A 56,929-nucleotide genomic window follows, 5' to 3' on the forward strand; every position below is an offset into this window, starting at 1 on the left:
TTAAGATTGAAAGATCGTTTATCTTCTTATTTGGCCTAAGAATTAATGATTCAATATAAAACATTTTACCTCTCCTATTTTTCCGGATAGAATTGTCCTACTCTTCCTTTTTGAAAGCCTACAACATATTGTTGACCCTCATATGATCCTCTAATTTGATAACTAAATTTAGTTCCTTTTTTCGTTAACTCTTCACGGTTTCTATTTAGCCCCCTAATGAATTTGGACACCTACTAAGAGTGGTTTTATACTTAAGGTTGCCAAATAAGGGGGCTTTTGTGATGCAAAGACGAAAACATTCTGCTGAATTTAAACAACAGGTGGTACAAGAAGCAATTGAAACAGGCAATAAAGCTTTGGTGGCGAGACGTCACGAGCTCAGTCCAAATCTCGTAAGCAAATGGGTAAAAGCTTTTCAGGAAAAAGGCAATCTAGATCATTCCGGCATTCAAGATATTGTTTCTCCCTCAGGGATCAAACAGTTGGAGGAGGAGAATGACCAGCTTAAAAAGCTGTTAGGCGAAAAAGATTTAGAAATTTCCATTCTCCGTGACGTACTAAAAAAGAAGAACCCTCACTTACTGAAACGCTTGAAATAGCGAATGAGTGGATTGCGAAAGGTTATGCCGTCCGTAAAGTCCTGAAGATTTTAGAGATTTCTCCTTCTACGTACTATTATCAATACAAGAAAGAAGAAAAGTCAGTAAGTGAGGGCAGACCCATTCCGGGCTATTCACTCACTAAGAACGGCAAAAAAATACCGGATGAACAAATACAGGAATGGCTGATGGAACTCATCTCAGGTGAAGCCGGTGTCTATGGCTATCGAAAGTTGTGCCTCCGCCTTCGAAGCGAGTATGCGCTACAGATTAACAAAAAGAAAGTGTACCGATTATGTAAGGAACTCGATATCCTACAGCCACAGCGAGAAGTGAAGTTCCACTATCCAAGAAAATTAGCGAGGAACCGGATCATCACTGAATCGAATCAGCTGTGGGAAGCAGATATTAAATACGGCTACATCGAAGGTGAAGAGCGTTTCTTCTTTATTCTATCGCTCATTGATGTATATGACCGTTCCATCATTGATTATCATATTGGTTTACATTGTACCGGACACGACGCTGGCCAACTCGTGCAGCGTGCCTTGTTTAAGCGTCAGCAATTTGAAAGAGAAACAAAGCCAGTCATTCGAACGGATAATGGTCCACAATTTATTTCTCTAGCGTTTCAGAAAGCATGTGAAACGTTCCACATCGAACATGAACGCATTCCGCCGAGAACACCGAATATGAATGCCCATATCGAGTCGTTTCACCGATTACTAGAGTATGAATGTTTGAGGCGGTTCGCTTTTCATTCCTACGCAGATGCGTATCATGAGGTGGCTGAATACATGGATTTCTACAATAATCGAAGAATCCATTCGAGTATTTTAGATTTAGCACCAAATGAATTTTATCAACGAAACCAAACAGAAGAGCTAACGATTAAAGAAGTGAGAGTATGAGGCAGGATGATTTTCTTGCCTCACCTAAAATAAAGAGCAATTCTATGAAATAATGAGCTAAGAGTAGTATGTGTCCAAAATTAGGGGGTTAACCCGGTTTTGTTTCATAATTGATTCTATCGCATCTGCAACATCGTTAACAGTCATCTCTTTATTGAGAAAAGATTGTTGAGACTTAATTGAACCATCCCATAAATTAGGATGATGGCGCTCTAAAATATGCTTCATTCCTCGCTTATCAATGAGGAATGATTGTCCTCCAAAAGTGTATTTTCTGCTTTGGAAAGTTTTTAATTCGTTTACAACTTCATGCGGTTTAGCTTTCTTTAATCCTTGTACAGTAGACGAGTTCTTAAATATTTCAAGTGCAGAGTTTTTATAATTCTCTCCATCAAGCACGTTAAAAGGAAAAGTCCCTGAACCACCAGCCATTGCGAACTGTTGTTCAAAAACACTTGGTATTTTAACGTATTCAATACCTTTTTTTATTCCTGTTTTTGAAACTTCAAGTGTCTTAAGTGCAGCAACTTTTGAACCGGCTTTTGCAACTTTGGATACTTTATCAATACCTTTCGGACCAACTATTGCAAGAACAACAGTACTGCCGACATAGGAAACCCATTTTGCTCTGCTGTGGCTATCTCCATTAAATTCCGATGATAGTGTTAGGAAGACTGTATAATAAAAAGAGATACAGAATATGGGGGAACTAAAAGAGAGTTTAGGGAAAACAATTGCACTAAACATAAAAGAAAAACAAGCCATTAAACCGACAGGGTTCTGGACATTTTTCTGTAACCCAAAGGTTTGGGCTATTGATGATTTTTTGAGTTCAAACCAAATAGAAGATACATTTTCCATTACAAGTTGGCAAAAAGAGTGGTTTAAGGAAGGTCCACAAGGGATTATTAGAGTTGGTCATGATAACCGGAATAAAAAAATGTTAAATGGTAAACCAAAATTAAATCGAGGTATTTATGCGGTAGTAGAAATAACGGGAAAACCCGTCTACTCATCTGATAAGGATGAAAATTATTATTATGAAGAAAGTGATCATTTCAATTACCGAGTACCAGTTAGATACATAAAGAATTTGCTGCATTCACCAATCTTACTTGAGGATCTAGATTTTGAAAATGATGAATATGATAAATATGATAAGTGCTTAATCGAAGGGTTTCAAGCCTCACCAATGCCGTTAAATCCAAAAGCATTTAAAAAAATATCTTCATTGATTCATAACACTGATGCACATCCTTTGAGAATTGGAGAACAATACTCAAGAAAAGATATTTACAAGATTTTTAACGTACCAGAGGGTAAACAGGGCGGGAATTGGAACACGTGGTATACTTCGTTTAATAATGATGTATTTGTCTTTGTCAATATAAGTTCTGCCGGAAGAACGGGGCATGATTACGATAATAAATTTATCGGAGATGACCTCCAATGGTTTGGTAAGAATAGTCATTCATTACAAAATGCTTCTATTCAATCTATGTTAAAACCAAAAGGTAATATTTATATTTTTACACGGGAAGATAGTAATACTCCCCTGTTTACTTACCAAGGAAATGCTAGAGTAAAAGAGTTTCATGACACTAAGCCAGTCAAAATTATTTGGGAATTTAATGATGAAAAAGAAATCCGACATAATCAAATGGCTGAGGAAATTGATAACCCAACAAGATATATTGAAGGAGCCACAAAAAAGGTCTCAGTCAACGTTTATGAGAGAAATCCCATGGCGAGGAAAAAGTGTTTAGAGCATTATGGTTTTAGTTGTGTCATTTGTGGGTTTGATTTTGAGAAGGTATTCGGAGAATTGGGTAAAGGCTTTATTCACGTACATCATATAATTGAGTTAAATCAGATAGGCAAGGAGTACGAAATTGACCCGATCAACGATTTACGTCCAGTTTGTCCAAATTGTCATGCTATGTTGCATAAGAAAAAACCAGCTTTCACGGTTGAGGAGTTAGTGGAAATTATCAACGATAATAGATAAAAGCCAACCATTGTTTAAATCGGGTTGCTGCTCCATTTTTACTTCCAATTAGAAATTACAAATAAATGCACTTAATTAAAAAGAATTCGGCGCTATATAGGATTTGTGACGGGAAATACAGGTTTCACTTTATTGAGAGCTGATGGAAAATAAAGAGACAATAAATATTGTTGCTGGCTTGTCTCTTTATTCCATAAGGAGGCTCTAACTTTGTTTAGGGTGTTCTAATGACGTTACGAGAATCAGAATAAAAGGTATGAAAATTAAAAATATCAAGTTCAAAATAGAGCGTTTATTTACTAGAACCCATTTTCTCTCAATCATGTCATCCAGACATGCAACTAAAAAGAATAGACCAAATAAACCAGTTGTTAATTTTGTTATGTTCCAGAATGGATGTTGGGAATAACCTAGGGAAAATGCAAGAACTAAGTATAATACAACTAGTGCTGAAATAATTGGAGGAATAAATACATCTTTTAAATTAGATAGTGAGCGAGTTATAGTTTCCATAATGCTCTCACTATATATAATGTTATCATTGAACTTTATTAACTTAATAGCCTTTAAAATTTCATTTTTTATCTTTTCTGATTTATACCCACTACATTCATCGAGGTTTTTTTCTAAGATGTTTCTTATTATCAAATAGGTTTTAAATCAAGTAATGGTAGTTGAGTTTGTACATATTTTAAAAATTCATCATCGGTCAAACTTTCTCTTCCAATAGTATGATACTGTTTTAATATCTCTGAAATAATCTTTAGTGAATTTTCTCTCTCTGTCTTTCGAAGTTCCTTATCTTTTTCATAAACAGATTTGATTTGTCGGCTTAGCCAAATAGTGAATATAAAAATAAGTGTTATAGTTAGACCAAGCAAGTATTGTCTCCAACAAGGTTTTTAACAGAATCCAATATTAACTTTTTCATTCTTAGTTCTCCTTAGCATCATTCTTTTAATTAAATAGTATACTGCTGAGCAATGATTAAACTGAAGAATTTCATAAAAAGAAACCAGTTCAGATAAAGAACTGGTTAGAATAAACTCAAAGAATTAATGATTAAATAAAGTTTTCTTTGAAAGAACGAACTTTTCAGTATTGAATGATTGGTTATCTTGTTTCCATTTCACTTGAACCGTTATCTTAGATCCTTTTAGATCAGATTCTTCTAAACGCTCTAAAAATGAAAATGATTTTTCTTTAGCTGATCCATCGCTAGAGGTACCACCTGAATAATCTTTCATAGGGATATCGCTGTTAAAATCTGAAGAATCAAGAAGTGTTTTATTATCTTTCATTATTGTTATTGATTCTATATAAGTTTTATCAGTTTTATCTTTATCGCCAATCCAAAGAATCTCCCCGCTAAACTCTTTTGGAGCATCTTCATTCTTTTTAAAGATTACTTCCCAGTTTTGATCCTTACTTTTACCTTCCCAGTTAGGATATTCGAGATTGTAATGGTTATAGATTTTTAATGAGAAAAACACTAGGAAAATAATCACCAAAGCAGAAATTGTAAATAAAACAGGTCTTTTATACTCCTTTTTCATAAATAACCTCCAAAAAATGTATTGATTTTTCCTCAAAAAGTAATTACTATATGATAGTACCATAAATTCAAATAAGGAGAAACAAATGAAAAAAATTGCACTTAGTCTTATAGTAACATCGGCTTTGAGTTTCACTTTCTTTAATAATGCTCATGCAGCTGAAGCTGAAAATGAGAACTTAACAGTCAAGCAAGGGGAAACCGAAGTCCAAAAGTATTTAAAAGCACAACATTTGAATTATAACATTAATTCTCAGGATTACATTAATTTTCTTCAAGGTATTAATGAAAAAGCCGATGAGATAACAAAATCAGGTTATAACTTTTCTTTAATGGAAGTCTATTCAGATACTTATTTAGAGGAATTGGCTAAGTACGCCGCCCAAGAAGAAAAAAAAGATGAGAATGGTGAAGTAGAGGTTGAAAACTTTGATCTTCCTAAACAAGTTGAAAATGAAACTGTTAAACAAGTACAACAAGAAAATATAAAAGAAGACAAACAAGCTGAAGCAAAAGTTGAAGAAATTAAAGAAGAATCAGGTCAAATTCCAATTGACTATATGGCAAGTACTAATTCTAATTCCTTTTTTGTAACTCAACTGGGGTCTAGTTATAGTAGATCGGCTGCAAAAAAATACATGGTTAACAATTGGAATAAGAAGACGAGTCAATATGGGTACTATGGAGAAAATAGCGGTGGAGGAGATTGCACCAACTATGCATCACAGGTAGTTTTAGCTGGTGGAATGCCAATGAATACTACGGGATTCAGCTTTAATCGTGGTCACCATAAAACCACAAAAGGTTGGTATAATCAATCAGTGCCTAGAAGTGCGGCAAGAACATATTCAACTTCATGGACTGTTGTTTCAGATTTTTATACATATTGGGCCGGTACAAAAAAACATAAAGTTTACAATTTAACAAGTCCTAAGGATGTTTCAAAGTATGTCAAGACAGGTGACGTTATTCAGATGTACTCTAAATCGTCTAAAAAATGGAAGCATACTGCTGTTATCTATGATGTTTATAAAGGGTATCCAAGATATTCTGCACATTCAAGTGCACACTTATATGCACATTTAGAAAAAGACTGGAAATCAAAGTATTATAAATATAGAGTTATCAAATTCTAATCCTAACAAAAATTGAACTAGTTACTTTGTGTGACTAGTTCTTTTTTTGTCTAAAAAAAATTAGAGATGGATTAGAATAGTATCTATAATGAATACTTACTCTATTTTCACACCTAAAAAATTAACACCCCTTAAATCATTTGAACATAATGAAAGTTGATGAAGAAGGAAATAAGGGGGGTTTTTGCTCACCAATTTAACCATAATTCATACAAGCTATAGAAATGATGTAAAGTGGAGTTAGAAAGTGTAGTAAAAATAAGCTTTCATAACCAATGTTATAGATTTACTATGTTGAGAGCCTTTCTAATACAAACCAGAAAATGCATGTGTGTTACCTATCATTTTTAGGTTCCATTATATGTAATAAAATCAAAAAGAATAAACGGAAAGGATACCAGTTAAAATTAAAAGAATACGGGTTTATAGTAACCTCAAAGATTTATATCCTATAATAGTGTAAAAATAAACTTTTATCATATTTATTACATATAAGATTGGAGTCTGAAATGAAAAAAGCAAGTTTATTTTAGCAGCTATCCTTTCTATTATTCTATTAGTTTTTTTAAGTTGGTTCTTTTATACTGCTACGCATCAGCCGCCAATTCTAAAGGGGCATTCAAAAGATGGGAAATGGAGCGCTGTCTATGCTCCTGAAAAAGACATCGATCTTGCAAGGAAAGATTTGAGGGCTGTTCATATTAAATGGGAAGGCAGATCTGAATTTTTGATAAAAAAGGTTGTTTTCAAAGAAAATAATACGGTGGAAGCATCAGGTCAAGCAGGTGATGAACCTAAGAATGCAAAAGAAATAGCAGTAGCCATAATGGCAGATCCACCAAATACCTCCAATGATTATAAGGTAGTAGTCACTTGGGAAGAGAATGGAAAAACACAAAAAGACATTATTCAGGTAAATAAAGAAACCAAACGTTCATTTGTTATTCCTAATGTAATAAAAAGAATTTTAAGTTTAGGATAAAGCTAAAACACTCTAATAGGAATATTTAAAAAAGCAGGTGAACGCGCCTGCTTTTTTTATGTTTATCTTAATTTTCACCTTAACCGATTACTTCGAGCAGGGCTGTTACTAAGTAAACATCAATAATAAGGTGATTTTTTTAAAAAAGACCGCTACTCCATTTTTTGCTCCTCAATATATATAAATCATTATAAAACCTTATAATCAAAATAAATAAACACTGATATAAAAAGGTTTTGTAACAGAAAACACAGAATCACTTTATTAAGGGCCTAGTGGGTGAATAACCCGTGGAGGTTCAAGTCCTCTTGGCCGCATCAATGATACCAAGGGTTGTAGACCTTTGGTATTTTTTGTGCTTATTTTTAAAATTGTCTACTGCCTTCAAACTGCCTACTTACCTACAGTAAGCCAACTAGATTTTCTGTTTAATTGGATTTAGCTATTCGTAAACATCAATTGTGTCCACAACTTCTGCCCCTTCAGAGTGGTAACCAAGAATTGTTGCTCGGTTTGCACCATCAGAACCGTTTACTGTTGATTTGGAAATTGATCACCTGTTGCATCACTGAATATCATAAAATGTACCGCCAAGAACCACAAATTACACCAGATCGATAAGTGAACCTGACGGAATCATGAATTTCGTCAGGTTCTTTCTGCATTCTGGTTCATGATTAAATCAAAGTAATGTTAGTAAACATAAAAGTATTTTATGTTTATGTATAAGTTTACTTTACTTTTTTATAATTTGAGTTTATAATTTGGTTCAAGAGGTGATGGTCATGAAGAAAGATTTTGGTGATTCGATCTCAAATAAGGTTTATGAATATCGTGTACTTGCCAGATTGTCTCAGCAAGAATTAGCAAAGAAAGTCGGGGTTTCCAAACAAACCATCTTTGTAATGGAGAAAGGAAATTATGTTCCGACTCTGCTGTTAGCTTTTCGAATTGCCGAATTTTTTAATGTGGATGTAAACGAGATTTTTACTTATGAGAAAGGAAATGATCAAAAATGAAAATGAATTCGATCACAGATACGATCACCAACGTAATTTTTTCCCCTTTAAAGTCCTGGGCTGAACATTCTCCGGGAAATTGGAATATTCTTATTGGCAGTGGATTTGTATTGCTTGTAGTCGGATTGATTCTGACATTCGTATTTCTTAAAAAAATGGGTAAGGCTGACGAAAGAACAAATCAAATATCATTAAAAAGTGCCCTCTTTATGTTATATGGAGTAATTTTGTGCGACTTGATTTTCCCGAAAGAATATATGTGGCAAGTTTTCTTCTTATTTAAATATTCTCTTGCCTTATTAGCTTCAGGAATCTATCTAGCCGTTCGATATAAAAAAGATTTTTTGTAAATTCAATTACCGAGAAAGATAGTGTCTCAGAAGTTTTAATTGTTTTAGGAGAGGGAACGAATATGAAATCATTTTATAATGAGATTTGGAGAAGTGAGGAAGTGGGTTTTTGCTCACCAATTATTAACCATAATTCATACAAACTTATAGAGATGATGTAAAATGAAGTTAGAAAGTGTAATGAAAATAAGCTTTCATAACTAATGTTATGGATTAGGGCCCAGTGGGGGAATAACCCGTAAAGGTTCAAGTTCTCTCGACCGCATCCCAATAATACCAAGGGCTTAACCATCTTTGGTGTTATTTTTTTGCGGAAAATACGGCAACAAATGTACCGCATTGTGGAGTCCACTAAAAAAGTGCTGACCTCTGCACAACATCGTTGCGCGAGTCTGCACTTTTATTCTGCGATTATGGGGAGTTTATTTTAATCCGTTGTTAGCCGCGCCGATACTTGGCTTTTAGAAGCTTTTTTTAAGTGGCTAAAACCAACAAATTTTTTGCCTTCTTCATCCCATAGGCGGAACTTTAACGATTTAAGGCTTGTTGCCAGTGTAATGGTCGGAACGTTTTGCAATGGTTCAGTGTTGTTATGCACTTTTTCAAGCTTATAGTTTGGGACTCTCGGGCTTAAATGATGAACATGATGAAAACCGATATTGCCTGTTAGCCACTGCATGACTTTTGGAAGTTTATAAAAAGAGCTTCCTTCAACTGCTGCTTTTACATATTCCCAATGCTCATCTTCTTCAAAATAAGAATCCTCAAACGTATGCTGAATATAAAACATCCAAATTCCGAGAGAGCCCGAACGATCCCCAGGTTCGTTACATACGTATTCATCCGTTCTTTGCGTTTTGCCCCTTTTCGATTAAAACGATTGGCAATCCCGAAAACGTAAATCGGCCCAATAATAAACATAACAAACGGATTTCTGTACAATCGGTACATTATTTTTGTCTTAGTTGAGGCTTCCTTATATTCCTCAACCGTCAGTACCCAAATATCGCCTGTACCGCGTTTGTCAGATTGCTGTTTGTCGCATGATGGACAGAATGGTCGTGTGCCCAATGATCAAAAGGATGCAGAGTCAGAATTCCTGTTAATGTTCCAAGGAGTCGATTCGCCTTTCTGTTCCTAAAAAAGGAAAAGTGGCAGCAATCATGAAAGATGATGAAGGTTCTCACTAAAAAACCTGCCGCAACAACAGAAATCGTTAATGTAAGGAAATAAGAAATCGACAAGCTCTTATATGCTAAACACCATAATAGGAAAAATGGTACCAATGTGTTAATGATTTGACAAATGCTTTTGTGTAAATCGGACTTTTCATAAGGTGTAACCAGTTTTCTCAAAGTCCTTAGGTTTTGTTCTTTCATATTCAAAAGTTTCCCCTTCCCTGGTGATCTTCTAAGTGTAGAAAACGTTTTATAGTCTTTGAAGGCCCAACGTTATACACCCCTATATGATAAGTATCCTTCCCATTCATCTGTGAAATTATTGGAAATGATAAACTGATTTCCAGTTCAATTACATCTTTATTAGCAGAGTCAGCCGGGATACAAAAGGTGTATGAAGATTATACCCAGCACATTATCGGGTCAAACTCTCTCACTGCTCCCCTATGGAAATCGATTTATTTAGACCTTGAACATTGATTGTTTGAGGAAAAAAGGTTTTAATGAAATACTATTAAGCAAAGAAAGACACTCGTGATTCATTTTTCACGGTGTTTTCAAACCAAAGTTTTTAATAGGCCTCTTATTCTGCGCTGGTATACACATGTTTAACAAATAATTCCATGAATAAAACGGAAATATTAATTTGCAGTTATTTCCGATTCCTGATATAATAAAGAAGAATTATTTTTGTTCGGTGTAAAGGATAGTATGAAGATTGACTTTTCGTCTTGATGATACTTTGGGCAAGGATAGTATATACTGTGTGGTTACACACTAGGAGGCAACAAAAATGGAACAAGGTACAGTTAAATGGTTTAATGCAGAAAAAGGTTTTGGCTTTATCGAACGCGAAAATGGAGACGATGTATTCGTACACTTTTCTGCAATCCAAAGTGACGGATTCAAATCTTTAGACGAAGGTCAAAAAGTATCGTTTGACGTTGAGCAAGGTGCTCGTGGAGCTCAAGCTGCTAACGTTCAAAAAGCTTAATCTTCAATCGTTTATACAAACAGGCTCTTTATATAGGGCCTGTTTTTTTATGTCTATATCATACTCAATAAAAAACCCTACTCAACGTTCGAGTAGGGAGATGCTACAAGGTAATAGAAAAAGATTTAAAACTTCAAAGGTTTGTTTACAGTATAACATACTGGATTGACAATATGCGGAATGTATATAAAATATTTAATTTTTTGTTCAAATATAGATAACTCTTTTTTTCACTAACCTGTTCGTTCATTTAAGTAAGATTAGATGAATTATAAAAATGGTTTCATCTAGATGTTATCAACTCGCATATCTCTTTTATGAGAAGACGATAAACAATTATTATTCAATGTGGCAGTGGATATAAGAAATTCTTAAAAATAATGAGGAGATCGATTGTTTTTTTCTCCTGGAAATAATCACTTAGAGATACCTAAAACAATGAAAGCCCTACCTCTCTTCCATCCTTACGGCTCCTTGTCCGTGCCAGTGTGAATCAGGATACTAAAAAAAGTGACTATTTTATTGAATTTTTTGGTAAAACTTCAATCTTCGCAGTAGAAATGTAAATATAAAAATGGATTAGAATGTAGGAATAACAAAAGAGGTCGTTAATGTTCTAAACATAAGTTGGAGAAGATTTGCTTTTCATCATAATATACCGAAATATCTTTTGGGATGTATCTAACCAAAACTTTTTATTTGTTTTTCAGTGATTCCTTTAATTACTTCCAGTTCACTAATCAAAAATTCATATGCATTATCCAGCATTTTTTTTTCGCTTGCATTAAGTGCTTTTTCTTTCTTCATACGCATTAAATCACGTACAACTTCAGCGCCTTCTTGTATTTCACCTGTTTTTATTTTGTCCGTGTTTATTTTGTACCTTTGCTTCCATGGCAGTAACCTATCTGATTCTCCATGCTGAAAAATGTGCATAATGTGTTTTAATGCAAGTATATCGGTAACTGGTCGTATATTCGAACTCAATATTTTACTCGTTGGAATCATAACTGTCATATTACTGATTGACATTCTTATGACATAATACTGTTGTTTTTCCTCTAAGAATTCTTTTTCTTCTATGGCTTCAATTATACCTGCTCCGTGCATTGGATAAACAATGTTATCGCCAATTTGAAACATATCATCCACCTCCATATATGGTATCCTTCTTAAGATTACCATATATGGAGGTGTAATATCAAAATTTTAATAATAACATGATCGAATTTTTGATGTCAATAACTTTTTTAAAAAAACAGATCAAGCAAAAACAATAGGGAACGTGTCGGATTTCCAATCAGGAAAAGGTCAATTGATCCGTGTGAGCAGTTTTTCATTGGCTCAATGACATTACAGAAATGATTTGAGTAGATAAGAAAGAACGATATTCGTGAAATGTCAGCTAAAAATATTTAAAGCACATGATTAAGTTCTAATTTCTTTACCGATTTGATATGGATAACGGCCCACTTACTTAATGATGCATTTTCACTTATCTTGCGAACAGAAAAAGGTTTGTTGATAAACATTTAGCCACCAAATTGGCATTATTATCAGGGAAATTGACAACCTTCAAATGGGTATTGAGGTGAGAAGAAAAATAAAGAAAGGAGAGATTATAAATGAAGACCAGAACATAAAGAAGTGAAGGGGAAAGAACAAGGTTAATTGAAAAGCAAACTATATAAAATAGTTTGCTTTTCTTTTTGTTATGAATTCACTTCTTTTTCTTTCTCTTTAATGACTAATAAAACACCGCTCAGAATTAAAAACGAACCTATCCAAAATGTCCCGCCTATTTGTTCTCCAAGCAGAATCCATCCGAGTAAGGTTCCAACCAGAGGCTGAAAAAAGAAAAAGAGGCCTCCACTTGAGGCATTTAATAATTGTAAGCCTCGGTTCCACAATAAAAAAGCACAAGCGGTTGAAACAATTCCCAAATACAAAAGACCACCTAGAATTTTAGGGTCAAGCAGTTGTGGCGTAAAAATCGTGCTAGGTTTTACAAAAGGAGTTAGTGCCACAATGGCCACAAAAGTTGAATACGTGGTAACAAGTATAGGCGAATAGCTGTTTGGCACGCGTTTGATCAGCACTGACATCAGTGCCCATGTAAGGGCTGCAACAAGCAGAGAAATACCGCCAAGCTGATTAGAGGTATCAATATGTCCGTTTCCAACAATAAATAATACGCCTGTGGTCGCTAAAATTATTGAAGTTCCTTTTTTTATATTCAATGGTTCTTTAAGTAATAGACGAGCAAAAATAACCATGAACGCTGGTGTGGAGGACGTAATAATTGCTCCCATTTGTGCTGAAGACAACATCGTTCCATATTCTTGTGTAACAATTGAAATGGTGTTGCCAACAATTCCAATGGCAACAATTAATAAAAGGTCGCGCTTATGAATTTTCCAAGATTGTTTCCTTATTAAACCAACAATAAGAAGCGCAAGGATGGCGATGACGTACCTGATCCAAACCAATTCAAAAGGCGGAATTACTGCGACAACAACCTTAACCACAACATACATGCCACCCCAGATACTAGCGGCTAAAGCTAAATATATAGAACCTAACAGGGTATTTTTCATTTTTTTGTTCCCTCCGTATTTAAAATTAGGTCAATAAATGCCCTAACGGAGAGAAGTAGTCACTTTACTCCATTAAGGGCGGAGAAGTGCTACTGGAACATCATTTTCAAATAGTGGAGCTAAAAACATGTTATGATCACCTCGATTTTTAAGAATGACTATCATTATACAATGTTGGTTTTAAAGCCGTAAACACCTTAAGGGGACTCCGTTTATTAATAGAATAAACTTTATGAATTCATTTTTTTGTATGATAATGGCGTCATATTCATCGCTTGTTGAAATTTACTTATGAAATAACTGGTACTGTTAAATCCAACTTGATAAGACACTTCTGTCACATTGGATTCAGGGTGTTGCAGTAATAATAAGCTTTTTTGAATTCTATAATCCATTACATAACGTAATGGCGACTTATTCAGCATTCGTTTAAAATAACGGCAGCATTCAGAACGGCTCAGTTGGCCAGCTTTTGCAATGTCCTCTAATGTGATTTTTTCAGCATAATGGAGATGGATCCAGTTTAACATTTGTTTCATTCGATGACTTTTTATCATTTCAGATTGATCGTACTCTAATTGAAAACCATTAACGACCAGGTTTTTCCACATTAACGTTAATTGCATCGTAATTGTCAATCTCATAGAGCGATGTCTTTTGTTGAATCAATTGATTTATTTTTTTAACAGCATCTAGAATATTTTTTGCCCACTGTTGATTTCCATCCAAAAATAAATAGGGCAAATTGGTTGAAAACATATAGGGCTGAACATAGCTGGAATACAGTTCTTGAGATAAAACGAAATGGGGTGACACATTTAAGCAAATATACGTACAATCCGAGCCTTCCTTTTCTTCTGCCATGTGCAGGCAGCCGCTATTAATAAATAATCCATCCCCTTCGTGAACCTCTATTTTTTCTTCATTTATTTGAAAGAGAGCTATCCCTTTTAGTATCAAAACAAATTGGATTTCATCATGCCAATGAAGCGGAATATAGCCATTTATATTTTGATTGATCGTTGTCTTGTAGCAGGCAACTGGTAATTCTACCGTTCGGTGCTCTGTTAATTCTTTTAAATTTTGGTCGATCGCAAAATTCTTCATTCTGACTTCTCACCTCAATATATTTATATTTTTTCATCCGATTTGAGTATTTTTTATCATGTTTTGCATTTATTATAACACTATTATTATATTTATTAGTGAGGAGTCATGTATGAATACTTCCAATAGAAGAATGGGATTGTTCTATGTTATCACAGGGGCGACATGTTGGGGAATTGGAGGCACAGTAGCCAAAAAACTTTTTCAAGAATATCAAATTGATGTCAATTGGCTTGTAACGACACGTTTGCTTACGGCTGGAATGTTACTTTTAATGCTGCAATTGTTCAGAAAGGATCGGTCTCAGATTATTGAGGTTTGGAAAAACAAAGCGTCGGCTGGCCAGCTTCTAATTTTTGGCCTATTGGGAATGCTAGCTGTGCAGTACACATATATGGCATCCATTCAACATGGGAATGCTGCCGTTGCTACATTATTGCAATATTTATCCCCAGTAATCGTCATTATCTACACGCTTTTGCGAAAACAAACGGTTCTTACCAAACAAGATATCATTACTGTTGTACTTGCTTTAGTGGGTTGCTTTTTTTTGTTAACAAATGGTTCAATGTCTCAACTTTCAGTGCCGGCAGCTGCAGTAGTATGGGGAGTTTTATCAGGATTCGCGGCAGCTTTTTATACTTTGTATGCCGTTGGTTTATTAAATAAATTTGATTCTCTTGTCGTTGTAGGTTGGGCTATGATTATTGGCGGTTTTGCATTGGGTTTTATCCATCCGCCATGGCAACTGGATTTTCAACGATTAACTGCTGAGGCTTATGCATATATTTTATTTGTGATATTATTTGGAACAATGATTGCGTTCTGGTTCTTCATAAAAAGCTTGGAAAGCCTCTCTCCAAAAGAAACAAGCCTACTAGGCAGTCTAGAGCCTCTATCAGCTGTTGTAACAACTGTCGTTTGGTTAAAAGCGCCATTTGGTTCTTTTCAATGGATTGGTGCTATTTGTATTATAGGGATAACTTTAATATTGGCTTTACATAAAGAGCCTTCTATGGAGAGTGAAAAATCGATATTAAAGATTAGGAATCATGCAAATCGGGATATATAGGGGCTTTTTTTGCTTACATGACCGGTCCGACAATGAAAAACACTGGTGGAGTTTGAGCCGTCTCGGCAATATCAAAAAGACCAAGGGTTTTGACGCCCTTGGTATTTTTTCTTCAAGAACCTTCAATTTTTCTTTTTTGTAATTGGTATCCAAATTTCACTTTTAAAAGATGGTGATGTTACATCCTTATGCTCGTTCCACAATATTTCTGGACCTTCTATTTGTTCGTAATTTGACGATGGAAACCATTCGGAATAAATACGTCCCCATACTTCTTGCAGTGTATCCGGAAATGGCCCGATTGATTCGAATACAGCCCACGTTGAGGCAGGAACTTCAAGCCGTGAGAAATTATCTGGACACTGTTTCGTTGTGGCTGCGCCAATATAGTGATCAAGCTCTCCTTTTTCCTCTGCCCGACCTTCAGAAAAATTGGTGGATGCACTAATGAGTCCTGATGGTGCTACATTAGAAAGCTCTTTTAGTTTATTTATTGCTTTTTCATCTAAACTTTCCCACATAGATGCAATTTCCGGATTAATTCCTTTGAAAATAATATGAACTCTTTTTTTAATGCCAACGATGCGAAATGCCTCTTTTTCTTCAATACGGTAGTTCATTTCATTTCCTCCTTTAATTGTTAGCTGGAAGGTCATTCGTGGATAAGCTTTAAGGGAATGGCCATTAAGTCTGGCTTTTGATGGGTTTATGCCATGTAAATTTTGGAATGCCCGTGCAAAAGAATCTGGTGAGTTATAACCGTACTTTATTGCAATATCAATCACTTTTACATTGCTGTCTTTCAGTTCAAAAGCTGCAAGAGTAAGACGTCTGCGACGAATATATTCCGATAATGAAATACCTGCAAGGAAGGAAAACATCCTTTTAAAATGATATTCAGAGCAGAAAGCAAGCTTTGCTGCCTCTTTAAAATCAATATCATTAGTGAGGTTTTCTTCAATATACTTTAACGCCCTATTCATACTTTTAAGCAAATCCATTTATTTGGCCTCCTTAACCAAAGAATAACAGGAGTGAAATGTACTTTATCCGACATTCTGTGCACAGTTTTGCAGGATGACTTATATGAAATAAAGTAAGTGATTCACTTGTATTTGTACAGGTTTTATTGAAGCATGCTGTTCATAAAAAGGCATCAATAAAAGAAAGTTATAATTGTCTTATAAACGGCACATTCATATAATTGAGTGAAAAAGGATGCGTATCATGCCTATCAATTCTTTTGAAAACTATCCGATGAGCTGGAAGCCATCAATTGATAAAGCTGAAAAGCCTATCTATAAAGCATTTGCAGGGCAATTGGAACAGGATATTATAAACGGAGTTTTAATACCTGGAACAAAACTTCCTCCGCAGCGAGAATTGGCCGATTATTTAGATTTAAATGTGAGTACGATTTCCAAAGCATTTAAAGTGTGTGAGTTAAAGGGGCTGCTGAGTGCGACTGTAGGGAGCGGCACATTTGTATCGTATGATGCGTTGTCGAATGCGTATTTACTTGAGGATACAAAGCCGACACATTTAATTGAAATGGGAGCGACACTTCCAGATCACGCTTCATATGAGCCTTTGTTACTCCAACTAAAAAACATGGTTCATGAGGAGGATTATGAAAAATGGTTTAGCTATGGCCGGGCAGGTGAAAGCCTTTGGCAAAAAGATGCAGCTGTAAAGCTCATCCAAAGAGGCGGGTTTGAAACAACTGTTGAACACATTTTATTTGCAAATGGGGGACAAAATGCGATTGCTGCGACTTTGGCGAGTCTTTGTAAGCCTGGAGACCGCATCGGTGTTGACCATCATACGTACCCTGGATTAAAAACTGTTGCATCATTGCTTAGTGTGCAAATCGTACCGATAAAATCAGAAAACGATGAAATGAGTCCGGAGTCACTTGAATATGCGTGTAAAAACGAAAATATTAAAGGTTTGTATTTAATCCCGGATTATCATAATCCGACGACTTCCTTTATGTCTGTTGAGAATCGAAGAATGGTTGCAGACATTGCAAAGAAATATAATCTGTTTGTTATTGAAGATGCATCGTACCATCTTCTCAACAAAAATCCGCTTCCGGCACTCGCCTCATTCGCACCGCAACAGGTTATTCATATTGCAAGTTTATCAAAATCGTTAGCGCCAGGCCTGCGTTTGGCTTATGTAGCAGTGCCGAGACAATATAAGGAGCCAATATCAAAGGCGCTTTATAATTTAAATATAACCGTTTCCCCGCTATTAGCTGAACTTACTGCTCGCACGATTGTATCAAATCAATTTGAAGTCTTAATTGAGAGTCATCGTGAACAAACCATTCGCAGAAATCAACTCGTAAACCGATATGTTGCGGGATATACATGTTTAGGTGTTGAAACAGGCATTTTTCGTTGGTTGTTGTTACCGGGTAAAATGTCTGGTGCCGAATTTGAAGAATTGGCTGCTCGACATGGCGTGCAAGTGTATGCGGCTGAACGCTTTGTAGTGGGAAATAGTTGTCCTGAAAGGGCTGTAAGGGTTTCTGTCTGTGCACCAAAAACACTTGAAGAGCTTGAACAAGGATTAATGATCCTGAGACGTTTGCTAGACGATCTTACCTAATATTGTTTGCCATACAATTATGACATTGTATGGCTTTTTTGTGCGTGTTATGATGATCCACATCTAGAGGGAGGTTTATACAAAATTGGCTTTTAGAAAGGAAGGTCAGATGATGTTAGACAAGGACAGCGTAAAAGCAATAGATGTTCAAACTGCTTCATTACAAAGCTACATCGGTTCACCAGAAAAACAAAAATCGTTATACAAGCGTACACTATTCGTTGTGAGTATCTCACAAATTTTTGGCGGTGCGGGGCTGGCGGCAGGAGTGACTGTCGGTGCGCTTATTGCACAGCAAATGCTTGGCACTGATGCGTTTGCTGGTCTGCCTTCTGCGTTATTTACTTTAGGGTCAGCAGGATCTGCATTAATTGTTGGAAGACTTTCTCAACGTTATGGCCGTCGAACAGGTCTTTCGGCTGGCTTTATGATTGGCGGACTTGGAGCAATAGGCGTTATTATGGCAGCAATCATAAATAGTATTTTCTTGTTATTTATTTCGTTGCTTATTTACGGTGCAGGTACAGCCACTAATTTACAGGCCCGTTATGCAGGTACAGACTTAGCAAATCATAAGCAGCGGGCGACTGCTGTTAGTATTACGATGGTTTTTACTACATTTGGCGCAGTGGCAGGTCCAAGCTTAGTGAATGTGATGGGGGATTTCGCTCTTTCTATTGGTGTTCCATCACTTGCTGGCCCTTTCATTTTAGCCGCAGCAGCATATATGTTAGCAGGTGGGGTCCTTTTCATTATGCTTCGTCCAGATCCATTAGTTATAGCAAGAACAATAGAAGCGGCAAATGAAGAGCCTGGTGATAAAGGACATTTGGCGGCAACTGAGCATACAGAAAACAAAAAAGGGATAATCGTTGGGGAAACGGTTATGGTTCTTACCCAAATAGTAATGGTAGCTATTATGACAATGACACCGGTTCATATGAGACATCATGGGCATGACTTGGGGGCAGTAGGGCTTGTTATTGGTTTTCATATAGGTGCTATGTATCTCCCTTCACTGGTTACAGGTGTTCTTGTAGATAGGTTGGGACGTACCGCAATGGCTATTTCCTCTGGAACAACGTTGCTTTTGGCAGGTGTAATAGCAGCATTTGCTCCGGGAGATTCTATGGTTCTTCTCGTCATTGCTCTTTCTTTACTGGGATTAGGGTGGAATTTTGGTTTGATAAGCGGGACTGCCCTTATTGTAGATTCAACTGATACTGCCACACGAGCTAAAACGCAGGGGACAGTGGATGTTCTGATTGCGTTGTCAGGGGCTGCTGGCGGAGCATTATCTGGAATGATTGTGGCAGGTTCAAGTTACCTAGCATTATCATTTACTGGAGGGATGTTGTCCTTATTACTCATTCCAGTGGTGGTATGGTTTAGGGGACGATAAAGGATAGGATTGTTTAATTTACATTAATTTGTTATATTGTTAGATAAAGTCTATTGCGTCGTCTAATATTCTAACTAACTATAGTTGCTCCATTAAATCTAAATCAGCAATTTTGGTATAAAGACTTGTGACCAGGATTTCTTATAGCTGTGTCACTCACTGCATATTCTTTTATTGAATCACATAAAATGGTTATCGGATTTGAAAAAGGCAGGATTACTCGCTTTAGGTAAAGGAGTCATAACGTTGTTAAAAAGGTTTTCTCTTGTTTTTGTTACACTAATGATGTCTATCGTTGTTGTTTTAGCGGCCGCTAAAGAGTCGCCTGGAGAGCATGTCATCTCATTTGATGAACCTCTTATCTTGATGATCTCAATTGGGATCGTTGTATTTTTATTTATCCCTCCATTAGTCATGTCCTTTTTTGGCAATTTGGTTGTAAGAATAATATCTGGTGTATACCAATGTTTTATCGTTTTCACTTTTCTGGGGCTCATTCCAATTGGATTTCTTATTCCCAATGGCTTTTTGACAATTCTAGTTTCTATTGCAGGAACTTTAGTCAGTATAGCTAGTGTTGCCGTAACCTTATGCATTGGCAAGAATAAAAAAGATATATAATCATCGAATTGTTATTTTTTCAGATTGTCAGTGAAATAATAAAACAAGATGAGAAGGCTATGTGCGCCTTCTTTTTTTTGTTGTTGCATCATCCCCACTTTAAGCTTAATCTATTGAATAATAAGAGAAGGAACCTATAGAAGAATAAAATAAATAACGAGATGTCAAAAATAAAACTGGACTTCATTATTATCAATTCACGTAAATGTAAAAAGCTTGGAAAGAGGGGAATTCCTTCATGACAAATAGCAGAACGAATCCGAAGGTTGATGAATTTTTAAGTAAAGCGAAAAAGTGGAAGGAAGAATTTGAGAAGTTGAGAACCATCATTCTTGACTGTGAGCTGACTGAAGATTTTAAGTGGATGCATCCTTGTTACACATACAATAATAAAAATGTCGTTTTAATACATGGGTTTAAAGAATATTGTGCGCTTCTGTTTCACAAAGGCGCCCTATTACAGGATACCGATGGAATTCTCATTCAACAAACGGAGAATGTACAGGCGGCGCGCCAGATTCGGTTTACAAATGTTCAGGAAATAAATGAGCTAGAAAACATTTTGAAAGCCTATATTCACGAAGCCATTGAAGTTGAAAAAGCCGGTTTGAAAGTGGAAGTTAACAAAAATATTGAATTGAACATTCCTGAAGAACTTCAAAAAAAATTCGATGAAATCCCTGCATTGAAAATTGCTTTTGAAGCATTGACCCCGGGACGGCAAAGAGCATACACTCTTTATTTTTCTCAAGCCAAACAATCCAAAACCCGAGAATCGAGAGTCGAAAAATATGTGCAAAAAATTCTCGATGGAAAGGGATTAAAGGATTAGGCACGCCAAGGTTCAGGCTAAAGGAATAGCATCATAGCGTAATAAGATCATTTCTATAGAAGAAAAACAAGCATAGTAAGATGCTTGTTTTTTCTTAGGACAACATTCACTTACTGCTGAAATGCTTCTTTTGATTAACATTGTATGCCACTAGACAGCGTTATAAAATATTAATGCAACACCTAGAAATAGCTCAATGGTACGGCTCATCACATTTAGAATGCCTAGGAGAACTAATAGAACCGGAAGATTTTTCAGCAAGTTACTGCACTTCAAACTTTGTTTTTATATTAATATATCTTATTTCCTTATTAACCATTGTATTTAGTCAGGTACAGACAAACGAATACTGATTAATGAATCATCATGATATCAATGAGCCGCTTGATTTTTTCATTGTCACCTGTATCAACATACACTGTTTTTCTGTTTTTTATGATATTCTCAGTCACTTCCCTCATGACGCCTTTTTCTACATCATCAGCAGAATCCCATCGTAAAGGCACATTATATACATGAATCGTGCCATCCCCATTGCCATGATAAGTGACTGATCCATCCACTAAACGAGAACCTGCTAACTGGGTTACATCTTCTGGATAGCTGGCACTTGTATCATCATTAGGATTAATTGGCTCGCCAGCCGAAATATGTCGAACATTTAATTCATCTATCTCTTGATTAGGTCCAAGTTGAAGCCAAACTCTTGCATATTCAATTTTTTCCGAAGAGTATGCTGCCAATACATTGTCTTCTTTGCTTTTCTCCTCTGCTGAAGAGGTATCATTTGCAGCTTTTGTTGCGGATTCTCCTGATTCTGTTATTGGCTCCGCTTCATCCTTGCGTATTTTGGTGCTCTCTTCAGGCTCAGTGTGTTTTTCGTCAGTTTGCACAGCAGAAGCTTGATTTGAAGGTTGATGTGCTTCTTCATCCTTACTGCCCGTACATCCAGAAAGCAAAATCATGAGCAGCAGGGCAGTATTGCAATAACATATCTTTCTGCGTTTCTTCATTTTTTCATTCCTCTCCATTAACTCAGGTCAGCTTCATATATAAGTTTATGTATCTAAATATTACCATGGAATAGATAGGATGATATTGAAAACTGTTTAAGAAGAGGAAACGATCTTGAATAACATCGCGAAAACTTAAGAATTCTTAAGAAGTTTTGCCCCTTTTTCTATGTTTTCAAGCGGGAACATGATGAAGGATTTAGAACGTAAATATCCAGAGTTGAAAAAATTATTGGAGACTTACAATTATAAGTTTTTGGCGCTGGGGATGATTTGTCCAATAGCTCCAACAGATGTCGTTTGTTTTTTATCGGCAGCTGTAGGAATCAAGTATACCACTTACATTTTAACGGTTATCGTTACGAATATCCCTTTATTGATATTTTCGAGTTTCATTGTGATCAATTTTAGTGAGTCATTAATGGGAACTGTATTGGTTGTCGCATCATTTGTTTTGGTTTCTATTGTATCCATTAAAATGTGGAACACCCTTAAGCATAAACGGAGCACATAGAAATGCCACGGGACTAACCATTTATAGCTTATAAGCACCTGTAGAGATTTAAGTTCTTTCGGTATCCAATAATACCAAGGGTATAACTGCCCTTGGTATTATGTTCTGCTGCACATATATAAACCCTCCATTTTCGTTTGTAGATCCTTTTTAATTTTTGTATTTTAGGTTGAATGATCACCAGAAGAAAAATGAACGCATGATCTGAAAAGCTGTTTTGCCGCAAAATAAATAAATCAACGATAACAATCTCGCTACTACGATAGATTTTGATTACTGTATATAATCGTTTTTTAGTAAATGCTCTTTCATTTTTTGAATTGCCTTCGCTTCGTCGGCTCCATGAGCGTATATATGTATTTCGGTTCCTGGTTTAATTCCTAAATCCATAATGTCCATGATGGCTTTTGGCGCTTGTTTGAGGTTAACAGTTTTCCCTTGGTATTCAAGAAAAATGTCTGATGTAAACCGATGAGCTATACTGACTAACAGGGTAGCCGGTCGCGCAAACCCTGTTTCCTTAATGATCGTAAATTGTCTTTTAATCATTCTTCACCTCATTACATTCTGCCTCTTGACGGATTTATAGTTGGGCTGCAGATCAAATTCGAATTTAGAGTACCTTTAGGATAAGCGGTCTAATTTCATCGAAATAACACTCTTTCTTTGTGTTTACAAAATAATTCTCAACTAACTAAAATGGACAATGACTTCATTCGAGAAAAAAGCATGATTCACTAATCAACATTTGTTTATTATTGTAAATAAAAACTTGGTGTGTACAATGGTTACATTCAGGCGATTTGTTGATTATTCAACATTCCACTCTAAATTGTTGATTATCTTAAGAAAGTTTGGTGAAAAGCTATGTCCAAAGTGGATAGAAGAATAACCAAAAGCCAAGAGGCTATTAAAAGAGCTCTGATTGAGCTGATGACTGAAAAAAGTTTTGATCATATTACGATTAAGGAAATTTCTGAAAGGGCAAATGTAAACCGGGGAACAATCTATCTTCATTACTTAGATAAATTTGATCTATTAGAAAAAATTATGGAAGAGCATATAAACAATATGGGGGATTTTTGTGAGTCGGCAGCTGAAATGGACTGGATTGAATCGACTGTACACTGCATGGAATACCTTGAGAGTAATTATTTATTCTTTTCGACGATGTTAGCCAGTGAAGGCGCTCGATATTTTCGCAGTCAGTTCCTTAAGTTTAATATCGAAGAGTTCAGGAAAGATGTAGATGTAACGAAAGGCAAGAATTACGGCCAAAGTGAAGATGTCATTGTTGAATTTATAGCAAATGCTTACGTAGGGGTAGTGGAATGGTGGTTGAAAAACGAAATGCCTTACCCGCCTCGTGTCATGGCAGAAAAAGTGGGGGATTTGTTAGAGCGGATTTTATAATGGCGTCAGGTAAATGGGTGTTGCGAATCGTTAGGAACAAGAATGTGACTTATTTGTCTAAGCGAGAGATTCAAGTCTCCTCGATCGCATACAAAATACCAAGGGTTGCAGGCCCTTGGTATTTTTATACTTTCATGCATTTTTGAAGTTTATGCTTAATGGTCTGCCTTACTTTGCAAATCGCCGAGCTGCGGCAACGCACATGATAACGGCGATATTCACTGCTACGAGTGCCCAGCCTACTTTCTCGTGCAGTATCACTGAGGCAAGTAGCAGTCCAAAAAAAGGCTGGAGAAGCTGGAGCTGCCCAACCGCTGCAATTCCCCCTTGGGCAAGACCTCGATACCAGAACACAAAGCCGATCAGCATGCTGAATAAGGATACATATGCAAGACTGAGCAGCGCGGGAACGCCGATCGCCGACCATGAGTCCGGCGTAAAAAAGAACGACAATGGCAGCATAAGAGGAAGCGACAGAACGAGTGCCCATGAGATCACCTGCCAATTCCCCAGACGCCGTGAAAGTTTGGCCCCTTCTGCATAACCAAGACCGCATACGACAATAGAAGCCAGCATGTACGCGTCGCCAAGCGGGGATGAACCTCCCCCCTGAATGAGGGCGAAATCTGCTACTAACAAGCTGCCGGCAGCTGAGAAAATCCAGAAGACGGGGCGAGGACGTTCACCCCCGCGCAGTACGCCGAAGACCGCCGTTGCGAGTGGAAGAAGTCCAATGAAGACAATGGCGTGTGCGGATGTGACATGCTGAAGCGCTAAAGCTGTCAGCAACGGGAAACCAATCACTACGCCAAACGCTACCACTAATAATGAAATGAGATCTCTTTTGGCAGGATGCTGCTGCCGGAAGATGAGAAGGAGACCTCCCGCCAGTACACCAGCTATCGCAGCGCGGCATACGGTGAGGAACAGCGGATCGAAGTCCGACACAGCCAAACGGGTCGCAGGCAGCGAGCCGCTGAAAATGAGTACGCCTATAAAACCATTTATCCAGCCATTTGTTGTTTTGTTCATTATAATCACTCCACATATCTTTCTTGTTCATTGTCTGTATTTTCTTAACAAAACCAGCAGCTAAGGATTACAATGACTATAAACTGGAATTGGCCTTTTTTAAACGGCCAGTTTTCATAAAAAAATGCATACCAGTTAGGAGAGCAACGCGCAAATGGATATCACGCCTTTTTTGAATAGAACTCTGGATATTCCGCTTTATCAGCAGCTTTATCGGTATTTTAAAGAAAATATGCATCGGGGCCGTATTCAAAAAGGAATGAAGCTTCCTTCAAAAAGACTCTTGGCGAATCAGCTTTCCATCAGCCAAACGACTGTAGAACGTGCCTATGAACAGCTCGCTGCTGAGGGCTATATTGTGAGCAAGCCAAGAAGCGGGTGGTTTGCTGATTATCATGATTCTGATTTTGCTTATGATAGATTGCCAAGCACAACACCCATCCAACAAGAAGCAGAAGAAAATAAACAATGGATTGATTTTCATTATGGGAATGTAGATTCTTCTTACTTCCCTTTTTCCGCATGGCGAAAAAGCATGGTCAATAGCTTAGACCAATATGGACACGAGCTTTATCGGCCGGGACATGTTTTAGGAGAGTTTGAGCTGAGAACACTCATTGCAGAGTACCTGTATCAATCTCGGGGTGTTCATTGCGGCCCTGAACAAGTGATTATAGGTGCCGGGAACCCTATTCTGCTGCAAATCTTGTGCCAAGTTTTTGAGCCGAATATTTCTATAGGGTATGAGGATCCTGGTTATCCAAGAGCACGCAAGATTTTTGAAGCCAACCGCATGAATATTGTTCCTATACCAGTCGATGCTGAAGGAATCTGTATACAGAAGATCAAAGAACAGCAGCCAAACCTTGTATATGTCACACCTTCCCATCAATTTACGCTGGGAACCATAATGACGATAAACAGAAGAATTCAGCTGCTCAAATGGGCGGCCGAAAATCAATCCTTTATCATAGAGGATGATTATGACGGGGAATTTAGGTACACAGGACAGCCGGTTCCTTCTCTTCAAGGGCTTGATCAGCATAACCGTGTCATTTATATGGGCACTTTTTCTAAGTCTCTTTTGCCCTCGCTGCGTATCAGCTATATGATTCTTCCTTCGCCTCTTTTAAAAAAGGGGCATGAAATCACGTCCTTATATAAGCAAACAGTGTCCTGCCACAGTCAGCTAACCCTAGCTGAATTTATAAAAAATGGAGAGTGGCAAAAACACATCAACAGAATGAGAAAGCTTTACCGCAAAAAAAGAGCCATTGTATTAGAGGCAGTGCAAAGGGAATTAGGAGAGCATGTCAGAATCCGCGGAGAAAACTCTGGGCTTCGTATCTTACTTGACGTTTATTTGCCATTTGGTGAAAAAGAGTTAATTGAGAAGGCGAAAAAACATGGAGTAAAAATTTATCCTGTTTCTCTTTCTTATCAAAATCATCCTCCTGCAAAAACGGTCTCGCTCGGGTTTGCAGGGGTTTCTGAATCCGACATAAGAGAAGGCATAAAAAAACTGAAGGCTGCCTGGAAGATATGAGGGAGCTTTCAGTTTAGCAAAACGGCCAAGTGACGGAACTAAGTGTTGAGAGCTGTTCAATATTTTTTAAGTATATGATGAGTGCCAGCAGTCCAGCCCACGATATGTCTGTTTAGCGAAAAACAGAATTTTTTATTTGCTCATCACAGTGCTAAAATAAACAAAATAGACAATTGAAAAAATAGAGGTGTAAGAATGAAGTTAGATGAGTTTACAATTGGCCAGGTCTTCAAAACAAAATCATTAAAAGTAACAAAAGATGATATTATGCGGTTTGCGGGTGAATTTGACCCTCAGTATATGCATGTAGATGAAGAAAAAGCGAGTAAAGGCAGATTTAATGGAATTATCGCTTCCGGCATACAAACACTGGCCATATCTTTTAAACTTTGGATTGAAGAAGGTCTCTATGGAGACGATATTATAGCCGGAACAGAGATGAATCATATGACATTCATAAAACCCGTATATCCGGATGATGAATTGTTTACAATTGTTGAGGTTCTTGATAAGCAGCCAAAGAGAAATGAATTGGGAATACTCACAGTATTGCTATCTACTTATAATCAAAAAGAAGTAAAAGTGTTTGAAGGTGAGTTATCTGTATTGATCAAACGATAACTCAGAAAGCCCGCTTTTCGCGGGCTCGATTGAAGCAGATGGGTGAAAGATGTTAGCGGGTTTCCTTTGAAAAATAAGAGGTTAAAACATCATAAACAATAGGCAAAGAAGTAAACCCCTCATTTTCTAGAAAATGACCCCCATGCTGGACTTCGTATAACGCAGCGTCAATTTGTTGTGCCAGCTCCTTGCTGAATGAAAAAGGCACAATTTGGTCGTCCTTAGAAGCAATGACAGCACGGTGCTTCGCGGACTCGATGATTTTTTGATAATCAAACGATCCCTGTGTAAATTCATCTAGCATCTTTAAAGTGGGCAACGATTTGGCAAAGCCGGAAACAAGTATGATTCCGCCAAGCTGTTTTCGTAATTGAATATGTTCCAAAAATCTCAAAACGGCGGGGCACCCTAAGCTATGCGCAACCAAATACGTATTTTCGTGTAAAGTGTGCTGATATAAAGAGAGTGTATCCAGCCAATCCTCAAGTCTTGGCTGGAGCGGATTAGGCATGTTTAAAATGTCTGCTTGGACCCCATCTGCGAGCAGACGTTTTTTCAGCCAAGGGAACCAATGATTTGTTGAGGAGGCTCTGTAGCCATGAATGATATAGACTTGTTTTATCATTTTTTCCTCCACACGAAGCATTTTCATTCAGTATAAAATTCCTCTCATTGGGAAACAAGTACGCACTTTTTTGTAAGTAGTTTTACATATGAGGCATTCCTTGTGCCATTCCCCACTTACACATTTCATCTAGGAGGGGATACAAAGATCGCCCTCTGTCAGATAACGAATACTCTACTTTCAGTGGGGTTTGAGAAACCTCATACCGATGAATAAGGCCGTCAGTTTGCAATTCCTTAAGCTGTGCGCTTAACATTTTATGGGTGATGAAGGGCATAGCCCTTTTCAGCTCGCCGTATCTCATCGTTTTTTCACACCCTAACTCATAGAGAATTCTCATTTTCCATTTGCCCCCTATAAGAGATAAGGTGTATTCAAATGGGGCTTGTTTACTGCGGCACAGGTTATTCATTGTAATCGAACCTCCTTTTTTAAGTATCATATCAGAATAAATCAGGATTTTCGGTGTTGAAGTTTGAGGGCGATTCACGATCTGAAGTGAAAGGGGGCGCTTGCTCAACAGGCGGCACGGTACATGAATGTTCTAAGTCAAAGAGGGTTACCTTACTGTTAATTACTTTATTTAAAAAAACGCATGTTTTTAGCTGAAAATATCTATTATGGTATATTTAAATATAACGAAATATTTGAGAAATGAGGAATGGTATGAATACACCCAAAAAACATAAGAAATTTAAAGCGAAAATGATTTTCCAAATCATCATGGTTATCATTGGAGGAATCATAGCGGCGTATGGACTAGAAACAGTGCTCATTCCAAACAGTGTATCTGATGGAGGAGTGACGGGTCTTAGCATCGTTGGTTCACAGCTATTCAACTTGCCGCTGGGGATTTTGATTGCTGTGATCAACATTCCATTTGTCTGGTTAGGATATAAGCAAATTGGGAAAAGCTTTGCATTATTATCAATTATCGGAATCGTATCGCTTGCCGCGGGGACAAGCTTTTTCCACCACACACCCGCAATTATAGAAGGAGATACCCTTTTAATTACCGTTGTCGGCGGGATTATCCTTGGATTTGGAATGGGGCTGGCACTGCGTAATGGCGGCGCATTAGATGGAATTGACATGCTTGCTGTGCTGCTATCCCGAAAACTGCCATTCGGAACGAGCGATCTCATTCTATTCTTAAACCTATTTGTGTTTATTTTTGTTTCCACAGTATTTGGCTTACAAGGGGCATTGCTTTCAGTCATTGCTTACTACATTGCATCCAAAGTGATTCATGTTGTGGAGGAAGGCTTAAGCGGCTCTAAAACCTTTCAAATTATTACAACCCAACCTGAATTAATGGTAGAGACAATACGTGATCAATTAGGCCGAAGCGCCACATATAAAGAAGCTTACGGGGGTTTTTCCCACGAGAAATTTAAAGAAATCACATGTGTCATCAACCGTTTAGAAGAAACCAAACTAAAGGAAATTATTAATGATATTGATAAATCCGCCTTTGTCACCGTATATGACGTAGCTGAAGTGAAGGGCAGCAATTTTAAAAATCTTAATCATCATTAAAAAATAGAATGACCTTTTTAACCGTAACTGACATGCCGCGGGTAAATGTAATCAAAAACACTTTTTGAGGCTTGTGGGTGAATAACCGGTGAAGGTCTCAATCATAAATACCAAGGGTATCAAAACCCTTGGTATTTTTTGTATTTTGCTGATTGCTATTATGCTTTCCTGTCCGATATCCATTTCAGTTACTGATTTGGGAATGAAATGCTTTGTCCGCCATAAGTGTTGTCCTGGCCATCCTTCCTGCCAAAAACCAAAAGCAAACACAAGCTATATTGCCGTACTCGGTTCAATGTACAATGGGTAAAGGAAAATAAAGAGATTGATATTAATTGAATCAAACATATTTGATGTTCCAAATATAAGGGATTGTTTATATAAATAAAAGTTTATATAATGACGGGGGCGCTAAGGAAACGCGGAGAGCTACTCAGGTTTTCGTTTCAAAGTTTTGATTCTTAAGATATACGGAGCGCTACATATGGAAGCGTAAAGGGGAATGTATAATCATTTGGCGTGTATATAACGATTTGCTTATATATTGATTTGTGAAGGAGGAGCTCATATGACGATTGATGTTGCGGCGATGACTCGTTGTTTGAAAACACTTAGTGATCAAACTAGGCTTATCATGATGAGATTATTTCTTGAAAAAGAATATTGTGTCTGTCAATTGGTTGATATGTTCGAAATGAGCCAGCCCGCCATAAGCCAGCATTTGCGGAAATTAAAAAACGCAGGTTTTGTGAATGAGGACAGAAGAGGCCAATGGCGTTATTATTCAATAAATGGTTCCTGTCCTGAGTTTGATACATTGCAATTGATCTTACATCAAATTGATCAGGAGGATGAATTGTTAAACCATATCAAACAAAAGAAAACTCAAGCGTGTTGCCAGTAAGGAGGCATTAGATTGACATCAATGATTTTGGCAGTATTCATCTTTTTATTAACTCTAGTATTGGTCATATGGCAGCCGAAAAATTTATCTATAGGGTGGTCAGCCTGTGGAGGCGCAGTTTTAGCTCTAATAGCAGGTGTTGTCAATTTTCATGATGTGTTAACTGTGACAGGGATTGTTTGGAATGCGACCTTGGCTTTTGTGGCCATCATACTGATATCGTTAATTCTTGATAATATCGGTTTCTTTGAATGGGCAGCGCTTCATATGGCTAAGGCTGCAAAAGGAAACGGTGTGCGGATGTTCGTTTATGTATCTCTATTAGGAGCTATCGTCGCCGCGTTATTTGCAAATGACGGTGCAGCTCTTATATTGACACCAATCGTATTAGCGATGGTCAGAGCATTACATTTTAATGAAAAATTAGTTTTTCCTTTTATCATTGCCAGCGGATTTATTGCGGATACCACTTCGCTTCCTTTAGTAGTGAGCAATTTGGTCAACATTGTTTCAGCGGACTATTTTCATATTACGTTTATTGATTATGCATCCAGAATGGTTGTCCCGTACTTGTTTTCGCTGCTGGCGAGCATCATTGTACTTTACCTTTTCTTTAGAAAAAGCATACCAAAACGCTATGATCTGACTGAGGTTAAAAAACCTGTTGAAGCAATTAAAGATCAAAACATGTTCAGACTGTCATGGTATATCTTAGGGCTGCTGTTAATTGGATATTTTGCAAGTGAATTTTTTTCTATCCCTGTATCAGTGGTAGCGGGCAGCATTGCAATCATTTTCTTAATCGCTGCGCAAAAGAGTCCGGCCGTCCATACAAAGAAAGTGGTGAAAGAGGCGCCATGGGCTATCGTATTCTTTTCAATTGGCATGTACGTTGTTGTGTATGGTGTCCGAAATGCCGGATTAACGGATATCCTTTCAGATGTGATTCAAGCCGCAGCTGATCAAGGATTGTTTGCTGGGACAATTGGAATGGGCTTTATTGCGGCGATTCTTTCTTCCATTATGAATAACTTGCCGACTGTTATGATTGACGCATTGGCGATTGCCGGTACAGATACACATGGGATGATGAGAGAAGCGCTTATTTATGCAAATGTGATCGGTTCAGATTTAGGGCCTAAAATAACACCGATTGGTTCCTTGGCGACATTATTATGGCTTCATGTTCTTTCGCAAAAAGGTTTGAAGATTTCCTGGGGCACGTATTTTAAAACAGGAATCATTCTCACAATACCCACTTTATTGATCACACTTGCCGGCCTGTATATTTGGCTGCTGGTGATCCATTCATGTTTCTAAAAGGAGAAGGTCAATATGTCAAAGAAAACAATTTACTTTTTATGCACTGGTAACTCTTGCCGCAGCCAAATGGCTGAAGGGTGGGGGAGAAAATATCTTGGGGACAAGTGGAATGTGTATAGCGCTGGAATCGAGGCTCATGGATTAAATCCTAATGCTGTCAAAGCAATGAAAGAAGCGGGGATTGATATTTCCAATCAAACTTCAGATATCATTGATCCGGACATTTTAAACAATGCTGATTTCGTTGTTACTCTCTGTGGTGATGCAGCTGACAAATGCCCAATGACGCCGCCGCATGTAAAACGTGAGCATTGGGGATTTGATGATCCGGCAAAAGCGCAAGGAACTGACGAAGAAAAATGGGCATTTTTCCAAAGGGTATGTGATGAAATTGGTGACTGTTTAAAACAGTTTGCTGTAACTGGGGAATAAAGAATCGATATATTCAGCGTTTTCTTGGGTTATATAATGCAATTGTTGTTCAACAGGTGTCTGCGAGCTGAGTGCAGACACCTGTTTTTGTTTTTATTTGTCTGAGATTCGTAACAGGGAAGTTATTTAGCTGGTGACAGAGGAAAATTGATTTGTGAACAGAATCATGAAGGAGACGGTGTTTTAAAGGAGTTGTCTGTTTTGCAGGAATTAACAAAAGAAAAATACAGTAGCTTAAAAACAATGTTTGATGACAAATATTGTCCCACATTTGTCTATTCAATATTAGACCAAACCATTCCGGGAGCTGTTTATGCAGATGATCAAACCTTTCCTAAATCGTTTTTTATAGGAACTGAATCAGGCATTTATTTTATTGCGGGAGACCAAGGGAATCGGGATTTTCATGATTTCATTGCAGGATATTATGAAGAACAAGTGAAATCATCAAAACGATTTACCTTGTTTTCTTCCAGTGATACATGGGATAGCGTACTGAAACCCATACTGAAAGATGACTTAAACCAAATGAGAAGAGCTGCATTTTCTTATCAACCAAAATCTTTCAAAAAGACTTTGCAACTGCCAAAGGGGCTTGTATTGAAAAGAATTGACGAAGACATCATTTCACATAGCACAGCGTTTAACAGCGCGTATTATGAGGAGTATTGGAATTCTGTCTCACAGTTTGCTTCAAAAGGTTTTGGATTTGCCGTATTACATGGCAATCACGTAGTAAGTGAGTGTACCTCTATATTTTTAGGGCATAATCGAGCGGAAATGGATATCTATACACTTGAAGAATATAGAGGACTGGGGTTAGCTTATTGCGTAGCAAATAGGTTTATAGCGTTTTGTATGGAAAATGGGATTGTTCCTAGCTGGGATTGTGATATTTGCAACAATTCGTCCATTGCATTAGCAGCTAAACTAGGGTTTAAGACGGTAACGGAATACACTATTTACTACTCTGGCTAACCTTAATGAAAGAACCTTAAAAGGAGATACCAACCGATGTTGGTATCTTTTTTGTTTTAGAGTTTTTTTACCCTTTTAGCAGAAAAATGGGTGATGAAAATCTTATTCATTTTATTTACTTTTAGGTAGGTAAAACATACCCCGCCAACTGTAACCACTCCGCCTAGCAGAGAGAGCAGTGTGGGTATCTCGCCGATCCAGAGCCAAGATATGATCAAGGCTAAAGCCGGTGTAACATAAAGTGAAAGGGTTGCTTTTGAAGCACCGACGAGTGAAGTGACATATGCAAGGGCAAAGTATGGTACAACTGTTGGCAATAAACCTAAATAAACAATCGACAATGTAGCGTTCAAAGGTGCGTCTATCACCTCCGAGCCTAAGCCAGGCAAAAAAATAAGCATAGGTACTGTTCCGCCCCAAATTGTAAATGTAACAAATGGAATAAAACCATATTTTTTTATATAGCGGGCTTGAAAAACGAAATAAATACTCTCCGAAAATGCTGCCAGCAGGATGACCAAGATACCGCTCATTGAATATGTAAAGTCTCCCGCCCCAAATGCAATCAATAATACACCCAATAAACTGATCATAGAGCCAAGCCATTTCGTAAATCCAAAATGCTCTTTATAAAACAGGCGGGATAGCATGGCTGAGAAGATCGGTGCCGTAGTAACGAGTAAGCTTGCAACTCCGGCACTAACTGTTTTTTCACCGATGTTCAGCAAAATGTGATAGAATGCAAATCCTAAAAACCCTAAAAGAAAAATGGCAGGAATGTCTTTCAAGTCGGGTAGGCGCATCTGAGTCAAAACAGCAAAAAGCAATAATGCCATAGAGCCGATTAACAAACGACATAAAGCAAGGTGTTCTGGCGTGTACCCTTCTAGTCCTGCGCGAATTCCCGGAAAAGCAGATGCCCATAAACCAATCATGAGACTATGAGATATCATTATTTGAACTGTTTTCTTTCGCATTCCTCTCACTCCTCTTTACAAAAACCAACCAGTTATTTAATGTGTTTTTATATTAATAAAGATTTGGTGATATAGCTTCAACCAGTTAAACGGATTTTGAACCAACCAATTTATTTTAAGGAGACCGATTCTATGAGCTTTCCAGAAGAAAAAAAGATGAAAAAGCTCCCTAAGTACAGACAAATCGTTCATTTTATTAAAGAGAAAATAGGAAATGGAGAGTGGCCGATTGGAAGCAAGATTCCAAGCCAGCGCACGCTTGCAAAAGATTTTCAGGTAAATCGGAGCACAGTGATTACAGCCTTAGAGGAATTGATGGCCGATGGGCTAATAGAAGGCACAATGGGGAAAGGCACAGTTGTTATCAACAACACATGGACACTGATGGCTAAGAATTCTGCTCCCGATTGGGATCAATATGTCACCTCTGGCATTCAGATGCCAAGCCGAAAAATCGTTCAAAAGATAAATCAATCAGAATCAAATACAGATCTTATTCAGCTCAGTAAAGGTGAACTTTCAGCTGAGATTTTTCCTTTGGCTGTTATGAAAGAGATGATGGAGAAGGTATCTTATCACATGGAGGCATTCGGTTATGAAGAACCAAAAGGTTACTTACTTTTGAGGGAGGCATTAAGCAACTATTTAAAAACCATTGGAATCAACGTCTCATCTTCTTCCATTCTGATTGTCTCAGGAGCGTTGCAAGCCTTGCAGCTGATATCAATGGGGCTGTTACAAAGAGGATCAACCGTTTATCTTGATCGGCCCTCCTACCTTTATTCATTACACGTATTTCAATCAGCTGGTATGAAGCTGACTGGACTTCCTATGGATAATGAAGGACTTTTGCCTGAAAATGTTCATTTAACAAGAGGAGAGCGGGGAAGGGCTATCTTATATACAAATCCATGTTTTCACAATCCGACTGGTATTCTTATGTCTAAAAAGCGGCGTGAAGAGATCCTGGCAGTAAGTGAGAATACACAGCTTCCTATTATTGAAGATGACATTTATCGTGAGTTATGGATCGATGAAATTCCGCCATATCCTATTAAAACAATTGATAAAAATGGACACGTACTGTACATAGGAAGTTTATCGAAAACATTAAGCCCAGGTTTGAGGATTGGATGGATCGTCGGACCGGAACCGGTGATTGAACGTTTATCTGACATTAAAATGCAAACAGATTACGGATCCAGTTCGCTATCCCAGAGAGTAGCGGCAGAGTGGTTTACTTCCGGCCACTACCAGCAGCATGTAGAAAAGGTTAGGCAGCAATTAAAGGTGAGAAGAGAATTGGCCTTGAGTGCTTTAGAAACTCATTTGAAAGATGTGGCGACATGGAATATCCCAAAGGGAGGTTTTTTTGTCTGGATAAAAATATTGCCTTCCATATCAATGAAATTACTTTATACTAAAGCCTTATCAAAAGGGATTCTGCTCAATCTCGGCAGTATCTATGCTCAGGAAAAAGGGAATTATATTCGCTTATCATATGCTTATGCATCTCTTGAAGACCTTCAAAAGGGGATTTATGAGTTGGGTTTAATGATAAAAGAATTGGCAAGTAAGTAACTTTTATATCCTTAAATGGATGTTTCACTAAAAAAGAGATCAAGCCTAATGATCGCTTGATCTGATAATAACAAGGGTTACTAGAATAGACCAAATCATGGTTCGGTCTTAAAATGATCATGTCTCTGAACGAAAAGTCTTTCCGACTTCTTTTCCTAAACCAAAATAATGTCTGAAATTATAGATAAGCGGGCTCCATTTGGAAGGGTTGATATGGTTATCGTCTAGTATAATACTTTCCTCGGCATGAAAATGTAGTGCCTGCGTCTCTACAATTGCGAATGACGATTCATATTCTGGAAACCGAATGTGTTTCACTTCGGCTTCGATTTGGATAGGGCATTCTTTGATTCGTGTTGGTGATACTGTTTTTGATTGTAAAGGCGTTAACCCTGCTGCCTCGTATTTTTCTTTTTTATATGTAAATCCGAGCTGCTTCTTTAAAGGCGGTATGCTTTTTTTTCCGCTATAAGATGAAATTCTTTCAACGTTTTCCCATAATTCCGGGCCAGGCAAGTTTATGACACACTCTTTGTGTCTTTCCAAATTGTCGATGGCTTTTCCTCCCAGTCCTACTCCAAGGATTATATAATGTCCAAGAGCCCAAGAAGAAGACATAGGACTAATATTAGTGGTTCCATCCTCATTCAATGTGGTTAGAAGAAATGTCGAGGTACCATAATACATGATCTTGGGTTTGATTTCTTTCAATCGACGAGTGTCTCGTTTTTTGATGTCCAATGTTTTTTCCTCCTTGTCACGCTTACATTTATATTGTAAAGGATTAACATTTCAACTATCATCGAAATATGAATGTAAGGAGGAAAATCATGAATCCTAATATTGCAAAAATCTCTTCGTTGCTATCAGATCCCTCGCGTTCTTCCATTCTTCTCAGTCTGATGGATGGAAGGATACACCCTGCGGGAGAGCTTGCATATCTCGCTAACATTAAACCTCAAACCGCAAGTTTTCACCTGAATAAATTGCTTGAAGCAAAGCTGATTAGCGTAGAGAAGCATGGGAGACATCGGTATTACAGATTGGCTGACTCAGATGCTGCAAATGTGATCGAACAATTGCTTCATATTGCGCCTAAAGCAAAAGTCAAATCTTTAAAAGAGTCAAAAGAGAAAAAGGACTTGCATTTCGCCCGTACCTGTTATGATCATTTGGCAGGTTATGCGGGCGTGCAAATGGCACATTCATTAGTTGAGCAGGGGATGTTAAAAAAAGTTGATTTAAACTTTGAGGTGACTTCAGAGGGTGCTTTATTCTTTTCAAAGTTAGGCATCAATGAAGAGCAACAACGGAATAAGAGGAGAGCTTTTGCCCGCTGCTGTTTGGATTGGAGTGAACGGCAGCATCATATTGCAGGAGCATTAGGAAACGCCCTATTGGTGCGCATGTTAGAAGAAGAATGGATCGTTCGTATGCCTAAAACGAGAGCGATTAGGATTACACAAAGCGGGAAAATTGCGTTTGAAAAGCACCTAAACGTGAAGATTTAGGATTTTGAAGCGGAAACACCAGATGATGAGGCACGATATCTAGGAGGAGTAAGATTTGTTCTAATCTTACTCCTTCTTCTTATTTTGAAGCAGCTCGATTCCCCATTGCAATAGAGATGCGGTTCCAACTGTTTATTTGATTAATGATGAGAACAAGGTCAACATATTGTTTTTCATCATAATGTTCCCGCACCCGATGATATAGCTCATCAGGAACCCTTTTAGATGGAATGAGCGTGATGTGTTCAGATAGTTCGAGAGCCGCTTTCTCTTCAGGTGAGTAAAAATCACATTCATTCCAAGCATGTAAACAGTAAATTCGCTGTTCAGTTTCCCCCATTTTGCGGGCATCGGACGTATGCATATCTATGCAGTAGGCACAGCCGTTCATTTGAGAGACTCTGATTTTGATTAGTTCTCTCGTCGTTCGGTTAATTGAGGATTGTTTCGTGTATTTCTCCATATCCATCATGATTTTCATACCTTCAGGTGCAATCTCATAGTAGGACACTCTTTGACTCATAAAGCAAGACTCCTTTCCATAGAATACCTAGATTGTATCCCGGTATTGATCATTTTACCAATGTGCGGTTTGAATGACAGCTGTTTCAGCGTCTTTTGGAAAGAAGCTTCTTTGAATAAAAATAAGGGTAGCCAGCAATGATGAGTGGAGCTGCTAATGCAAGCAGTATCCATGAGCCTGATTGGCTGTCTCTAGTGACTCTAATGAATATATAAGTACCGATCAGAAAATATAATAAAGCACCTAGAAACCAATACATGTTCATTCCTCTTTTTCCTTGCTTTTTGGTTGCGCATTTTTGTCTGTCATATGGCTTAATCGATCAGGGTTCTGATTTTTTAATACCTTTTCGGTCCGGATTCCTTTTCTCTTTAATGATAAAATTGTGAGATCAATCGATTTCAATGATGATCATTCCTTCAATGAATAGTAAGTTCCTTATGATTTTAAAGGTAAATTTGAAAAGATAAAACGTACATAGAGGCAGAACGTTCATGTACGTTTGGGCAATGATCACTTGTTGGAAACTCTAATGTTTCCCTGCACCTGATATTGTTGTGTTCCTTCTCTTCCTATAAAATGATTGGATACATGTATGTTTGCACGTTAAAATATGAGTTCGATTTTCATGAATCTCTATTCGGTGAAACAGGTAAAGGAAGTGGATAAGGTTTGCTTATAAGGAATCCTTTTAAAGATAAATATTACTCACATGATAGGCGGGCATTAAACATGCTTGCACTCAGAGTGCCGGGCCTGGCTTTTATTCTCATGATCTATATAGCCTCTATCGTGCTGCAATTTGTTTCTGGGGGCTGGTCCATTTTATTGCTTTATGCGTTTACCATATTAATCGCCATTTTTGCTTTGCTTCATTGGCACTCATATCGCTGGGTTAAGAAAAGAGTGATTCTGTATTTCGCGGTACAAGGTTTGATCACCTTTGCACTTGCTAATCTCATGACTGGCTTCTTTATACTTGTCATTATCGGCCTTTATGCATTTTTAATTGGACAGATTTTAGGAATGGCAGACAGAAGAAGGACTTTTCTCATTCTTTATCTATTGCTGCTGCTGGTCATAAATTCGGCGTATCACCTTCATAAAGGTGAAGTTTTGCATTTTATTGTTATTGCTGCGCCGATCATGATTGTCATCATCACTTATGCCGCAACATTTTTTGCCCAAGTCGATGAAAAAATAAAAGCTCAATTTACTCTTGAAAGGCTGGAGCTGGCTCATCAGCAGGTAGAACAGCTGACGCTGCAGAACGAAAGACAGCGGATGGCCCGAGACTTACACGATACGCTTGCTCAAGGTCTTGTCAGTTTAAATATGCAGCTGGATGCGATTCATGTTCATCTCGCCAAAGGCAACACAGAGAGAGCGAAGGAAATCATACAACAATCGATGAAAAGAGTGAAAAGCACATTAGCTGATGCACGTTCAGCTATTGAAGATCTCCGCAGCAAATCAGAAGAAATCGGTGTTTTAAAAGAAAGAATTACCTCGCTAATGGATCATTTTATAGAGTCGACAGGCATGGCTTGTTTATTAGATTACAGATTGCATCAGGTGCTGGATGTGCGTACAGCTGAAAACTGTTATTACATCATTGGAGAATGCATGACGAATGCGGCAAAGCATGCTGAGGCGAAAACAATCTGGATATCCATTTGGGATGATGAAAAGGGAAGGCTCCATTTAACAGTTAAGGATAACGGCAAGGGATTTGATGTTGAAAAAGGAAAGAAAAAGAGAGGACATTATGGGCTTCTTGGCATACAAGAACGCGTCAGGGCAATAAATGGCCAATTCAATATCAAGAGTGCAAAATTGAAAGGAACACAAATTGAGATCACTGTACCAATTCAGGGAGAGATGCAAGATGAATAAGGTTTTAATCGTTGATGACCATCTTGTCGTGAGGGAAGGTCTGAAGCTTTTAATTGAAACGAATGATCAATACACCATTATAGGAGAGGCAGAAAATGGAAAAGTCGCAGTCCGTCTTGCAGATGAATTAGAACCGGATATCATTCTGATGGATTTGTATATGCCGGAGATGAGCGGGTTAGAGGCCATTAAACAAATAAAAGAAAAACAAGATACCCCCATCATTATTTTGACTACATATAATGAAGATCACTTAATGATCGAAGGGATTGAATTAGGAGCGAAAGGATATCTGTTAAAGGATACGAGTTCAGAAACCCTTTTTCACACAATGGATGCAGCGATCAGAGGAAATGTGCTGTTGCAGCCTGATATCCTCAAACGTCTGCAAGAAATCCAATTTGAGCGGATGAAAAAGCAGCGCAATGAGACGCAGCTGACAGAAAAGGAAGTCATTGTTCTAAAAGCAATTGCTAAAGGTCTTAAAAGCAAAGCGATTGCCTTTGATTTGGGCGTCTCTGAGCGAACAGTAAAGTCCAGATTAACGTCCATTTACAATAAATTAGGCGCGAATTCAAGAACTGAGGCAGTAACGATTGCCATGCAAAAAGGTATTCTGACAATAGACAACTAAACTGCATATTTGAAAATTGCCCAAACGTACATGCCCGAATGTACGTTTTTTTCATTTCATTGTCAACTACAATGAGAAAGAATGTGATCAAGCAATGTGTTGAAAGGAGATTATCATGTCAAAAATGTTATATACATTAGGAGGATGGATTGCTCGCAATCGCATAAAAGCAATATGTGCGTGGATCGTTGTGTTAGTTGCTGCGATAGGCCTTGCAGTCACCTTGAAACCAAGTTTTTCTGAGGATATGTCCATACCTGACACACCTTCGGAAAAAGCGATGGATGTGATTCAAAAAGAATTTCCTCACGGTCCTGATAAAGGGAGCATACGGGTTATTTTCGGTGCTGGTGATGGGGAGAAACTTACTGGGAAGCCAGCAAAAAAAGCAATAGAAGATACGTTCAAAGAAATCAGTAAAGATGATTCTGTTGACTCGATTGCAAGTCCTTTTGTGACAGGGACAATCGCGAAAGATGGCACAGTTGCCTATGCTGATATCAAGTATAAATCATCAGCAGATGATATAAAGAATTACTCTATCAAACACTTAAAAGACAGTTTGAAACTGGCTGATGATGAAGGATTGCAAACTGAGCTAAGCGGAGATGTACCGGGAGCCGAGATGGAGATAGGCGGTGTCTCTGAAATTGTCGGCATTATCTTGGCTTTTGTCGTTTTAGCCATTACATTCGGTTCTTTATTAATAGCAGGTTTGCCGATTTTAACTGCACTGATTGGTTTAGGTGTAAGTATTGGACTGGTTTTGATTGGGACACAAGTATTTGATATTGCTTCCGTCAGTCTTTCATTGGCCGGAATGATTGGCCTTGCTGTTGGTATTGATTATGCTTTATTTATTTTTACGAAACACCGCCAGTTTTTAGGCGAAGGCATACGAAAGAATGAATCAATTGCGAGAGCCGTGGGAACAGCGGGAAGCGCAGTCGTTTTTGCCGGACTTACTGTTATCGTTGCACTTTGCGGATTGACTGTCGTTAACATTCCTTTTATGTCTGCGATGGGGCTGACAGCAGGGCTTAGTGTACTGATGGCTGTTTTGGCTTCAATCACACTTGTGCCTGCGGTCTTATCGATTGCAGGGAAGCGGATGATTCCGAAATCAAACAAGAAAATAGAAAAACAAAGCACTGAAACAAATGTCTGGGGACGCTTTGTCACCAAAAATCCTATCATTCTAAGTGTATGCAGCATTCTGATTTTGATCGTCATTAGTATCCCATCTATGCATTTGGAACTGGGCTTGCCTGATGCTGGGATGAAAGCTAAGGATAATCCGGATCGCCGGGCATATGACTTGCTTGCCGAAGGCTTTGGAGAAGGATTTAATGGCCAATTAACAATCGTAGCGGATGCCACAAATGCTACAGAAAATAAGGCGGAGGCTTTCGCAGATGCAGTGAAAGAAATAAAGGGCTTAGACCATGTAGCAAGTGTCACTCCTGCAATGCCTAATAAAGAAGGGAACTTTGCCATCATTACGGTCGTTCCGGAAACAGGTCCAAATGATGTCACAACGAAAGATTTGGTACACGATGTACGCAGTTTATCAGATAAAAACGGAGTAGATTTGCTTGTTACTGGATCGACTGCAGTGAATATTGACATTTCAGATCGCCTTAATGATGCGATACCGGTGTTTGCTGTACTTATTGTTGGCTTTGCGTTTGTATTGCTGACCATCGTTTTCCGTTCGCTGCTTGTGCCGCTTGTTGCTGTTGCAGGTTTCATGTTGACGATGACAGCCACTCTTGGGATTTGTGTATTTGTCTTGCAAGACGGGAATCTCATCGATTTTTTCAAAATACCTGAAAAAGGGCCGATACTCGCCTTCCTGCCGATTTTATCGATTGGAATTCTGTTCGGTTTAGCTATGGATTATCAAGTATTTCTTGTCAGCAGAATGCGTGAAGAATATGTAAAAACAAAGAATCCAGTACAAGCCATTCAGGCTGGATTAAAACACAGTGGTCCTGTTGTTACAGCAGCCGGCTTGATCATGATCTTCGTTTTTGCAGGATTTATCTTTGCAGGCGAAGCTTCTATTAAAGCCAACGGATTAGCACTTTCCTTTGGTGTGCTCTTTGATGCCTTTATTGTAAGAATGACACTGATTCCGAGTGTCATGAAGCTGATGGGGAATGCAGCCTGGTATTTGCCGAAATGGCTGGACAAGATGATTCCGAACGTGGATATAGAAGGGCATCAACTGACAAAGGAAATACAGCCAGAAATAGATCATGAACAAAAGAAACAAATCAGTGTGTAATAGAAAAAGCAGATCTTTAATGATCTGCTTTTTTTGCATATGGTAGTATTTAGAAGATGAAGTCGGCAGTTAAAAGGAGACACTTATGGCGCCATCACTCATTTTCGATATGGATGGAACTTTGTTTCATATTGGCAGAAGCTGCATCATACTAGCAGGCATCCCAGGAGAAGTGACATGATTTTTTGACTTTGCATTCACTACTTGATGCCAAGGATCTTGAGAATCCTTCTTGAAAATAAAGGATTTTACAACTGATCATATAAGAAACCTAAAGAAACAAGCACACAAAACCAGCTGCGGGTTTTGTCCAAGAAAAATAGAGTCCATGAGAGAGACTCTATTTTTTGAAATGCCCGGCTAGAAGTATATTGCAGGTCTTTATGAATGCAAAACACTATCTTATAAGCCCTTACCGTGAAATGCCTGTTTCTGCATTGAAAAAACGCATTACACGTTCATTTACGTAAGCGGGTTGTTCCATCGATAAAACATGTCCGGCATTTTTAATGACTTCCGCCTCAATATCAGGAACGAATGAAGAGGCTCGGTGCAGGGCTGAGTGGGGATCATAGATGACTTCATGTTCACCAAGTAATAATAGGATAGGAACTCTTGCTGAACGTAATTCCTCATCGGTAAAAACATACGGAAATCCGTCTGCTTTAGGATTTGGATTTCTTGATCCATCCTGCCACATTACCCCTGCCTGAAACTGCTTCACAAAAATCGGGTGCAGCACATTCTGATCATTCATCATCCAATTTAAGAATGTTTCAACTCCATTTGACGCTGTAAGGCCAAGAGCGTATTTGTAGAAATCGTGATGAAATGGCAAAAACGTTTCTGCCGGACTCAGTATAGCTGCGCTTTTTACTCTCTCAGGCATACGTAAAAGGAAATTCATCGTATGGAGACCGCCAAGCGAAAGTCCGATCATGTGGGACTTTTCGATCCCCAGATTGTCAAACACATCAAGAAGCCAATTGGCGTAATCCGTTCTTGTACCGCTTACATTCTCAGGAATACTCTTGTTTTTATCACCTATGATATCAACTGCATAAGTTCTGTATTTGCTGCTCCAATCGGCGATGTTGGGATACCACATCGTCGAGCTGAATAATGCTCCGTGGAGTAATACAAGCGGCGGGGCATCCTCTGGGCCGCTTGCAATCACATGTGTTTGACCAAAACGAGTAGATATATAGAATGATTTGCAACGGACCGGCCAAAGACTAAGGCTTTCATTATAAGTTTGATAATAGCGGATACCGTTGTCACTTAATTCGGGAATACTAGATGAATGGTTTGACATACAAATGCCCCTCCCAACATTGTTTAAATGAATGTGCCGTTTCGTGATGGGGAATCTGATTTTGATATAACAGACTTTATTTACAATATAATACAGTTGTTGTTAGACGTCAAATCCAAGAGGAAAAGGAAATAAAACGATTGGAACAGATTATTGAAAATCAATATAACAGAATATTAACCTCCTTTGTGGAGCCGCTTCATTAAAACCGCAATCCAAATGCATGAATCACAAAAATCACAACAGGAGGGATCAAGAGGGAAGGCAGCAAATTCAATGTTTTGAACTTCTTGATTCCAAGAATGCTTAGACCTGAACTGAGGATGAGTATGCCTCCCACAATTGTGATTTCATTAATAAGGTCTGTATTGATTGCGCTCTCCATTACTTTAGCAAATAAATAGATGGAGCCTTGCCAGGCAAATAATACAATGGCTGCAGCCGCTATTCCAAAACCAAAAGTTGAAGCGAGCACAATGGAGGTGATCCCATCTAACATCCCGTTTGTCAGGAGGTATGTATAATCTCCATGCAAAGCGGCTTCAACAGGGCCCAATATTGACAGCGAACCTATACAAAATAATAAGACCGCAGTAGATAAGCCCTCTGCTAAATTACTTTTAGAAAATTTGTTCACCAGCTTGTTGAATCGTAATTCTAAATTGATGATCTGGCCTAGCAAACCTCCAATGGCTAAACTCACGATGAATAGAATGGGGTATTTACTATCAGGCAAATGCTGTGTAATGGCGTTGATCCCCAGCGCGACTGCAGCGAATCCCATTGCCTGCATCAAAATATCCTGGTATTCATCTTTAATGCCTTTTTTGAATATCCCCCCGATTATGCTTCCTGCAATGATCATCACTGTGTTAAAAATCGTTCCAAACATAAGCTTTCTCCTCCAAAAATCATTCCTGCATAAAAAATAAACCCTCTAGTTAGTAGAGAGTCAAGGGAGATCAAAACATATTCATGAGATTATTTGATGGGCAGCAGGATTTCAGTCACGTAATTATCTAGGTTATTCGTAATGCCATAATCAATGAGTGTGATTTCGATTGAGTCCCCTGCTACTTCATAATGATGTTCTTTCATATATGCCAGTAATTTTTTGTAGTATGGTTCGGCTTCTGGATGTGACCCTTTAAACCTAATTTGCAGATATTCTCTTGAAGGAAAGATGATTTCTGAAGAAGTTTTTTCATTTTCATCTTCAAGAATCATAAATATACTGGAATATTTGTCAAACTGTTTTGCTTTCACATTTGCTGCTGATATGGATAAACCGATCTTGCCTATGAATATATCTTCGTTTACATTCAGGTGGATTCTCAATTCAGCTAACGAATGTTCGATATCATGGCCGAGAACATATTCATGCTGTAAATAAGCCACACGCAATGCGGGGAGTTTGATTTTTGAAATTTGATGTAACGGCATGTTAACGGCATCTTCTATATGTGTGATGCGTCGGGAGATCTTTCGTTCAATGCGTTCCAATTCTTTCTTCTTGCGATCAATTTCAGCCTGCTGGCTTTTTAGTAAATGAAGAAGAGTGTTTGTATTTTGAGAGTTATAAAAATCAAGAAGCTTATTGATTGGCAGGCCTAGGGCCCTCAAATACTTGATGGTATCCAGCCGCTCAAACTGTTGGGTAGAATAATATCTATAGTTCGTTTGCCCATCTTTATATTCCGGTTTCAAAAGGCCGATTTCATCATAATACCGAAGAGCAGAGATTTTCACATTTAATAACTTTGACACTTCTCCAATCGAAAAAAATTCCTTCATTCTAACAACCTTTCTGTCCCTATGATTGATATACACACATTATATAGTACGGCGAGTTCTAAAGGTAAAGTTTGCGGAAAAATGAAAGAGGTACGAGCGATTTAATATCCCCTAGGTTCTTTAATTCAGGTATGTTGTGTAGCGGCGAGTAAGTTTTAGCAATTGCGGATTCTTTCTCGCAAAACCTATCTATTTCGAATTGACATGAACTCTTCTGAGGGCCTTCTCAAATGCACCAAGACCTGAAAATAAGCTTAAAACTCTGAAATAATGACAACCCCCTTCGCACCGTAGTAATCTATCTATGTGCGAAAGGAGTTGCGATATGGTTAGTTGTAGGAAAAGATTTGTTTGGAGAGAGGATGTAAAGGTGGGGAGCTTAAAGATAATCAATAATTAGACAAAAAACAAGAGGGAGGCCCTCTTATTTTTGGTAGGTGTATTTGATATTAGTTTTTGTTCAAGTCTCCATTCTTTCGGCAACTTTATACGTTGCATTTTCCTGTTGGAGATAGGATGTTCCAACTACCCCTGCGATACCCAATAGCAGGACTGCACTAAGTAAAATTTAAGATTTCATGTAATAGCTCACCTCGTTGGATTTTTATACGTGCGTCAATAGCTTTTCGGTAAAACTCATTCGCACCTTTGAGTTCATTCTTGGTGTACAAGTAGTCACCGACGTATACCTCGTACCACTCCAAGTCCGGGTACATGCTAGTTTCTTCGAAGAACTGGAAAGTCTCCCTTACAAGATCCAAGGAGTTTGATAAGTATAGGCCTCAACCATTTTCAGCTTTGCCAATACAATTTTTTCATTGCACTTTAAGGTTTTTTGTTTAGACTTATCATAGAACTCCCTAGCTTTTTTAGGATTTTCCTGTCTCCCTTCATTAAATGCGAGCATGAAATAAGCTCTAGCTGTAATAAAAGGAAGATTTTGAAGGTGATTCAAGTTTATATAGCTTATTCCAATATTAAAAAGTGCCTTACGTATCAAATAATTTTCGCCAAGTTTTTCAGCGTCCTCTAGGGCCTGTTCGGCGTGCTTTAATGCTTCTTCATGTTGCATGTTATCTAATCAGTTACCTGATATTACAAATTGACAATGTACTTGTCTTACACCGTATGTCGGATACTTGCAGTATATGTCATAAGCACGTTTAGCATAGTTCATGGAGAAGTATGTCTGATTGTTTCAGGACATTTTTCAGCTTGTCTGTAACAGTTTAATTAGAAGCCAGTTCATGCTGCCTGAAATAGTACATCCCATAAAAAAATAAAAATAGTATTCTAACATTCCTGTGAGGTTCTGATTGTTATTTTTCAGTTCTCTTAGCTTTTCATACTGTTTCTCTATATCTCTGACATTGTCAGGATGGAGATAGTCCAACATTAATTCATGACGGAATTTTAATAGTTGGTAGTAAACGACGGCGTCTTGGTTTTCCTTCATTAGCTCGATTTCTTCCTTAACTTCATCCCTCATCTACTCTGCCTTGGCAACCCAATTATTCTTTAATGCGAGATACCAGTGATTCATTTTGGTTGCCACTAAGTCATAAGGGATTACTCTTTCTCAGTATCCAAGTCGGCAAATCTCTTTCTTGTCCTATTTATATAGCCTCGGAAATAAATGTAAAGGTGAAATAATCATGTATTGTAGGAAATTTCAAAACAGTTAAAAACATAAAGTGACAGACATTGTGCGGGGTGTCACAAGTAATAGGTCTTTGCGATTATTCAATTCCAAATTATGTAGTAATTTGGAATCAATTAGCGTAAAAAATGTTTATTTTTGGATATTTGATGTGTTAGTGTTTTTCCTGAGGAGGGGTGATTGTAGGATTATTGTATTATGCTTAGAGTGTTGGTTGAGATGTAGGTATAGGCTCTTGGATAAAAAGAATTGTTAAGGGAGAGGGAAAAAATGAAGAAATTAGTTCTTTTGTTTGTAATTGCTTTTGCAACAATTGGATTATCTTTGCCGCAACAAGTATCTGCCCAAGAAACTCAAAGTAATAGTCCTAAAGAGCAGCTCGGTTTTACTAAGGAACAGCTAGACAAGGTGAAGCAAAATATGGAGATTGAAGGAGTAGTATCTTCTGAGACTCAGGAAAAGCTTTTGGACAAGCTTGCTAAAGGAGAAGCCCTAGATTCTTTTGTTTTACCGGAAGAAAAAGCTGTTGACACGATTAAGAAAGAAACGGATAATGGTTATGAAATAACTTACATTTTTGCCGATGGTTCCTATACCCAAGCGGCTGTGGATGAACCTGATTTCTCTGTGGCTGGTGTAGGTATTAAAGATGGAAAGTGCCAAGGTGGATCAGGTTACACTAACTGCTCAGGCAGGAAAGTTTATTACAACAATAATGGTACATTTTCATTAAGTTTTAAAGCCAGCTATTCACTCGTCCAGGGTGGATTTGATTCAATCTCTAGCGCTGGAAAGTGGAACATTTGGACGGTTACAGGCAGTTACACTAACCCGAAGATGAGAATCATTAGAAAAAAAGAAACTGATTTCAAAAAAGCCGAAGCTAGACTTTCAGCTACATTGAATATCGGTGGAGGAGTAGGCAGTATAACACGAAGTGTTTCCCTCATCGTAGGTAAAGATAAAGCTAAAGCCCAGGGCAACACTTACTATTAAGATTACTTGGGGGTTATCAAATGCCAGCAGGAGATATTGTGTATCAAGTATTTGCTTATGGTGTACCAGCTTTAATTGTAGTAGGGATTGCAACGTTTACTATAAAAAAATATAAAAACAAAGGTCAAACTGACTGATGAAAAAAGGGGGCATAGAACCCTCAGCTTGTAGAGAAAACAATGTTTTTTCTACAAGCTTTTTTGTTTTATACAGTTTCTGTAGATATTCATCAAGTTTCAGATGCAGAAAAAGCGCTCCCACATGCCTAGCCCTGCTTGGCTAGGTATGTGGCAATCTTTTTCATGTTCTGGCATGCGGCTGTGAAGAGAACTTGTTCACTCACATTTCGTTTTCCCCTCAACCTGCAATAGCGAAGCCCATGCAGTTGTTTTGAATCTGCAAAGCTTCGCTCTATTTTCTCTTTTCTTTTTTTGTAGAGTTTTTTTCCTGAAACAGACAAGTGATTTTGTCTGACCTTTTCTTTATGATCTTCTCATACATGTCGAGTAATCACTTTCTGCCGTTTTTTTGATTTTGTAAAGTTTTCAAGCAACGGGTATGAGGAACATATTTCAGGATTTGATTTGTATGATCGGTAGCCTTTTCGGTCAGTTGTTGAGTATGTAAGTGTTTGGTGATTTGGACAAATATATCTAACTTGTTCACTGTCATAATGAATTTTCTATTTTGGAAACAAGCCTCGGATAGGGTGATAACGTCTATGTGCGATTACACCAAAGATTTGCCAGTCAGATGATCCTTTACAGATCGGAGTCGTTAAATATCCGTAATCAAGGGCAATGGCTTCTACTTGAAAACTAAATCGTGCGATTTGATGATCCAATCGGTCAAGATAGGGTATAGAATCATGGACATTTCTGGATCGGTTGTACTGTGGCGGATCTTTTTTTCAGCTTTCACTTCCTCTTTGGCTGTTAATGGCTTTTTTTCGTGTTCCTCCCGATCCTCTTGAATGGCTTCATTTAAATCCTTGATATAGTTTTGGTTATCCTGCGCAATTGTTTTTCTTGTGTATTTATGCTTGTTGGCATTGGCTTTAAGGTGTGTGGAGTCAGTGAATAGGACTCGTCCGCCCACCATGTCATGATTGATGGCTTGGAGAACGATCTCATCAAAGATGTCTTGGAAGATGGTAGTATCTTTAAAGCGTGTGATTCTGTTCCTGCTGATGGTGGAATGGTGCGGAACTGGATCGTTTATGTTCAATCCGAGAAACCATCTGTATGCTATATTGTAGTAAATTTCTTTTTCAAGCTGTCTTTCTGACCGGATACCATAGAGGTATCCGATAAACATCATTTTAAATAAAATAAGCGGATCAAGTGAGGGGCGGCCTTTATTTTCACTGTAGTGAGGTTTAACCTTTTCAATGATGAAAGATGAAAAAGAAGTCTATGTACTGATCAATTTTCCGAAACAGGTGATCCTCTTCGTCAAGCAGAACAAATTCGGCTGTGTTTTGAGAAGAGTTTCTTGTGTGGAACATGAGAAAGACACTGTCCTTTTAAGTCGTCTTTCTTTTATTTTATTACAGGAGAATGGATATTTTAAGGAAAAATAAAGGCTGTCGAGATTTTCTCGACAGCTTGAGTTCCTTCTAAAAAGGAGCTTTTCATTCTTCGAAATAAGGATTTACATGGATGAGCACTTCTTCTACATCTGAAAACTGTCTTTTGATTTCATTTCGAATTTCGCGGGCAATATCGTGTCCCTGCTTAATTGTCAAATCATGATCCAAAGATAAACGGACATCAAGCAATTTATAGTGGCCATGTTCTCGCGCGCGGATTCTATCAATTCGTTTTACTTGATCACATTGAAAAATAACAGCTTTATATTCCTCTATCAGCTCGGGATCAACACTCTTTTCCATGAGCACATCAACAGACGGCCTGATTAATTCCATTGAAATCTTAAAAATGAGGTAAGCAACGATTGCACTGGCAATGGCATCGGCGTACAACAGATAGGACCATCCGCGGGTGTTTCCGATGATAGCCAACAGAACGCCGATAAAAGCGGCAAGAGAGGCAACGATATCGCCTTTATGATCGTACGCAATCGCTATAATCGCTTTGCTGTTCCATTTTTCTCCTTGCTTTATAGAATAACGATATAAGATTTCCTTAGCCACGTACGAAATCAGAGCCGCAAACAATGCGCTGTATTGGGGAACGCTTGGCCCTTTAACAAAGGACAGAATCGCTTCTATGAGGATATAAACGGATACGATCACTAAGATAATTCCTACAATCGCCTCACTAATGACTTCAGCTTTTCCGTGACCAAAAGGATGGTCTTGATCGGGCGGTTTATTGGAAATTCCGATCACTGCCAAGACTGCAATCGAAGCAACGACATCTGCCGCGGAATGTATTCCGTCTGCAAACACGGCTTCACTATCGCCTACCAGCCCAAAAAAGACCTTTCCTGCCATTAAGATCAGATTGGCGATCAATGCAATCAAAGCAACTTTTCTGCTTATTTGTTCTCTTTCACTTGCCATTTTTTCCTCCTATAAAACTGCACAAAAAAATAGGAGTGCTCTATATACGCTCTCCGTATCCTTTCCTGTGTAATCACTTTGCTTATCATACCAATTCAATTTCGAGTGGGTCTATAGCAACGTTGTTTCCTGTTTACTAATAAATAAGGTGACAGAAAAAAAGTTGGAGCTGTGCTAAAAGGTCATACAGCAAACAAATGAGTTCTTATGTAACAACAGTGATGATTCGCCATTAAAATGCTGCCGTCAGTGAAAAATTTCCACCTGATTGTTAAAAACCTATTGACATGAGAAGATCTGTATTTTATTATTATCTCATATTCAAGATATTTTAATTCAAGATATTTGGTCGAAAAGATCAGCGATCAAGCGCAATTCTAAGTGTTCAATCGTTGTCGTTCTTTTACACAATATTCAATATGATTTTTTATAACATGATATCTCGAATTCGAGATAAAAGGGAGTGTAGCGTAATGGCTGAATTTACACATTTAGTCAATGAAAGACGATCTGCAAGCAATTTTCTTTCAGGTCATCCAATCACAAAAGAAGATCTCAATGAGATGTTTGAATTGGTTGCATTGGCGCCATCGGCTTTTAATTTGCAGCATACAAAATATGTGACGGTTCTTGACCAGGACGTAAAAGAAAAGCTGAAGCAGGCCGCAAACGGACAATATAAAGTGGTTAGCTCTTCTGCGGTTCTCTTGGTATTAGGGGATAAGCAGGCATATCAACAAGCGTCCGATATCTATGAAGGGTTAAAGGTATTGGGGATATTAAATAAGCAAGAGTATGACCACATGGTGCACGACACCGTTTCGTTTTATGAAAACAGGGGAGAACAATTTAAGAGAGATGAGGCGATAAGGAATGCTTCACTTTCTGCGATGATGTTTATGCTGAGTGCTAAGGAAAAAGGCTGGGATACCTGCCCGATGATCGGCTTTGATGCGGAAGCCGTAAAACGGATTTTGAACATAGACGACCAATTTGAGGTTGTCATGATGATTACGATTGGAAAAGAAAAAAAGAGAGCAGAAGACCGCGCGGCTACCGGAAGCCTGTGAATGAGTTTGTTGAGTATATGTAAAAGGAGCGGATAAAAATGGCTAAAAAAACGATGGGAATTCATCATATTACGGCGATTGTCGGTCACCCTCAAGAGAACACAGATTTCTACGCAGGAGTGCTTGGGCTTCGTTTGGTCAAGAAAACTGTCAATTTTGATGACCCAGGTACGTATCATCTTTATTTTGGGAATGAAGGCGGGAAGCCGGGAACAATCATTACCTTCTTTCCGTGGGCCGGAGCCCGCCAAGGCGTCATTGGAGACGGTCAAGTTGGCGTGACTTCGTATGTTGTGCCGAAAGGGGCTATGGCGTTTTGGGAAAAGAGACTAGAAAAGTTCAACGTTCCCTACACCAAAATCGAGCGCTTTGGGGAAAAATATGTAGAATTTGATGATCCTCATGGACTGCACTTAGAAATCGTGGAAAGAGAAGAAGGAGAGGCTAATACGTGGACTTTCGGAGATGTAACGCCCGATGTTGCCATTAAAGGTTTTGGGGGTGCAACCTTATTATCAGCGCAGCCTGACAAAACCGCTGACCTTTTAGAAAACATCATGGGGCTGGAGCGAGTCGGCAAAGAGGGAGACTTCGTTCGTTATCGTTCCGCCGGTGATATCGGAAATGTGATTGACCTTAAGTTAACGCCTATTGGCCGCGGGCAAATGGGGGCCGGAACGGTGCATCACATCGCTTGGCGGGCTAACGATGATGAAGATCAGTTAGATTGGCAAAGATATATTGCTTCGCACGGATATGGTGTAACTCCTGTTCGGGATAGAAACTACTTTAATGCCATTTACTTCAGGGAACACGGGGAAATCCTGTTTGAAATCGCAACTGATCCCCCAGGCTTTGCACATGATGAAACACAGGAAACAATGGGCGAAAAACTGATGCTGCCTGTGCAATATGAACCGCATCGCACACAAATTGAACAAGGGCTGCTGCCGTTTGAAGTAAGAGAGTTAGATTGATTTGACACATAAAAAATAAAGAAACATATATTCAATTGATGATTGCTGGATACCGTCAGCAAAGAATTAGATAAAATTAAAGATGAGGAGAGATACAAATGGAAGATGCAGGACTGTTGCTTATTCGTATAATGATTGGTGTGGTGTTTTTGTTTTATGGCACACAAAAATTATTCGGCTGGTTTGGCGGATACGGGATTAAAGGAACCGGACAATGGTTCGAATCAATTGGGGTGAAACCAGGAAACGTTGCGGCCGCTCTATCAGGTCTTGGGGAGTTAGTAAGCGGAATTCTATTTATTTTAGGCGTATTCCTCCCGCTTGGAGCTGCTATCATAACGATCATTATGTTAGGTGCCATCGTAAAAGTCCATGGAGCGAAAGGTTTTGCGAATGGCGCGGGAGGTTTTGAATATAACTTGGTGCTCATTGCAGTTTCCATAGGGGTTGCACTCATCGGTTCAGGAGCTTACGCTTTGCATTTTTAATAAGAAAGTATGTAAGAACAGTTGCTGCTTGTCAGTAACTGTTCTTTTGTTTTGACATTTTCGGCAAGCTTGCAGGTACTCTGCAAAGCAAAAAAGCGGATATAATAAATATAAATCTGTATAGTGAATGATACGTATTGATGAGCTTGTTCATGAAAAACAGACCCATTTGAAGGAGTAAATGGATGAAAGAGATGACAGAATTACATTCATTAGATTCGATAGAAAATTTTATCAAACAGCACAAATTCAGTTTTATTTTTATATCAAGGCCTGGCTGTACAGTATGTCACGCAGTCCTGCCCCAGCTCAGAATAGTATTGGATCAGTTTCCAAACATCAAATTGGGGCATATTAATGCTGACGATGTAGCAGAGGTTGCCGGCAGATTTTCAGTTTTCACCGTTCCTGTGCTTCTTTTGTTCATTGATGGGACTGAGTTTCTAAGAGAAGCCCGTTTTGTTCATTTTGAACAGCTTGAACAAAAGCTAAAAAGGGTTTATCGATTATATAAAGGCGAATAAAGAAATAAGGCAAAAAAAAGAACTCAAATGAGTTCTTTTTTTTGTGCATCATTTTATTCTTCACTAGGCGAAGAAGGGTTATCAACCTGCCCTTGATCACTTGTATCATTATCACAACTTGCTGAAATAATAATTGAATGAGAAGGAGAGTAATCTCCTAATGTGAAATTCACTCCGTAATTTTTGCTGTTCGCAGTATGGCTGTTTTGCAAGTTTTGTCCGATATCTGTATTGGCGTTTTGTGTCATTCCATTTATCGTGAGATTTGAGATGTTGATTTGAGATCGCATGCTTCAAAAACTCCTTTCACTCAGAAGTAGCCGTCATAGAGGACGCTGGCAGTCTATTTACTTCTATGATATTGCGTTTTTATATCATTGCATCAACATAATGGTAAAAATAATAGCGAGTGAATGAGCATCTCTTTTGAAGATGATCAACCTATCAGCAGAAATAAAGCCGCCTGATAAAGAGGCGGCAGATCGTTATATGTCATCTATGAATTTGATGTATCGTTTTTCGTTTGCCTGAAGGATAAGATGGTCGTTTTTAATGATGAGTAGGAGCCTATAGCAGCGTAGCCATAAAACCAGCCCATAAATACGCCAGAAAAGAGGCTGTGTCGATGGCTTATGAAAACAGAAATGACAAGGCCTGTTATTAAGGCAACTGACGGTACAAAAGTTTTGGGGATTTTCAATAATATTTTGAGGATTTGGGTTATCAATATGATGATTGGAACAGCTATCACAGCATCCCAAAAGTTCGTGTGAATAATTGGAAAAGCCATACGGCACCTCATGAAGTGTTTATTTCTTAATTTTTACGCTAAAAGCTTGGAAAGCAGCTCTTGGATCGCATATGTTACATTTTGGGATTGATTGGCGGAGCTTGTTTGGCTTAAAGTATTGGATTCAAAAACCAAACCTGTATTACTCCCACCGGAACCTTCTGTTGTTTTAGACACAGAGAACGGGCTGATGGAAACTGCAAATCCGTTATTAAAAACGCTGTTCCCGGATATCGAATGAATATAAACTGGGAATTTCATCATTCATCTCTCCTCTCTGTTATGACTGTTTATACAATATGGTGTGTGAGCAGCAGTTGCTTAAACAAAACGGCAAAAACTTTCAGTAAGAGACAAAAACCTGCAAAATGCCACAAGCGCCTTTTGTTAATGCAGCTTTTTAGGGACGTTTTTTTTATTTTTTTTACCAACTTCATCAAAAATATTCTGATTGCCAGACTGGGCTTGTCCATCCTTATTTATGAAATCGGGGTGAATGAGTTTTTTCAGATCCCTGACTGTTAAAGGCTTGGCGTCATCGGTTAATTCTATTCCTAATTGCCCGTTTGCCTCTAATGTCGCAATTTTGACATCTTGTATACCCGTAACGCCGTGAAGCCGTAGCTGCATTTCAAGCTGATCAACTGTAAGTCTCATCTTCTTTAAGTTTTCGATATGAAGCTGTCCGTTTTCAATAACAACTTTTGCTTCTCCGGTCAACATCTTTTCAATGAAGTTCGATCTCATTTGGATCCATTCTATAACGATGAGTGTGCTTGTGAAAATTGCCGCTGCAATTAATGTTTTGAAGAGGCTGTACTCGATGATTGGCTGAACGATAATAGTTCCGATCGAAATCATGACAACCGTTTGAGTCGACGTCATTTGTGCGATTGATTTCCTTCCTGAAATTCTCAGCAAAATGACCCCGGCTACAATGAGAACAAGAGATTCCCAAGTGAAATTCATGCTACCACCTGACCAATGATGAATTAGATTTGTCATGGGATTGGCTTTTCTTCCGGCCAATCGCAATTTAATATATCCGAAAGGCAGTCGGTTCATTCTGTCCTGAACCGAACAATATTTTTGGTATAGATGGATATATTAAGCCAAACAATGATAGCAACAGGAGTTTTTTGGCCGAAACAATCTGGGAAGCGGGGAGCGCCATAACATGATTGAACTTGAAGTTGTCATTAGAACGGTTGCCAGCTTTGGCTTGCTGTTAATCGCAGAACGAATTTTAGGCAAACAGACAATCTCTCAAATGACGATTTTTGATTTTATTGCGGCGATCACACTAGGGGCGATTGCTGCCGGATTAGCTTACAATACTTCAATAAAACCGCACAATATGGCCATTTCGTTTAGTATTTTTGTGCTAACCATTTTTCTAATTTCGTTCCTGTCGATAAAGAACAGGAAGCTGAGGAAATTTTTTGCCGGAGATCCTACAGTGCTGATTCAAAACGGGAAGATACTTGAATCAAATATGAGGAAAATGCGTTACACACTTGATTATTTAAATCAGCAATTACGGGAAAAAGAAATATTTAATATCGAAGAAGTTCTTTTTGCCATTCTTGAAACGAATGGTCAGCTGACTGTGTTAAGAAAACCGCAATTCCGGCATGTGACCAAACAGGATTTAATGATTGCGGTAAACCAAGAACACAGGCTTCCGATAGAGCTTATTATGGACGGAGAAATCATTGAGAATAATTTAAAGCAGAATCGTTTGACGGAATCCTGGCTTTTGGAGGAATTGCGAAAAAGAGACATAAAGGTGAAAGAGACCGTGTACGCAGTGCTGCTGGGTAATGGAGATATTTATGTGGATCAGTATAAAGACCATATATCAGTCCCTATGGATAAGGAATGAAGGAACAATCAATCTTAAAGCCCCTTATTGAACGCAATGGTTTCAATTTGTCTTGGGTACGAAATGTGCAGAAGCCCGTTTAACAGCTGAATCTGTAACAAATGAGTTTCAGCGGCTTCGGGAAGCTGAATGATTCGCTCAATTTCTCCGTAATACCGTTCACGCATCACTTCCATTTCGGCAGGAAAAACAGGCGTGATCGTCCCTTTGATCAACAGCTGGGTTTTAGATAGTAAACGGATCGTTAATTCTTCCTCATACACACCGGGCATTTCCACAATGATAAAATTATATTCTTCATCTTGATAAAAGTCGTAAACAAACGTAGAAGCTTCGGAATCAAAAAAATGTTCCGGGGCTTTATATTTGAGCACATTTGTCCAAAAGTCACTTTGTTTATATTCATTCGTAATCTCAAGCCACTTTCGAATTTTTTCGAAATCCATATGAAATTCTCCTTAAATTTGATTTGCGATCGGTGCAGAAGGGTTTCCGATTTGGTCTTGGTCACTAACGTCTGAATCAATATTTCCAGTGTTCAAAAGTGAAGACGTAGGCGAAAGATCCCCTAA

60 protein-coding genes and 5 pseudogenes (2 of these 65 only partly in view) are annotated in these 56,929 nt (G+C 38.3%); 32 read left to right on the forward strand and 33 right to left on the reverse strand.

Annotated features, from left to right (window positions below; all coding sequences use genetic code 11):
- Positions 1-64, reverse strand: the 5' end (the start) of a protein-coding gene (locus tag NSQ09_RS08595) for a hypothetical protein (protein WP_014478933.1). It extends 455 nt beyond the left edge of the window; only the first 64 of its 519 coding nucleotides appear in the window; it begins with the start codon at positions 62-64; its stop codon lies off the left edge, out of view.
- Between the two features lie 217 nt (positions 65-281).
- Between NSQ09_RS08595 and NSQ09_RS08600 the strand changes: the two genes are divergently transcribed.
- Positions 282-599 (forward strand): transposase, encoded by a 318-nt coding sequence (locus NSQ09_RS08600; protein ID WP_014479904.1) that lies wholly within the window; start codon positions 282-284, stop codon positions 597-599.
- A gap of 11 nt (positions 600-610) precedes the next feature.
- Positions 611-1,510, forward strand: coding sequence for an IS3 family transposase (locus NSQ09_RS08605; protein ID WP_026113687.1), 900 nt, complete (start codon positions 611-613; stop codon positions 1,508-1,510).
- Positions 1,511-1,603: 93 nt separating this feature from the next.
- On the opposite strand, the pseudogene NSQ09_RS08610 reads toward NSQ09_RS08605, so the two are convergent.
- Positions 1,604-2,158 (reverse strand): annotated as a pseudogene (locus NSQ09_RS08610) (hypothetical protein); the annotation flags it as partial.
- Positions 2,159-2,210: 52 nt separating this feature from the next.
- On the opposite strand from NSQ09_RS08610, the gene NSQ09_RS08615 reads away from it, so the two are divergent.
- Entirely contained in the window at positions 2,211-3,518 is a 1,308-nt protein-coding gene (locus tag NSQ09_RS08615; RefSeq protein ID WP_250634970.1) for a DUF3427 domain-containing protein, read from the forward strand.
- A gap of 644 nt (positions 3,519-4,162) precedes the next feature.
- On the opposite strand, the gene NSQ09_RS08620 is transcribed toward NSQ09_RS08615, so the two are convergent.
- Together NSQ09_RS08620 and NSQ09_RS08625 are read right to left on the reverse strand one after the other, a co-directional pair.
- On the reverse strand, positions 4,163-4,399 hold the full coding sequence (locus NSQ09_RS08620; RefSeq protein ID WP_121548653.1) for a hypothetical protein: 237 nt from the start codon (positions 4,397-4,399) through the stop codon (positions 4,163-4,165).
- 174 nt (positions 4,400-4,573) lie between these two features.
- Positions 4,574-5,074 (reverse strand): DUF4944 domain-containing protein, encoded by a 501-nt coding sequence (locus NSQ09_RS08625; RefSeq protein WP_341030947.1) that lies wholly within the window; start codon positions 5,072-5,074, stop codon positions 4,574-4,576.
- Positions 5,075-5,159: 85 nt separating this feature from the next.
- Here NSQ09_RS08625 and NSQ09_RS08630 point away from each other — a divergent pair, with 85 nt between their 5' ends.
- The 4 genes from NSQ09_RS08630 (at position 5,160) to NSQ09_RS08645 (ending at position 8,560) form a co-directional block, all read left to right on the forward strand.
- On the forward strand, positions 5,160-6,209 hold the full coding sequence (locus NSQ09_RS08630) for an amidase domain-containing protein (RefSeq protein ID WP_015252752.1): 1,050 nt from the start codon (positions 5,160-5,162) through the stop codon (positions 6,207-6,209).
- Positions 6,210-6,936: 727 nt separating this feature from the next.
- A complete protein-coding gene (locus tag NSQ09_RS08635; RefSeq protein WP_250621956.1) occupies positions 6,937-7,191 on the forward strand; it encodes a hypothetical protein in 255 nt (84 codons plus the stop codon).
- Between the two features lie 785 nt (positions 7,192-7,976).
- Entirely contained in the window at positions 7,977-8,210 is a 234-nt protein-coding gene (locus tag NSQ09_RS08640; RefSeq protein ID WP_003240464.1) for a helix-turn-helix transcriptional regulator, read from the forward strand.
- Positions 8,207-8,560: a DUF2178 domain-containing protein gene (locus NSQ09_RS08645; RefSeq protein ID WP_129093252.1), complete on the forward strand. Its 354-nt coding sequence runs from the start codon at positions 8,207-8,209 to the stop codon at positions 8,558-8,560. The genes NSQ09_RS08640 and NSQ09_RS08645 overlap by 4 nt, the downstream gene beginning before the upstream one ends.
- 427 nt (positions 8,561-8,987) lie before the next feature.
- Here NSQ09_RS08645 and NSQ09_RS08650 read toward each other — a convergent pair.
- Positions 8,988-9,939: pseudogene (locus NSQ09_RS08650) on the reverse strand (fatty acid desaturase).
- A gap of 592 nt (positions 9,940-10,531) precedes the next feature.
- Here NSQ09_RS08650 and cspC point away from each other — a divergent pair.
- Entirely contained in the window at positions 10,532-10,732 is a 201-nt protein-coding gene (gene cspC, locus NSQ09_RS08655; protein WP_003234247.1) for a cold shock protein CspC, read from the forward strand.
- Positions 10,733-11,413: 681 nt separating this feature from the next.
- Here the strand turns inward: cspC and NSQ09_RS08660 are convergent.
- From NSQ09_RS08660 to NSQ09_RS08670, 3 genes and pseudogenes are all read right to left on the reverse strand, one after another.
- Entirely contained in the window at positions 11,414-11,875 is a 462-nt protein-coding gene (locus NSQ09_RS08660) for a CarD family transcriptional regulator (protein WP_010886417.1), read from the reverse strand.
- A gap of 569 nt (positions 11,876-12,444) precedes the next feature.
- Positions 12,445-13,329, reverse strand: coding sequence for a DMT family transporter (locus tag NSQ09_RS08665; RefSeq protein WP_017695953.1), 885 nt, complete (start codon positions 13,327-13,329; stop codon positions 12,445-12,447).
- Between the two features lie 230 nt (positions 13,330-13,559).
- Positions 13,560-14,436: pseudogene (locus tag NSQ09_RS08670) on the reverse strand (AraC family transcriptional regulator).
- A 112-nt stretch (positions 14,437-14,548) separates the two neighbouring features.
- Here NSQ09_RS08670 and NSQ09_RS08675 point away from each other — a divergent pair.
- Positions 14,549-15,508, forward strand: a complete 960-nt coding sequence (locus tag NSQ09_RS08675) for a DMT family transporter (protein ID WP_257986441.1) — start codon at positions 14,549-14,551, stop codon at positions 15,506-15,508.
- 122 nt (positions 15,509-15,630) lie between these two features.
- Here NSQ09_RS08675 and NSQ09_RS08680 read toward each other — a convergent pair whose 3' ends face one another.
- Positions 15,631-16,509, reverse strand: coding sequence for an AraC family transcriptional regulator (locus NSQ09_RS08680; RefSeq protein ID WP_017695956.1), 879 nt, complete (start codon positions 16,507-16,509; stop codon positions 15,631-15,633).
- A gap of 226 nt (positions 16,510-16,735) precedes the next feature.
- On the opposite strand from NSQ09_RS08680, the gene NSQ09_RS08685 reads away from it, so the two are divergent.
- From NSQ09_RS08685 to NSQ09_RS08700, 4 genes are all read left to right on the forward strand, one after another.
- On the forward strand, positions 16,736-18,124 hold the full coding sequence (locus NSQ09_RS08685) for an aminotransferase-like domain-containing protein (protein ID WP_041057107.1): 1,389 nt from the start codon (positions 16,736-16,738) through the stop codon (positions 18,122-18,124).
- A 109-nt stretch (positions 18,125-18,233) separates the two neighbouring features.
- Positions 18,234-19,526: an MFS transporter gene (locus NSQ09_RS08690; protein ID WP_341032503.1), complete on the forward strand. Its 1,293-nt coding sequence runs from the start codon at positions 18,234-18,236 to the stop codon at positions 19,524-19,526.
- A gap of 246 nt (positions 19,527-19,772) precedes the next feature.
- Positions 19,773-20,147, forward strand: a complete 375-nt coding sequence (locus tag NSQ09_RS08695) for a hypothetical protein (RefSeq protein WP_204267598.1) — start codon at positions 19,773-19,775, stop codon at positions 20,145-20,147.
- 238 nt (positions 20,148-20,385) lie between these two features.
- Positions 20,386-20,979, forward strand: a complete 594-nt coding sequence (locus NSQ09_RS08700) for a YdeI/OmpD-associated family protein (RefSeq protein WP_069322394.1) — start codon at positions 20,386-20,388, stop codon at positions 20,977-20,979.
- 353 nt (positions 20,980-21,332) lie between these two features.
- On the opposite strand, the gene NSQ09_RS08705 is transcribed toward NSQ09_RS08700, so the two are convergent.
- The 3 genes from NSQ09_RS08705 to NSQ09_RS08715 all read right to left on the reverse strand — a co-directional run bounded on the left by NSQ09_RS08705 (position 21,333) and on the right by NSQ09_RS08715 (position 23,055).
- Positions 21,333-21,992, reverse strand: a complete 660-nt coding sequence (locus NSQ09_RS08705) for a hypothetical protein (protein WP_326233945.1) — start codon at positions 21,990-21,992, stop codon at positions 21,333-21,335.
- Between the two features lie 339 nt (positions 21,993-22,331).
- The gene (locus NSQ09_RS08710) at positions 22,332-22,466 is read right to left on the reverse strand and encodes a hypothetical protein (RefSeq protein ID WP_014478951.1); all 135 of its coding nucleotides are present in this window, start codon (positions 22,464-22,466) and stop codon (positions 22,332-22,334) included.
- Between the two features lie 313 nt (positions 22,467-22,779).
- The gene (locus NSQ09_RS08715; protein WP_014478952.1) at positions 22,780-23,055 is read right to left on the reverse strand and encodes an HPr family phosphocarrier protein; all 276 of its coding nucleotides are present in this window, start codon (positions 23,053-23,055) and stop codon (positions 22,780-22,782) included.
- Positions 23,056-23,373: 318 nt separating this feature from the next.
- Here NSQ09_RS08715 and NSQ09_RS08720 point away from each other — a divergent pair, with 318 nt between their 5' ends.
- The gene (locus NSQ09_RS08720; protein ID WP_024572652.1) at positions 23,374-23,919 is read left to right on the forward strand and encodes a TetR/AcrR family transcriptional regulator; all 546 of its coding nucleotides are present in this window, start codon (positions 23,374-23,376) and stop codon (positions 23,917-23,919) included.
- A 168-nt stretch (positions 23,920-24,087) separates the two neighbouring features.
- Here NSQ09_RS08720 and NSQ09_RS08725 read toward each other — a convergent pair whose 3' ends face one another.
- The gene (locus NSQ09_RS08725; RefSeq protein WP_341030968.1) at positions 24,088-24,951 is read right to left on the reverse strand and encodes a DMT family transporter; all 864 of its coding nucleotides are present in this window, start codon (positions 24,949-24,951) and stop codon (positions 24,088-24,090) included.
- A gap of 154 nt (positions 24,952-25,105) precedes the next feature.
- On the opposite strand from NSQ09_RS08725, the gene pdxR reads away from it, so the two are divergent.
- On the forward strand, positions 25,106-26,497 hold the full coding sequence (pdxR, locus tag NSQ09_RS08730) for a MocR-like pyridoxine biosynthesis transcription factor PdxR (RefSeq protein WP_341030971.1): 1,392 nt from the start codon (positions 25,106-25,108) through the stop codon (positions 26,495-26,497).
- Positions 26,498-26,692: 195 nt separating this feature from the next.
- Positions 26,693-27,118, forward strand: coding sequence for a MaoC family dehydratase (locus NSQ09_RS08735; RefSeq protein ID WP_128992438.1), 426 nt, complete (start codon positions 26,693-26,695; stop codon positions 27,116-27,118).
- 52 nt (positions 27,119-27,170) lie between these two features.
- Here the strand turns inward: NSQ09_RS08735 and NSQ09_RS08740 are convergent, their stop codons facing one another.
- Both NSQ09_RS08740 and NSQ09_RS08745 read right to left on the reverse strand, forming a co-directional pair.
- Positions 27,171-27,743, reverse strand: a complete 573-nt coding sequence (locus NSQ09_RS08740) for an alpha/beta hydrolase (RefSeq protein WP_341030977.1) — start codon at positions 27,741-27,743, stop codon at positions 27,171-27,173.
- A gap of 82 nt (positions 27,744-27,825) precedes the next feature.
- Positions 27,826-28,155, reverse strand: coding sequence for a winged helix-turn-helix transcriptional regulator (locus NSQ09_RS08745; protein WP_341030978.1), 330 nt, complete (start codon positions 28,153-28,155; stop codon positions 27,826-27,828).
- 254 nt (positions 28,156-28,409) lie between these two features.
- Here NSQ09_RS08745 and NSQ09_RS08750 point away from each other — a divergent pair, with 254 nt between their 5' ends.
- The 5 genes from NSQ09_RS08750 to NSQ09_RS08770 all read left to right on the forward strand — a co-directional run bounded on the left by NSQ09_RS08750 (position 28,410) and on the right by NSQ09_RS08770 (position 32,919).
- Positions 28,410-29,282, forward strand: a complete 873-nt coding sequence (locus NSQ09_RS08750; RefSeq protein WP_087961677.1) for a YitT family protein — start codon at positions 28,410-28,412, stop codon at positions 29,280-29,282.
- 568 nt (positions 29,283-29,850) lie between these two features.
- A complete protein-coding gene (gene aseR / locus NSQ09_RS08755) occupies positions 29,851-30,186 on the forward strand; it encodes a metal-responsive transcriptional regulator AseR (protein ID WP_015482851.1) in 336 nt (111 codons plus the stop codon).
- 12 nt (positions 30,187-30,198) lie between these two features.
- Positions 30,199-31,506 carry an arsenic transporter gene (locus NSQ09_RS08760; RefSeq protein ID WP_144453505.1) on the forward strand — a complete coding sequence of 436 codons (1,308 nt, stop codon included), beginning with the start codon at positions 30,199-30,201 and terminating at the stop codon, positions 31,504-31,506.
- A 15-nt stretch (positions 31,507-31,521) separates the two neighbouring features.
- Entirely contained in the window at positions 31,522-31,941 is a 420-nt protein-coding gene (gene arsC / locus NSQ09_RS08765) for an arsenate reductase (thioredoxin) (RefSeq protein ID WP_129137472.1), read from the forward strand.
- Positions 31,942-32,133: 192 nt separating this feature from the next.
- A complete protein-coding gene (locus tag NSQ09_RS08770; RefSeq protein WP_076458474.1) occupies positions 32,134-32,919 on the forward strand; it encodes a GNAT family N-acetyltransferase in 786 nt (261 codons plus the stop codon).
- A 56-nt stretch (positions 32,920-32,975) separates the two neighbouring features.
- Here the strand turns inward: NSQ09_RS08770 and NSQ09_RS08775 are convergent, their stop codons facing one another.
- On the reverse strand, positions 32,976-33,896 hold the full coding sequence (locus NSQ09_RS08775; protein WP_328206819.1) for a DMT family transporter: 921 nt from the start codon (positions 33,894-33,896) through the stop codon (positions 32,976-32,978).
- Positions 33,897-34,028: 132 nt separating this feature from the next.
- Between NSQ09_RS08775 and NSQ09_RS08780 the strand changes: the two genes are divergently transcribed.
- A complete protein-coding gene (locus NSQ09_RS08780) occupies positions 34,029-35,477 on the forward strand; it encodes an aminotransferase-like domain-containing protein (RefSeq protein ID WP_328206817.1) in 1,449 nt (482 codons plus the stop codon).
- Positions 35,478-35,594: 117 nt separating this feature from the next.
- Here NSQ09_RS08780 and NSQ09_RS08785 read toward each other — a convergent pair whose 3' ends face one another.
- Positions 35,595-36,218 (reverse strand): flavin reductase family protein, encoded by a 624-nt coding sequence (locus tag NSQ09_RS08785; RefSeq protein WP_129137474.1) that lies wholly within the window; start codon positions 36,216-36,218, stop codon positions 35,595-35,597.
- An 89-nt stretch (positions 36,219-36,307) separates the two neighbouring features.
- Between NSQ09_RS08785 and NSQ09_RS08790 the strand changes: the two genes are divergently transcribed.
- The gene (locus NSQ09_RS08790; RefSeq protein ID WP_041057126.1) at positions 36,308-36,988 is read left to right on the forward strand and encodes an ArsR/SmtB family transcription factor; all 681 of its coding nucleotides are present in this window, start codon (positions 36,308-36,310) and stop codon (positions 36,986-36,988) included.
- A 79-nt stretch (positions 36,989-37,067) separates the two neighbouring features.
- On the opposite strand, the gene NSQ09_RS08795 is transcribed toward NSQ09_RS08790, so the two are convergent.
- The 3 genes from NSQ09_RS08795 to NSQ09_RS08805 form a co-directional block, all read right to left on the reverse strand.
- The gene (locus tag NSQ09_RS08795; RefSeq protein ID WP_014478970.1) at positions 37,068-37,511 is read right to left on the reverse strand and encodes a carboxymuconolactone decarboxylase family protein; all 444 of its coding nucleotides are present in this window, start codon (positions 37,509-37,511) and stop codon (positions 37,068-37,070) included.
- Positions 37,512-37,596: 85 nt separating this feature from the next.
- Complete coding sequence (locus NSQ09_RS08800; RefSeq protein WP_010886421.1) at positions 37,597-37,776, reverse strand: hypothetical protein; 180 nt, start codon at positions 37,774-37,776, stop codon at positions 37,597-37,599.
- Complete coding sequence (locus tag NSQ09_RS08805) at positions 37,773-37,916, reverse strand: hypothetical protein (RefSeq protein ID WP_003243880.1); 144 nt, start codon at positions 37,914-37,916, stop codon at positions 37,773-37,775. The genes NSQ09_RS08800 and NSQ09_RS08805 overlap by 4 nt, the downstream gene beginning before the upstream one ends.
- Before the next feature lie 267 nt (positions 37,917-38,183).
- Between NSQ09_RS08805 and ydfH the strand changes: the two genes are divergently transcribed.
- The 3 genes from ydfH (at position 38,184) to NSQ09_RS08820 (ending at position 42,331) form a co-directional block, all read left to right on the forward strand.
- Positions 38,184-39,407 carry a two-component system sensor histidine kinase YdfH gene (gene ydfH / locus NSQ09_RS08810; RefSeq protein WP_328206814.1) on the forward strand — a complete coding sequence of 408 codons (1,224 nt, stop codon included), beginning with the start codon at positions 38,184-38,186 and terminating at the stop codon, positions 39,405-39,407.
- Positions 39,400-40,041, forward strand: coding sequence for a two-component system response regulator YdfI (gene ydfI / locus NSQ09_RS08815; RefSeq protein WP_328206812.1), 642 nt, complete (start codon positions 39,400-39,402; stop codon positions 40,039-40,041). The genes ydfH and ydfI overlap by 8 nt, the downstream gene beginning before the upstream one ends.
- Before the next feature lie 115 nt (positions 40,042-40,156).
- Positions 40,157-42,331: an MMPL family transporter gene (locus tag NSQ09_RS08820; protein ID WP_328206811.1), complete on the forward strand. Its 2,175-nt coding sequence runs from the start codon at positions 40,157-40,159 to the stop codon at positions 42,329-42,331.
- 412 nt (positions 42,332-42,743) lie between these two features.
- Here the strand turns inward: NSQ09_RS08820 and NSQ09_RS08825 are convergent, their stop codons facing one another.
- The 5 genes from NSQ09_RS08825 to NSQ09_RS08845 all read right to left on the reverse strand — a co-directional run bounded on the left by NSQ09_RS08825 (position 42,744) and on the right by NSQ09_RS08845 (position 46,929).
- The gene (locus NSQ09_RS08825; RefSeq protein ID WP_003234180.1) at positions 42,744-43,646 is read right to left on the reverse strand and encodes a carboxylesterase; all 903 of its coding nucleotides are present in this window, start codon (positions 43,644-43,646) and stop codon (positions 42,744-42,746) included.
- Between the two features lie 202 nt (positions 43,647-43,848).
- Positions 43,849-44,538, reverse strand: coding sequence for a DUF554 domain-containing protein (locus NSQ09_RS08830; protein ID WP_015252719.1), 690 nt, complete (start codon positions 44,536-44,538; stop codon positions 43,849-43,851).
- 89 nt (positions 44,539-44,627) lie between these two features.
- A complete protein-coding gene (locus NSQ09_RS08835; protein ID WP_129137476.1) occupies positions 44,628-45,440 on the reverse strand; it encodes a MerR family transcriptional regulator in 813 nt (270 codons plus the stop codon).
- A 748-nt stretch (positions 45,441-46,188) separates the two neighbouring features.
- Positions 46,189-46,512 (reverse strand): hypothetical protein, encoded by a 324-nt coding sequence (locus NSQ09_RS08840; protein WP_052470593.1) that lies wholly within the window; start codon positions 46,510-46,512, stop codon positions 46,189-46,191.
- Between the two features lie 138 nt (positions 46,513-46,650).
- A complete protein-coding gene (locus tag NSQ09_RS08845; protein ID WP_026113660.1) occupies positions 46,651-46,929 on the reverse strand; it encodes a response regulator aspartate phosphatase in 279 nt (92 codons plus the stop codon).
- Positions 46,930-47,370: 441 nt separating this feature from the next.
- Between NSQ09_RS08845 and NSQ09_RS08850 the strand changes: the two genes are divergently transcribed.
- Positions 47,371-48,096 (forward strand): hypothetical protein, encoded by a 726-nt coding sequence (locus NSQ09_RS08850; protein ID WP_017695978.1) that lies wholly within the window; start codon positions 47,371-47,373, stop codon positions 48,094-48,096.
- Positions 48,097-48,361: 265 nt separating this feature from the next.
- Here NSQ09_RS08850 and NSQ09_RS08855 read toward each other — a convergent pair.
- Positions 48,362-49,603, reverse strand: a pseudogene (locus tag NSQ09_RS08855) (transposase).
- A gap of 126 nt (positions 49,604-49,729) precedes the next feature.
- Positions 49,730-50,623: a manganese transporter MneP gene (gene mneP / locus NSQ09_RS08860; protein WP_015252717.1), complete on the reverse strand. Its 894-nt coding sequence runs from the start codon at positions 50,621-50,623 to the stop codon at positions 49,730-49,732.
- 473 nt (positions 50,624-51,096) lie between these two features.
- On the opposite strand from mneP, the pseudogene NSQ09_RS08865 reads away from it, so the two are divergent.
- From NSQ09_RS08865 to NSQ09_RS08880, 4 genes and pseudogenes are all read left to right on the forward strand, one after another.
- Positions 51,097-51,716, forward strand: a pseudogene (locus NSQ09_RS08865) (nitroreductase family protein).
- A gap of 15 nt (positions 51,717-51,731) precedes the next feature.
- Positions 51,732-52,670, forward strand: coding sequence for a ring-cleaving dioxygenase (locus NSQ09_RS08870; protein ID WP_128473653.1), 939 nt, complete (start codon positions 51,732-51,734; stop codon positions 52,668-52,670).
- Between the two features lie 98 nt (positions 52,671-52,768).
- Positions 52,769-53,158 (forward strand): DoxX family protein, encoded by a 390-nt coding sequence (locus NSQ09_RS08875; protein WP_003234169.1) that lies wholly within the window; start codon positions 52,769-52,771, stop codon positions 53,156-53,158.
- A gap of 185 nt (positions 53,159-53,343) precedes the next feature.
- Complete coding sequence (locus tag NSQ09_RS08880; protein WP_042977035.1) at positions 53,344-53,682, forward strand: thioredoxin family protein; 339 nt, start codon at positions 53,344-53,346, stop codon at positions 53,680-53,682.
- 53 nt (positions 53,683-53,735) lie between these two features.
- Here NSQ09_RS08880 and NSQ09_RS08885 read toward each other — a convergent pair whose 3' ends face one another.
- The 4 genes from NSQ09_RS08885 to NSQ09_RS08900 form a co-directional block, all read right to left on the reverse strand.
- Positions 53,736-53,972: a spore germination protein gene (locus NSQ09_RS08885; RefSeq protein WP_003244342.1), complete on the reverse strand. Its 237-nt coding sequence runs from the start codon at positions 53,970-53,972 to the stop codon at positions 53,736-53,738.
- 206 nt (positions 53,973-54,178) lie between these two features.
- Positions 54,179-54,472 (reverse strand): hypothetical protein, encoded by a 294-nt coding sequence (locus NSQ09_RS08890; RefSeq protein ID WP_009969672.1) that lies wholly within the window; start codon positions 54,470-54,472, stop codon positions 54,179-54,181.
- A 33-nt stretch (positions 54,473-54,505) separates the two neighbouring features.
- Entirely contained in the window at positions 54,506-54,736 is a 231-nt protein-coding gene (locus tag NSQ09_RS08895) for a spore germination protein (RefSeq protein WP_017695984.1), read from the reverse strand.
- Between the two features lie 123 nt (positions 54,737-54,859).
- Complete coding sequence (locus NSQ09_RS08900) at positions 54,860-55,441, reverse strand: DUF421 domain-containing protein (protein WP_341031001.1); 582 nt, start codon at positions 55,439-55,441, stop codon at positions 54,860-54,862.
- 208 nt (positions 55,442-55,649) lie between these two features.
- On the opposite strand from NSQ09_RS08900, the gene NSQ09_RS08905 reads away from it, so the two are divergent.
- A complete protein-coding gene (locus NSQ09_RS08905) occupies positions 55,650-56,357 on the forward strand; it encodes a DUF421 domain-containing protein (RefSeq protein ID WP_014478990.1) in 708 nt (235 codons plus the stop codon).
- Between the two features lie 14 nt (positions 56,358-56,371).
- On the opposite strand, the gene cotP is transcribed toward NSQ09_RS08905, so the two are convergent.
- Together cotP and NSQ09_RS08915 are read right to left on the reverse strand one after the other, a co-directional pair.
- Positions 56,372-56,803, reverse strand: coding sequence for a spore coat protein CotP (gene cotP, locus NSQ09_RS08910; protein ID WP_341031004.1), 432 nt, complete (start codon positions 56,801-56,803; stop codon positions 56,372-56,374).
- 12 nt (positions 56,804-56,815) lie between these two features.
- Positions 56,816-56,929 carry the 3' end of a spore germination protein gene (locus NSQ09_RS08915; protein ID WP_014478992.1) on the reverse strand. 129 nt of this gene lie beyond the right edge of the window, so 114 of the gene's 243 nt are visible here — the last part of the coding sequence; the start codon falls outside the window, past its right edge — the gene reads right to left on this strand; it ends in the stop codon at positions 56,816-56,818.

Origin of the sequence: Bacillus sp. FSL W8-1202 (genome assembly GCF_038006165.1) — a bacterium.
Classification (GTDB): domain Bacteria; phylum Bacillota; class Bacilli; order Bacillales; family Bacillaceae; genus Bacillus; species Bacillus subtilis.

Coding starts and splice junctions, on each gene's coding strand:
- NSQ09_RS08775 (WP_328206819.1), bottom strand. CDS start 33,896: ATGCGAAAGAAAACAGTTCAAATAATGATATCTCATAGTCTCATGATT.
- NSQ09_RS08625 (WP_341030947.1), bottom strand. CDS start 5,074: ATGAAAAAGGAGTATAAAAGACCTGTTTTATTTACAATTTCTGCTTTG.
- NSQ09_RS08690 (WP_341032503.1), top strand. CDS start 18,234: ATGATGTTAGACAAGGACAGCGTAAAAGCAATAGATGTTCAAACTGCT.
- NSQ09_RS08740 (WP_341030977.1), bottom strand. CDS start 27,743: ATGATAAAACAAGTCTATATCATTCATGGCTACAGAGCCTCCTCAACA.
- NSQ09_RS08795 (WP_014478970.1), bottom strand. CDS start 37,511: ATGAGTCAAAGAGTGTCCTACTATGAGATTGCACCTGAAGGTATGAAA.
- NSQ09_RS08735 (WP_128992438.1), top strand. CDS start 26,693: ATGAAGTTAGATGAGTTTACAATTGGCCAGGTCTTCAAAACAAAATCA.
- NSQ09_RS08890 (WP_009969672.1), bottom strand. CDS start 54,472: ATGGCTTTTCCAATTATTCACACGAACTTTTGGGATGCTGTGATAGCT.
- NSQ09_RS08680 (WP_017695956.1), bottom strand. CDS start 16,509: ATGGATTTGCTTAAAAGTATGAATAGGGCGTTAAAGTATATTGAAGAA.
- NSQ09_RS08700 (WP_069322394.1), top strand. CDS start 20,386: ATGACAAATAGCAGAACGAATCCGAAGGTTGATGAATTTTTAAGTAAA.
- NSQ09_RS08630 (WP_015252752.1), top strand. CDS start 5,160: ATGAAAAAAATTGCACTTAGTCTTATAGTAACATCGGCTTTGAGTTTC.
- NSQ09_RS08665 (WP_017695953.1), bottom strand. CDS start 13,329: ATGAAAAATACCCTGTTAGGTTCTATATATTTAGCTTTAGCCGCTAGT.
- aseR (WP_015482851.1), top strand. CDS start 29,851: ATGACGATTGATGTTGCGGCGATGACTCGTTGTTTGAAAACACTTAGT.
- NSQ09_RS08750 (WP_087961677.1), top strand. CDS start 28,410: ATGAATACACCCAAAAAACATAAGAAATTTAAAGCGAAAATGATTTTC.
- NSQ09_RS08645 (WP_129093252.1), top strand. CDS start 8,207: ATGAAAATGAATTCGATCACAGATACGATCACCAACGTAATTTTTTCC.
- NSQ09_RS08885 (WP_003244342.1), bottom strand. CDS start 53,972: ATGCGATCTCAAATCAACATCTCAAATCTCACGATAAATGGAATGACA.
- NSQ09_RS08790 (WP_041057126.1), top strand. CDS start 36,308: ATGAATCCTAATATTGCAAAAATCTCTTCGTTGCTATCAGATCCCTCG.
- NSQ09_RS08840 (WP_052470593.1), bottom strand. CDS start 46,512: ATGCAACATGAAGAAGCATTAAAGCACGCCGAACAGGCCCTAGAGGAC.
- NSQ09_RS08780 (WP_328206817.1), top strand. CDS start 34,029: ATGAGCTTTCCAGAAGAAAAAAAGATGAAAAAGCTCCCTAAGTACAGA.
- NSQ09_RS08800 (WP_010886421.1), bottom strand. CDS start 37,776: ATGAACATGTATTGGTTTCTAGGTGCTTTATTATATTTTCTGATCGGT.
- NSQ09_RS08600 (WP_014479904.1), top strand. CDS start 282: ATGCAAAGACGAAAACATTCTGCTGAATTTAAACAACAGGTGGTACAA.
- ydfI (WP_328206812.1), top strand. CDS start 39,400: ATGAATAAGGTTTTAATCGTTGATGACCATCTTGTCGTGAGGGAAGGT.
- NSQ09_RS08660 (WP_010886417.1), bottom strand. CDS start 11,875: ATGTTTCAAATTGGCGATAACATTGTTTATCCAATGCACGGAGCAGGT.
- NSQ09_RS08900 (WP_341031001.1), bottom strand. CDS start 55,441: ATGAATTTCACTTGGGAATCTCTTGTTCTCATTGTAGCCGGGGTCATT.
- NSQ09_RS08685 (WP_041057107.1), top strand. CDS start 16,736: ATGCCTATCAATTCTTTTGAAAACTATCCGATGAGCTGGAAGCCATCA.
- NSQ09_RS08845 (WP_026113660.1), bottom strand. CDS start 46,929: ATGAGGGATGAAGTTAAGGAAGAAATCGAGCTAATGAAGGAAAACCAA.
- cspC (WP_003234247.1), top strand. CDS start 10,532: ATGGAACAAGGTACAGTTAAATGGTTTAATGCAGAAAAAGGTTTTGGC.
- NSQ09_RS08615 (WP_250634970.1), top strand. CDS start 2,211: ATGGGGGAACTAAAAGAGAGTTTAGGGAAAACAATTGCACTAAACATA.
- NSQ09_RS08725 (WP_341030968.1), bottom strand. CDS start 24,951: ATGAACAAAACAACAAATGGCTGGATAAATGGTTTTATAGGCGTACTC.
- NSQ09_RS08835 (WP_129137476.1), bottom strand. CDS start 45,440: ATGAAGGAATTTTTTTCGATTGGAGAAGTGTCAAAGTTATTAAATGTG.
- NSQ09_RS08640 (WP_003240464.1), top strand. CDS start 7,977: ATGAAGAAAGATTTTGGTGATTCGATCTCAAATAAGGTTTATGAATAT.
- arsC (WP_129137472.1), top strand. CDS start 31,522: ATGTCAAAGAAAACAATTTACTTTTTATGCACTGGTAACTCTTGCCGC.
- NSQ09_RS08745 (WP_341030978.1), bottom strand. CDS start 28,155: ATGAATAACCTGTGCCGCAGTAAACAAGCCCCATTTGAATACACCTTA.
- NSQ09_RS08715 (WP_014478952.1), bottom strand. CDS start 23,055: ATGATTAAAAGACAATTTACGATCATTAAGGAAACAGGGTTTGCGCGA.
- NSQ09_RS08905 (WP_014478990.1), top strand. CDS start 55,650: ATGATTGAACTTGAAGTTGTCATTAGAACGGTTGCCAGCTTTGGCTTG.
- NSQ09_RS08675 (WP_257986441.1), top strand. CDS start 14,549: ATGAATACTTCCAATAGAAGAATGGGATTGTTCTATGTTATCACAGGG.
- NSQ09_RS08895 (WP_017695984.1), bottom strand. CDS start 54,736: ATGATGAAATTCCCAGTTTATATTCATTCGATATCCGGGAACAGCGTT.
- NSQ09_RS08825 (WP_003234180.1), bottom strand. CDS start 43,646: ATGTCAAACCATTCATCTAGTATTCCCGAATTAAGTGACAACGGTATC.
- pdxR (WP_341030971.1), top strand. CDS start 25,106: ATGGATATCACGCCTTTTTTGAATAGAACTCTGGATATTCCGCTTTAT.
- NSQ09_RS08830 (WP_015252719.1), bottom strand. CDS start 44,538: ATGTTTGGAACGATTTTTAACACAGTGATGATCATTGCAGGAAGCATA.
- NSQ09_RS08875 (WP_003234169.1), top strand. CDS start 52,769: ATGGAAGATGCAGGACTGTTGCTTATTCGTATAATGATTGGTGTGGTG.
- NSQ09_RS08820 (WP_328206811.1), top strand. CDS start 40,157: ATGTCAAAAATGTTATATACATTAGGAGGATGGATTGCTCGCAATCGC.
- cotP (WP_341031004.1), bottom strand. CDS start 56,803: ATGGATTTCGAAAAAATTCGAAAGTGGCTTGAGATTACGAATGAATAT.
- NSQ09_RS08705 (WP_326233945.1), bottom strand. CDS start 21,992: ATGAAGAAACGCAGAAAGATATGTTATTGCAATACTGCCCTGCTGCTC.
- NSQ09_RS08870 (WP_128473653.1), top strand. CDS start 51,732: ATGGCTAAAAAAACGATGGGAATTCATCATATTACGGCGATTGTCGGT.
- NSQ09_RS08880 (WP_042977035.1), top strand. CDS start 53,344: ATGAAAGAGATGACAGAATTACATTCATTAGATTCGATAGAAAATTTT.
- NSQ09_RS08710 (WP_014478951.1), bottom strand. CDS start 22,466: ATGGATACAATAGAAACCAAAACAAATGATGCGACAACCAATACAGTT.
- NSQ09_RS08720 (WP_024572652.1), top strand. CDS start 23,374: ATGTCCAAAGTGGATAGAAGAATAACCAAAAGCCAAGAGGCTATTAAA.
- mneP (WP_015252717.1), bottom strand. CDS start 50,623: ATGGCAAGTGAAAGAGAACAAATAAGCAGAAAAGTTGCTTTGATTGCA.
- NSQ09_RS08850 (WP_017695978.1), top strand. CDS start 47,371: ATGAAGAAATTAGTTCTTTTGTTTGTAATTGCTTTTGCAACAATTGGA.